At 27.1% G+C, this 57671-nt stretch carries 61 protein-coding genes and 2 riboswitches (1 of these 63 only partly in view); of the genes, 2 read left to right on the top strand and 59 right to left on the bottom strand.

Features of this window, described 5'->3' with window-relative positions; all coding sequences use genetic code 11:
* The 10 genes from H8891_RS01970 to H8891_RS01925 form a co-directional block, all read right to left on the bottom strand.
* Positions 1–413, bottom strand: the beginning of a protein-coding gene (locus H8891_RS01970; RefSeq protein ID WP_187004957.1) for a 5'-3' exonuclease. The gene continues 847 nt to the left of window position 1, outside the view; 413 of the gene's 1260 nt are visible here — the first part of the coding sequence; the start codon lies at positions 411–413; its stop codon lies beyond the left edge, outside the window.
* Between the two features lie 219 nt (positions 414–632).
* Positions 633–893 carry a hypothetical protein gene (locus H8891_RS01965; RefSeq protein WP_187004956.1) on the bottom strand — a complete coding sequence of 87 codons (261 nt, stop codon included), beginning with the start codon at positions 891–893 and terminating at the stop codon, positions 633–635.
* Positions 894–1364: 471 nt separating this feature from the next.
* Positions 1365–1970, bottom strand: coding sequence for an energy-coupled thiamine transporter ThiT (gene thiT, locus H8891_RS01960; RefSeq protein WP_187004955.1), 606 nt, complete (start codon positions 1968–1970; stop codon positions 1365–1367).
* Complete coding sequence (gene thiE / locus H8891_RS01955) at positions 1963–2580, bottom strand: thiamine phosphate synthase (RefSeq protein WP_187004954.1); 618 nt, start codon at positions 2578–2580, stop codon at positions 1963–1965. The genes thiT and thiE overlap by 8 nt, the downstream gene beginning before the upstream one ends.
* A 44-nt stretch (positions 2581–2624) precedes the next feature.
* Positions 2625–3299 (bottom strand): thiaminase II, encoded by a 675-nt coding sequence (tenA, locus tag H8891_RS01950; protein WP_187004953.1) that lies wholly within the window; start codon positions 3297–3299, stop codon positions 2625–2627.
* Positions 3299–4084: a hydroxyethylthiazole kinase gene (thiM, locus tag H8891_RS01945; RefSeq protein WP_187004952.1), complete on the bottom strand. Its 786-nt coding sequence runs from the start codon at positions 4082–4084 to the stop codon at positions 3299–3301. Before thiM ends, tenA begins: the two co-directional genes overlap by 1 nt.
* A gap of 31 nt (positions 4085–4115) precedes the next feature.
* The gene (thiD, locus tag H8891_RS01940) at positions 4116–4919 is read right to left on the bottom strand and encodes a bifunctional hydroxymethylpyrimidine kinase/phosphomethylpyrimidine kinase (protein ID WP_187004951.1); all 804 of its coding nucleotides are present in this window, start codon (positions 4917–4919) and stop codon (positions 4116–4118) included.
* 106 nt (positions 4920–5025) lie between these two features.
* Positions 5026–5129, bottom strand: a riboswitch (TPP riboswitch).
* 101 nt (positions 5130–5230) lie between these two features.
* Complete coding sequence (locus H8891_RS01935; protein ID WP_187004950.1) at positions 5231–6487, bottom strand: dicarboxylate/amino acid:cation symporter; 1257 nt, start codon at positions 6485–6487, stop codon at positions 5231–5233.
* 324 nt (positions 6488–6811) lie between these two features.
* Positions 6812–7741 (bottom strand): SH3 domain-containing protein, encoded by a 930-nt coding sequence (locus H8891_RS01930; protein ID WP_147545565.1) that lies wholly within the window; start codon positions 7739–7741, stop codon positions 6812–6814.
* 562 nt (positions 7742–8303) lie between these two features.
* Positions 8304–9758, bottom strand: a complete 1455-nt coding sequence (locus H8891_RS01925; RefSeq protein ID WP_147545568.1) for an amino acid permease — start codon at positions 9756–9758, stop codon at positions 8304–8306.
* Positions 9759–10178: 420 nt separating this feature from the next.
* Between H8891_RS01925 and H8891_RS01920 the strand changes: the two genes are divergently transcribed.
* Positions 10179–10328: a hypothetical protein gene (locus H8891_RS01920; RefSeq protein WP_187004949.1), complete on the top strand. Its 150-nt coding sequence runs from the start codon at positions 10179–10181 to the stop codon at positions 10326–10328.
* A gap of 300 nt (positions 10329–10628) precedes the next feature.
* Positions 10629–12293, top strand: coding sequence for an ABC transporter substrate-binding protein (locus tag H8891_RS01915; RefSeq protein WP_187004948.1), 1665 nt, complete (start codon positions 10629–10631; stop codon positions 12291–12293).
* Between the two features lie 214 nt (positions 12294–12507).
* Here H8891_RS01915 and H8891_RS01910 read toward each other — a convergent pair whose 3' ends face one another.
* The 49 genes from H8891_RS01910 to H8891_RS01670 form a co-directional block, all read right to left on the bottom strand.
* Positions 12508–13623, bottom strand: a complete 1116-nt coding sequence (locus H8891_RS01910) for a hypothetical protein (RefSeq protein ID WP_147545574.1) — start codon at positions 13621–13623, stop codon at positions 12508–12510.
* Positions 13624–14358: 735 nt separating this feature from the next.
* Positions 14359–15114 carry a flagellar hook-basal body complex protein gene (locus H8891_RS01905; RefSeq protein WP_187004947.1) on the bottom strand — a complete coding sequence of 252 codons (756 nt, stop codon included), beginning with the start codon at positions 15112–15114 and terminating at the stop codon, positions 14359–14361.
* An 8-nt stretch (positions 15115–15122) separates the two neighbouring features.
* Positions 15123–15896: a flagellar hook-basal body complex protein gene (locus tag H8891_RS01900; RefSeq protein ID WP_187004946.1), complete on the bottom strand. Its 774-nt coding sequence runs from the start codon at positions 15894–15896 to the stop codon at positions 15123–15125.
* Positions 15897–15904: 8 nt separating this feature from the next.
* The gene (locus H8891_RS01895; RefSeq protein WP_147545582.1) at positions 15905–16609 is read right to left on the bottom strand and encodes a sigma-70 family RNA polymerase sigma factor; all 705 of its coding nucleotides are present in this window, start codon (positions 16607–16609) and stop codon (positions 15905–15907) included.
* A gap of 20 nt (positions 16610–16629) precedes the next feature.
* Positions 16630–18687 carry a flagellar biosynthesis protein FlhA gene (gene flhA / locus H8891_RS01890; protein WP_147545585.1) on the bottom strand — a complete coding sequence of 686 codons (2058 nt, stop codon included), beginning with the start codon at positions 18685–18687 and terminating at the stop codon, positions 16630–16632.
* Positions 18688–18699: 12 nt separating this feature from the next.
* Positions 18700–20529 carry a fused FliR family export protein/FlhB family type III secretion system protein gene (locus tag H8891_RS01885; RefSeq protein WP_147545589.1) on the bottom strand — a complete coding sequence of 610 codons (1830 nt, stop codon included), beginning with the start codon at positions 20527–20529 and terminating at the stop codon, positions 18700–18702.
* Between the two features lie 8 nt (positions 20530–20537).
* Positions 20538–20807 (bottom strand): flagellar biosynthesis protein FliQ, encoded by a 270-nt coding sequence (gene fliQ, locus H8891_RS01880; RefSeq protein WP_147545592.1) that lies wholly within the window; start codon positions 20805–20807, stop codon positions 20538–20540.
* 18 nt (positions 20808–20825) lie between these two features.
* On the bottom strand, positions 20826–21491 hold the full coding sequence (fliP, locus tag H8891_RS01875) for a flagellar type III secretion system pore protein FliP (RefSeq protein ID WP_187004945.1): 666 nt from the start codon (positions 21489–21491) through the stop codon (positions 20826–20828).
* On the bottom strand, positions 21475–21894 hold the full coding sequence (locus H8891_RS01870; protein ID WP_147545599.1) for a flagellar biosynthetic protein FliO: 420 nt from the start codon (positions 21892–21894) through the stop codon (positions 21475–21477). The genes fliP and H8891_RS01870 overlap by 17 nt, the downstream gene beginning before the upstream one ends.
* Before the next feature lie 34 nt (positions 21895–21928).
* Entirely contained in the window at positions 21929–22693 is a 765-nt protein-coding gene (locus tag H8891_RS01865) for an OmpA family protein (protein ID WP_243207743.1), read from the bottom strand.
* Positions 22683–23489, bottom strand: a complete 807-nt coding sequence (locus H8891_RS01860) for a motility protein A (RefSeq protein ID WP_147545602.1) — start codon at positions 23487–23489, stop codon at positions 22683–22685. The genes H8891_RS01865 and H8891_RS01860 overlap by 11 nt, the downstream gene beginning before the upstream one ends.
* Before the next feature lie 14 nt (positions 23490–23503).
* A complete protein-coding gene (locus tag H8891_RS01855) occupies positions 23504–24349 on the bottom strand; it encodes a flagellar hook-basal body complex protein (RefSeq protein ID WP_147545605.1) in 846 nt (281 codons plus the stop codon).
* A 39-nt stretch (positions 24350–24388) separates the two neighbouring features.
* Positions 24389–24940 (bottom strand): flagellar hook assembly protein FlgD, encoded by a 552-nt coding sequence (locus tag H8891_RS01850; protein WP_243207742.1) that lies wholly within the window; start codon positions 24938–24940, stop codon positions 24389–24391.
* A 10-nt stretch (positions 24941–24950) separates the two neighbouring features.
* A complete protein-coding gene (locus H8891_RS01845) occupies positions 24951–26159 on the bottom strand; it encodes a flagellar hook-length control protein FliK (RefSeq protein WP_187004944.1) in 1209 nt (402 codons plus the stop codon).
* Positions 26160–26172: 13 nt separating this feature from the next.
* On the bottom strand, positions 26173–26613 hold the full coding sequence (gene fliJ, locus H8891_RS01840; protein WP_147545614.1) for a flagellar export protein FliJ: 441 nt from the start codon (positions 26611–26613) through the stop codon (positions 26173–26175).
* A gap of 15 nt (positions 26614–26628) precedes the next feature.
* The gene (gene fliI / locus H8891_RS01835) at positions 26629–27936 is read right to left on the bottom strand and encodes a flagellar protein export ATPase FliI (protein WP_147545617.1); all 1308 of its coding nucleotides are present in this window, start codon (positions 27934–27936) and stop codon (positions 26629–26631) included.
* Positions 27933–28718 (bottom strand): FliH/SctL family protein, encoded by a 786-nt coding sequence (locus H8891_RS01830; protein ID WP_187004943.1) that lies wholly within the window; start codon positions 28716–28718, stop codon positions 27933–27935. Before H8891_RS01830 ends, fliI begins: the two co-directional genes overlap by 4 nt.
* A complete protein-coding gene (gene fliG / locus H8891_RS01825) occupies positions 28705–29757 on the bottom strand; it encodes a flagellar motor switch protein FliG (RefSeq protein ID WP_276510599.1) in 1053 nt (350 codons plus the stop codon). The genes H8891_RS01830 and fliG overlap by 14 nt, the downstream gene beginning before the upstream one ends.
* Positions 29758–29770: 13 nt before the next feature.
* Complete coding sequence (fliF, locus tag H8891_RS01820) at positions 29771–31345, bottom strand: flagellar basal-body MS-ring/collar protein FliF (RefSeq protein ID WP_187004942.1); 1575 nt, start codon at positions 31343–31345, stop codon at positions 29771–29773.
* A 23-nt stretch (positions 31346–31368) separates the two neighbouring features.
* On the bottom strand, positions 31369–31680 hold the full coding sequence (gene fliE, locus H8891_RS01815) for a flagellar hook-basal body complex protein FliE (protein ID WP_187004941.1): 312 nt from the start codon (positions 31678–31680) through the stop codon (positions 31369–31371).
* Between the two features lie 14 nt (positions 31681–31694).
* Positions 31695–32099 (bottom strand): flagellar basal body rod protein FlgC, encoded by a 405-nt coding sequence (gene flgC / locus H8891_RS01810; protein ID WP_147545629.1) that lies wholly within the window; start codon positions 32097–32099, stop codon positions 31695–31697.
* Between the two features lie 4 nt (positions 32100–32103).
* Positions 32104–32430: a flagellar basal body protein gene (locus H8891_RS01805; RefSeq protein ID WP_187004940.1), complete on the bottom strand. Its 327-nt coding sequence runs from the start codon at positions 32428–32430 to the stop codon at positions 32104–32106.
* A 371-nt stretch (positions 32431–32801) separates the two neighbouring features.
* Positions 32802–32888, bottom strand: a riboswitch (cyclic di-GMP riboswitch).
* A 263-nt stretch (positions 32889–33151) separates the two neighbouring features.
* The gene (locus tag H8891_RS01800; RefSeq protein ID WP_187004939.1) at positions 33152–33778 is read right to left on the bottom strand and encodes a class I SAM-dependent methyltransferase; all 627 of its coding nucleotides are present in this window, start codon (positions 33776–33778) and stop codon (positions 33152–33154) included.
* 33 nt (positions 33779–33811) lie between these two features.
* The gene (locus H8891_RS01795; RefSeq protein ID WP_187004938.1) at positions 33812–34672 is read right to left on the bottom strand and encodes a LicD family protein; all 861 of its coding nucleotides are present in this window, start codon (positions 34670–34672) and stop codon (positions 33812–33814) included.
* A gap of 22 nt (positions 34673–34694) precedes the next feature.
* Positions 34695–35420 carry a phosphocholine cytidylyltransferase family protein gene (locus H8891_RS01790; RefSeq protein WP_187004937.1) on the bottom strand — a complete coding sequence of 242 codons (726 nt, stop codon included), beginning with the start codon at positions 35418–35420 and terminating at the stop codon, positions 34695–34697.
* 25 nt (positions 35421–35445) lie between these two features.
* A complete protein-coding gene (locus H8891_RS01785) occupies positions 35446–36501 on the bottom strand; it encodes a pyridoxal phosphate-dependent aminotransferase (protein ID WP_187004936.1) in 1056 nt (351 codons plus the stop codon).
* Positions 36502–36519: 18 nt separating this feature from the next.
* Positions 36520–37998 carry a CDP-glycerol glycerophosphotransferase family protein gene (locus H8891_RS01780; protein WP_187004935.1) on the bottom strand — a complete coding sequence of 493 codons (1479 nt, stop codon included), beginning with the start codon at positions 37996–37998 and terminating at the stop codon, positions 36520–36522.
* 43 nt (positions 37999–38041) lie between these two features.
* Complete coding sequence (locus H8891_RS01775) at positions 38042–40270, bottom strand: glycosyltransferase (protein WP_187004934.1); 2229 nt, start codon at positions 40268–40270, stop codon at positions 38042–38044.
* A 92-nt stretch (positions 40271–40362) separates the two neighbouring features.
* A complete protein-coding gene (locus H8891_RS01770) occupies positions 40363–41172 on the bottom strand; it encodes a flagellin N-terminal helical domain-containing protein (RefSeq protein WP_187004933.1) in 810 nt (269 codons plus the stop codon).
* 111 nt (positions 41173–41283) lie between these two features.
* Entirely contained in the window at positions 41284–41604 is a 321-nt protein-coding gene (locus H8891_RS01765; protein ID WP_187004932.1) for a flagellar protein FliT, read from the bottom strand.
* Positions 41605–41622: 18 nt separating this feature from the next.
* The gene (gene fliD / locus H8891_RS01760; protein WP_187004931.1) at positions 41623–43119 is read right to left on the bottom strand and encodes a flagellar filament capping protein FliD; all 1497 of its coding nucleotides are present in this window, start codon (positions 43117–43119) and stop codon (positions 41623–41625) included.
* A gap of 11 nt (positions 43120–43130) precedes the next feature.
* Complete coding sequence (gene fliS / locus H8891_RS01755; protein ID WP_187004930.1) at positions 43131–43514, bottom strand: flagellar export chaperone FliS; 384 nt, start codon at positions 43512–43514, stop codon at positions 43131–43133.
* A 14-nt stretch (positions 43515–43528) separates the two neighbouring features.
* Positions 43529–43741, bottom strand: coding sequence for a carbon storage regulator CsrA (csrA, locus tag H8891_RS01750; RefSeq protein ID WP_147545665.1), 213 nt, complete (start codon positions 43739–43741; stop codon positions 43529–43531).
* Complete coding sequence (gene fliW / locus H8891_RS01745; RefSeq protein WP_187004929.1) at positions 43725–44123, bottom strand: flagellar assembly protein FliW; 399 nt, start codon at positions 44121–44123, stop codon at positions 43725–43727. Before fliW ends, csrA begins: the two co-directional genes overlap by 17 nt.
* A 15-nt stretch (positions 44124–44138) precedes the next feature.
* Complete coding sequence (locus tag H8891_RS01740) at positions 44139–45071, bottom strand: flagellin N-terminal helical domain-containing protein (protein ID WP_187004928.1); 933 nt, start codon at positions 45069–45071, stop codon at positions 44139–44141.
* Positions 45072–45085: 14 nt separating this feature from the next.
* The gene (gene flgK / locus H8891_RS01735; protein WP_187004927.1) at positions 45086–46360 is read right to left on the bottom strand and encodes a flagellar hook-associated protein FlgK; all 1275 of its coding nucleotides are present in this window, start codon (positions 46358–46360) and stop codon (positions 45086–45088) included.
* A gap of 18 nt (positions 46361–46378) precedes the next feature.
* A complete protein-coding gene (locus tag H8891_RS01730; RefSeq protein ID WP_147545677.1) occupies positions 46379–46792 on the bottom strand; it encodes a flagellar protein FlgN in 414 nt (137 codons plus the stop codon).
* 12 nt (positions 46793–46804) lie between these two features.
* Positions 46805–47065: a flagellar biosynthesis anti-sigma factor FlgM gene (flgM, locus tag H8891_RS01725; RefSeq protein WP_187004926.1), complete on the bottom strand. Its 261-nt coding sequence runs from the start codon at positions 47063–47065 to the stop codon at positions 46805–46807.
* Positions 47066–47085: 20 nt separating this feature from the next.
* Positions 47086–47409: a FliM/FliN family flagellar motor switch protein gene (locus tag H8891_RS01720; RefSeq protein ID WP_147545683.1), complete on the bottom strand. Its 324-nt coding sequence runs from the start codon at positions 47407–47409 to the stop codon at positions 47086–47088.
* 19 nt (positions 47410–47428) lie between these two features.
* Complete coding sequence (locus H8891_RS01715) at positions 47429–47854, bottom strand: YaaR family protein (protein ID WP_147545688.1); 426 nt, start codon at positions 47852–47854, stop codon at positions 47429–47431.
* Positions 47855–47883: 29 nt separating this feature from the next.
* Positions 47884–49176, bottom strand: a complete 1293-nt coding sequence (locus H8891_RS01710; protein ID WP_187004925.1) for a GGDEF domain-containing phosphodiesterase — start codon at positions 49174–49176, stop codon at positions 47884–47886.
* Positions 49177–49233: 57 nt separating this feature from the next.
* Positions 49234–49911 carry a lytic transglycosylase domain-containing protein gene (locus tag H8891_RS01705; protein WP_187004924.1) on the bottom strand — a complete coding sequence of 226 codons (678 nt, stop codon included), beginning with the start codon at positions 49909–49911 and terminating at the stop codon, positions 49234–49236.
* Between the two features lie 127 nt (positions 49912–50038).
* The gene (gene dapD, locus H8891_RS01700; RefSeq protein ID WP_147545697.1) at positions 50039–50752 is read right to left on the bottom strand and encodes a 2,3,4,5-tetrahydropyridine-2,6-dicarboxylate N-acetyltransferase; all 714 of its coding nucleotides are present in this window, start codon (positions 50750–50752) and stop codon (positions 50039–50041) included.
* A 14-nt stretch (positions 50753–50766) separates the two neighbouring features.
* Positions 50767–51513, bottom strand: a complete 747-nt coding sequence (gene dapB / locus H8891_RS01695; RefSeq protein WP_147545700.1) for a 4-hydroxy-tetrahydrodipicolinate reductase — start codon at positions 51511–51513, stop codon at positions 50767–50769.
* 10 nt (positions 51514–51523) lie between these two features.
* Entirely contained in the window at positions 51524–52402 is an 879-nt protein-coding gene (gene dapA, locus H8891_RS01690; protein ID WP_187004923.1) for a 4-hydroxy-tetrahydrodipicolinate synthase, read from the bottom strand.
* 19 nt (positions 52403–52421) lie between these two features.
* A complete protein-coding gene (locus H8891_RS01685) occupies positions 52422–53420 on the bottom strand; it encodes an aspartate-semialdehyde dehydrogenase (RefSeq protein WP_187004922.1) in 999 nt (332 codons plus the stop codon).
* Between the two features lie 323 nt (positions 53421–53743).
* A complete protein-coding gene (locus tag H8891_RS01680; RefSeq protein WP_187004921.1) occupies positions 53744–54463 on the bottom strand; it encodes a gamma-glutamyl-gamma-aminobutyrate hydrolase family protein in 720 nt (239 codons plus the stop codon).
* Between the two features lie 2 nt (positions 54464–54465).
* Positions 54466–55482 carry an asparaginase gene (locus H8891_RS01675; protein ID WP_207723528.1) on the bottom strand — a complete coding sequence of 339 codons (1017 nt, stop codon included), beginning with the start codon at positions 55480–55482 and terminating at the stop codon, positions 54466–54468.
* A gap of 77 nt (positions 55483–55559) precedes the next feature.
* Positions 55560–57083 (bottom strand): FAD-dependent oxidoreductase, encoded by a 1524-nt coding sequence (locus tag H8891_RS01670; protein ID WP_187004919.1) that lies wholly within the window; start codon positions 57081–57083, stop codon positions 55560–55562.
* Positions 57084–57671: the final 588 nt, after the last annotated feature.

Below are 57671 nucleotides of genomic sequence, written 5' to 3'. Positions count from 1 at the left end.
ACTTGCATAAATCCGTATACTCCATTTGTATATATTCCATCTTTAGTTTGAAGTATTTTATCATAGTGAAGTTCTTTTTCTTCTATAGTTTTAGCAAACATTATTTGTCTAGGAAGTCTAGCAAAGTAATTAGTGCTTAAAAGTGATGAACCATCTATTATAAGTAATTTTTCTTTACTTTTATCACTATCTAAATTTAAATATTTTTCTTTAGTTATCTTAACTATATCCTCTGATATAGATTTTTCTTTTTTATTATCTTTTATTGTTTCTTTATTTTTTATTCTAAAATCTGTATTCATTCTAGATCCAACATAACTATTAAGTCTTATATATTCACCTCTAGTTAATTCAGATTCTTTGATTTTATCTTTATTGGCTTGGTTTTGTTCTAGTAAATCAAATAAATCCATATTTGTCTCCTCTTTGTGTAAGTTTAATTAATTATAATAAATTAATTATATCATACTAAGTTAATATTTTTAATGGGAGTAATTATCCCCCTAAACTTACAATGTTCATCTAAATAAAAAAATTTTATTCATTTGGTTAATTAACTTAATTGCCTAAATTTATATATTTTAAATAAAAAAGTTCTAAGATTTATTTTCTTAGAACTCTTTATTTATTATTTATTCTGCATCAAAATCTACATGTACTTTTCCCATTGGAGTGTTTATATCTATATAAGATAAATTGAAGTTTTCATCCATAACATCTATCTTATATTCAAAGAATATATCATCTTCTTTCTTTGACATAAATATATAACTTCCATTTTCTTTTTCTTCTATTTCGTCACATATTTCTTCATATATTTCTTCTCCACTTACAGGTCCATTGTAACCAGCATTTTTTATTTTATCTTCTATTAATCTGTATATTTCTTCCATTTTGTTACCTTCTTTCTATTCATCTATAAAATACAGTCTACATTCTATTTTTATATATTGTCAACTATATTACTTGAATTTTATTCGTAATACTCTTATTTTAACTTATAAATCTCATCCTTATATTATCTTGTTTGTACTCAAACTTGGCATCTGATTTAGTCTTATTAAACTTTTTATCTAAAAGTTCTTGATAAGTCCCTGTATAAGATACTACTTTACACTTTCATCTTTAACTTGTATTTTTACTATTTTTATTAAAAACTTCTCCAATGAAACTATATACAATAATACCTCTTTTTATTACTTACATTATTATATTTATAGTATATATTGTCAACCTAATAAAAAGTCTTTTACTAAAAGATTATTTAAAGCAAATATAATTAATTTAATATTTCCTATAAACAAAATAGGGGGTATTTCAAAGTAGATATCTAATGATAACTATTTTGAAACATCCCCTTGAATTTATTGATTACCACTTAAATTTAAAGCTTTATTAAATCTATTAAGAGGTAATATAGAAATTATTATAGTTGACAATAATCCTTCTACCCCTAAACTTGACACATTGTATAAGAATGAATAAACAAATACATTCATACCTTCTGGAGCATAATCTCCAAAGAATACGCATCCAGATATTATATTCATAGATACACTAAGTGCTAAAGCAAATAAACATCCTAATATAACTTTTGATTTTTTTTCTTTTCCAAATGTTCCCGCTAGTCCAAGTAACATTGTTGGTAGTATATAATCTAGTAAAAATTGTGCTGGATGAATTATATAAGCACCATTTAATAACTTTAATAAACCATATACTAGACCACCTGTTATTCCTATAGTGTTTCCACATAATACTGATAATAACATTGTTGGTAACATTGAAAATAATGAAATTCCTCCACCTTGTGGATATTTTATAAATTCTATCATACTAAGTATATATGATATAGCACTAAACATACCTATTGTAACTATTATTTTAGCATTAATTTTAGCATTTTTTAAACCTTTAAGATAGTATAGAAAAAACGCTATACTCCCTATTATTATAATTGCATTAATCATTTTTTCCCCTCCATTTTAAACACTCATTATATATATCATAGCTTTTTAATATAGCTGATACTATTGCATGTCCATCTACATTTATATCTTTAAATGTATCTATATTGTCTAAAGTTATTCCACCTATTAAAACTTTAGGTATATCTACATTTTTATCTATTTCTTCTAATTCTTTTAACGTTACTAATGTTGCATCATTTTTAGTAGAAGTATTAAACATTGCACCTACACCTATATAATCAGCTCCATTATTTTTAGCTTCTCTGGCTTCTTTTATGTTATGTGCTGATACTCCTATTATCTTATTATCTCCAACTAGTTTTCTAACTTCTTTTAAAGGAATATCACTTTGCCCTACATGTACTCCATCTGCATCACAAAGCATAGCAATATCAACTCTATCATTTATTACAAATAGTGCATTATATTTTCTAGTAAGTTGTCTTAGTTTGTATGCTTTTTCTAGAAACTCTTTGCCATTAGCTTGCTTTTCTCTTAATTGTACAGTGGTTACTCCTCCTTTTAAAGCATCTTCTATACACTTATAAAAGTCTCTTCCTTTTAATATATCTGAGTCAGTAACTAAGTATAATTTTAATTTTTCTTTCATTATTATATCTCCCTACAATTTTTAAATATATTTAATACTTTTAATTAAACATCATCCTTATTTACTTCTTCATATCCCATATTCCAAAAATCTAATTCATATAAGCTAGACTTTACAAATATTTCTGTAAGTTTTTTTATTTCCTCTTCACTTAAATTTTTACATATATGATTTGTATATTCTAACCACTCTTTTAATATCTCATCAAATTCATTATCTGCATACATTTTTATCCAATCTTTGTAGTAGTTTCCTTCTAAATTGTCTTTGTATGTTTCATATAAATAATGACCAATATAGTTATAACTCCAGTTACAAGGCAGAGTTGCCATTACTATTTCTTTTACTCCACCTGTTAAAGATACTGCTTGCATATAACTTATATAGCTACTTGAAACCATTTCAAGTTTGCACTTTTCTGCTACTATTGGTGCTACACCTAATCTTTTCATGTACTCAATATGTATCGCAGCTTCATCTTCTATAGATCCATTTGCTGCCTTATTGAAAAACTTCATTTCTTTGATAGTATCTGCTTTTACCATTCCCATTGCAAATACTCTTGAAAACTCTTTTAAATATAAATAATCTTGTATAAGGTATCTTTTAAATTTTTCTTTTGGTAATGTTCCTTCACCTATTTCATTTACAAAAGGATGATTTAGATAACTTTTCCATATGTCTTTAACTTCATTAAATAAATAATCTGTAAATCTCACTAAAATACCTCCACCCTAGAAAATTTATTTAGTGTTTCTTCATTTAGGTTATATATATTATCCATTAAACTAACTTTGAAACTTCCAATTCCTATGTTTCCTTTATCAGCTAATTCTCCGCATAAACTCATTGTAAGAATTCCCATACTAGCCGCTTCTAATTTATTTTCACTAGCTCCTAAATAACTTCCTATTAAACTAGCACTCATACATCCTGTTCCTGTTATACTTTTTAACTTAGAAGATCCGTTATAAACTTTTATAGTTTTTACTCCATCAGTTATAACATCAACTTTTCCTGTTGCAACTACTACACATTCTAATTTTTTAGATACTTTTTTTATGATGTCATCTATATTTTCATCTTCTTCAAAAGAATCTACACCTTTTCCATTAACATCAAATCCACCTATGTATTTTATCTCTGAAGAATTCCCTTTTATTACATCAAACTTAACTTCATTTATTAACTTTTCTACTAATAAAGCTCTTGACTTAGTTGCAAATGCACCTACTGGATCTAATACTACTGGCTTATTAAATTTATTAGCAATTTTTCCTGCCTTTAAAAATAAGTCAATATGTGATGAGTTCATTGTTCCTATATTTATAACAACTGAACTTGCAAGTGGAATTATCTCTTCAAGTTCTTCATAAGAATAACTCATAAGCGGACTTGCACCTAACGCTAATGTAATATTTGCACAATCGTTTATAGTTACTTCATTTGTATAATGAAGTACCAATGGATTAATATCTCTTACTTTACTTAATAAATCAAACATATTTTATCTCTCTCCCGTTTACCTTAGTTTATTATTTATTTAAATCAAATTTATAGAAATGATGTACAGGACCTACTCCTTTACCTATGTCAAAACTATATTTTATTGCATTTGTTATATATTCCTTGGCTTTTGAAATCGCTTCTTTAACATCTAATCCTAGTGCTAAGTATGCAGTTATAGCAGAAGATAATGTGCACCCTGTCCCATGAGTATTTTTCATATCTAATCTTTCACTTTTATAAATTTCAAAAGTATCTTTTTCAATTAAAACATCTACTGCATCTCCATCTAGATGGCCGCCTTTCATAAGAACATAATCAGGACCTAATGATAAGATTTTTTCCCCAACTAATTTCATATCATCTAGGTTATTTATTTTCATATCTGCTATCTCTTGGGCTTCTAGTGTATTTGGTGTTACTATGTACGCTTTAGGTATAAGATATTTAATTAAATTTTCTTTAGCTTCTGGTTTTAAAAGTGAATATCCACTTTTAGAAATCATAACTGGATCTACTACTAAATTTTTAGGATTATACTTATCTAGAGTATCAACTATAACCTTTATTATTTCTGGACTTGATACCATACCTATTTTTACAGCTTTAGGAGGTATATCATCAAATACAACCTCTATTTGCTTTTTAATTATTTCCTTGCTTAACTCTTCTACTAAAAATACTCCTTGTGTACTTTGAGCTGTAATAGCAGTTATAACGCTCATTCCATAAGTTCCTATAGCACTGAAAGTTTTTAAATCAGCTTGAATCCCAGCTCCTCCTGAGGAGTCAGAACCTGCTATTGTAAGAGTTGGTATTTTGTACTTTTCCATTTTGTAGTCCCCCTTATAGTTCTTATAAGTTTTATTTAATAACAAAAAAGACCATATCCCTAAGTAGGAATATGGCCTTAAATTTCTATGCAAATAAATTACATTTGTATATTAAGTAAAGCTTTCCTACGCTGGCATTATCCAGATCAGGTTTGAGGGTTAATGAATAAAAATTCATCTCTCAGCCATAAGGCACCCCTAGCTATTCATTTTAGATTACAATTTTATTATAGCTTAGTTTATACATATGTCAACAAAAATTTATATAAAAAAATACCACCCTAATATTTTATTAAGGTGGTGTTTTTTTATTAAGCTACTTCTACCTCTTCTATAGAAGCTTCTTCAAATTCCTTTTCACTACTTGCAACAACTAATGTACAAGTATTATCTCCCATTACGTTTACTGTTGTTCTAAACATATCTATTATTCTTTCAACTCCCATTATAAGTCCGATTCCTTCAAGTGGAAGTCCTACTGATTGAAGAACCATAGATAGCATTATCATTCCGACTCCTGGAACACCTGCTGTTCCAACTGATGCTAATGTTGCTGTTAAAACTATTGTTAACATATCATTTAATCCTAAGTTAATACCATAAACTTGTGCTATAAATAATGCTGCAACACCTTGCATTATAGCAGTTCCGTCCATATTTATAGTAGCTCCCATAGGTATAGTAAATGAACGTATACTTTTACTTACTCCCATTTCTTCCATTAATTCTAAACTTACTGGTACAGATGCATTACTTGATGCTGTTGAAAAAGTAACTGCTGCTACTTTAGTAAATTTACGCGCAAAATTTATAAAACCAAATTTAGTAAATATCTTAAGTGAACCTCCATATACTACAACAACATGTATTAAAAGTCCAAGTAAAACTACTAATATATATTTAACTAATGATCCTATAGCTTGTGTTCCTACAGTTGCAAAAGTATTTGTTATAAGGGCAAATACTCCATAAGGAGCAAATGTCATTATAACACTAACCATTTTCATACAAACTTCATTTGCACTTTCAAAGAACTTCTTTAAAGGTTTAGCTTTTTCTCCAACTAAACTCATAGATATTCCTGTAAGCATTGCAAAGAATATTATCTGTAACATCTCTCCTTTAGCAAAAGATTCTATTGGATTTGATGGTATTATATTTAATACTATCTCTGATAAAGATTGATTTTGTCCAACTGTTGTAGTTTGAGATGCTACTGAACCTAAATCAAGTCCTGCTCCAGGTTTTAGTAATACCCCTAATGCTAGAGATATACATATAGCTATAGCTGTTGTCATTAAGTAAAATCCCATTGTTTTAAATCCAATTCTTCCTAGCTTTTTAATATCTTCCATAGCTGATACACCACATACTAAAGAAACAAACACTAGAGGTACTACCATCATCTTTATAGCTTTAGTAAATCCGCTTCCAACTACATTTATAAATCCTCCAAGTAAAAATGTATCTTTAAAATAGCTTCCTGGCATTTTACTAAGTACTATACCAAATACCATACCAAGAAATAGCCCTATTAAAATCTTGCTCGTTAGTCCAAGTTTTTTCATGTATTTATCCTCCGTTTTTTTATTTATGTTTATATTATACATTAAAAACACATTTTTGTATACTTTTTTAAAGTTTTCGACATTTTTAAGTTCATTTTGCTTAATAAAATAAATCATTATTTCAAATTACTTTATTTTATATAATATAATTAATATATTGCTTTATATATTAGCTAATATCTTCTTAAAAAACTTATATATCAAACTATTACATATATTTCCTTAAAATATGTTCACAATTGTACGATTATTTTTTTAATTGAATAAAAAAAGACTGTAAATAAGTCTTTATAGAACTTACTTACAGTCTTTTTTATCTTTATACTAGTTTAATATTTGTATTTCAATATTTTGTCTTCCAAAGTTTACACAATCTGATTCACTATTCATGAATATATCTATCTTATTTCCTTTTATAGCTCCTCCACAGTCTTCTGCTGTAAATACCATGTCAAACTTAGGTATATAAACTCTAGTTCCGTATGGTATTACTGAAGGGTCTACAGCTATAGTTCCCCACTTAGGAGTAGTTCCTGTAGCTGTTATATTATGTCCTGAATATGCACTTGCATTTACAGTCATTAAACGTCCATTTTTATTAGTAGACACTGCTACTTCTTCTTTTTTAGGTTCTTCTTTCTTAACTTCATTTTTTTCAGTTGTAGCTGAAGCATTATTTTGAGTAGCATTTGATACTACTGTTTTATTTTCTTTTTTAACTTCATTACTTTGTTGTACTAAAGTAGTACTATTATCTTCTTTAACTGATTGATTATTATCAGCTTGAGATTCTGTTAATACATAATCTCCACTTATCCACCCTGTGTTACCATCTGATAATTGTACTTTGTACCAATTGTTTTCTTCTTCTAGTAGTTCAACAACTGTTCCCTCAGTTAATGAACCTATTTTTTCATTTTCTATAGATGGTCCTTTTCTTACATTTAACTTATCAGCTGTTACTGTAGCTTTTTCTTTAGCAGTATAATCTCCATTTACCCAACCTTCTTCTCCGTCTGAAAGTTTTACTTTATTCCATCCATTACTAGTCTCTAATATCTCAACAACCATTCCTCTGTCTAAAGATGCTATTCTTTCATCATTTATAGATGGTCCTTTTCTTACATTTAATTTTTCTGCTTTTACTACTTCTTTTTCTGCTGCATATATATTATTTGCTGAAGCATACATTCCCCCAATTACTAATCCTAATGTTAACACCAATGATTTTTTAGCTCTTTTATTCATACTCATAAAATTCCTCCATTCAATAAATAAAATTATATATTATTAACTATCTTGTATTTTTAAATTCGCAACTTACGCTTTTGTTACTTTTTTGTAACTTTTAATTAATCTTAATATACTTTTTAGGTTTTGTAAACAGTTTTCAGTAAAAAAATCAAAATTGGTTACAAAACAGTTACAATTTGTAACCAGCCTAACACGTTGAAATTTCAACATTTGACGTATAACTTTAACCTTTTTAATTTTTACCTAAAAAAATTTTATAAATTATCTATTTTTTCATACTAATCTTATATTTGTAACTTATTTCTAAGCTTTTATTTTCATTTTAATGTTGCTTTATAAGCTTGTATATTAATTAGTAACTAATTTTATATCTTATATATAGTAAATTTAAATTCAATTCACTTAAAATCTATTTTTTAAAATTTAAAACAGTTTTTAATAACATATATATAGTATATAAACTAAAGTTTTTATATTAATAATATAAATTAAGAAAAGTTTATTTTATAATTAAAAAAATAAAAAATGAGTGAAGATTACTTCACTCATTTATATACTTATCCTAATTTTTTTTAGATAGTTCTTCATTACTATTAGTTATCTTAGATATAACAGGTAATATTAATCCTATTCCCATTAACACTAACGGTGTTAAAACATTTAATGAAACTCTAAATATCCATTCTGGGCTAAAAGCTGCTACATCTGTTGGGAACATTCCCATTATACATGCAAATGCAGTAAACCCGAAACACCAAAGTCCTACTAAAAACCCTAACTTATCATTTTTAATAAACTTATATTCAGTTTTAAACTTATTACTTAGCTTTTTAAGCCCCATATAAGCTAGGAATACCCATAAGTATCTCATTGGCATTACAACTGAATTTAACTTTAATAACCAGTTAAATAATTCATTAGTGTTACCTATTCCTAACGCAGGTACTACTATTAAAGTAGAAACTAATATAGCTGTCATTATATACCCATTAACTAAAACTCCATTTTTATTTGTTTTAGATAAAGCTTTAGGTATAAATTTGGCATCTGCATCTCCTAATAATACTTTAAGCGGTGCATCTATTGAAAATACTAATGCAGATAACTGAGCCGCAGTATTAGCTAAAGCATAAACTATAACAAATAAGCTACCTAATCCGTAATGATCTCCAAGTAATTGGAATGCATAATATTGACCATTCATCATTAAATCCTCTGGTATAGCATTTGCATTAAACATCATACCCATAGCTATTGAACCTAAAAGTGCACAAACAGCTACCATTCCTGCTAATACTAACATTCCTTTAGGGAAGTTCTTAGATGGATTTTTTGTATTATTTACATATGGAGATATTTTTTCACATCCTCCAACTGCAAATACTAACATTGATAAAGTAGTTAAGTATGCAAAGTCAAACTTAGGAACAAATGACTTAACAGTTATATCAGGTGTTGCAACGTGTCCTGTTATAGCTGGAGCTGCTAGCCCTAATACTATATATAGTAAAGACATAACAAACATTGACATACCAGCTATATTACCTATAACTTTTAATACTTTTACTCCTTTTGTTGATACATATAAAAATACTAAAAATACTACTAATACCATCGATTGTAATATTAAAGGATTTAATTCTTTTAATACTCCTGCTAATTGTCCAGATGGACTAATTGCCCATGAAAGTGCAATTAATAAAGCTTGTGGCTTTTGAGCTAAATAAGGAACATGTACAACCCAGTATGTCCATCCTGCCATAAATGCAAGCATTGGTGTTGTAGTTGATCTTATCCAAGCTGAAACCCCACCTTGAGAGTCTTTAAATGCAGATCCTAACTCTCCTACCATTAAAGCATATGGCACAAAGTATAGAGCAATCATAAATATCCATGAAAATACTACTGTAAGCCCTTGATTTGCAAAGTTATTTACAACATTCCCAAATCCCCATACCATAACAAATCCCATTAAAGCGATATTTTGCCACGTTAAATTTCTGTTTTGATCAGTCACTAACTTTTTCCTCCTGAAAATTTTGTATGATTTCGTTTTCCATTATATATTATAATATCATTTTGTCAATATTTAGAATTTAAAATAATATTCATAAAATCTATATAATCATTGTAATATTCTGTAAATTAGATGAAGCTATATATTTTTATCTCAAATTTATATATACATATATTAAAAATATAGTTATAAATACATTAAAACCAAGCTACACTTAATTTAAATAATATCTTGATTTCAAGGCAATTTTGAAGTTAAGTTTAATTTCACTTTCACTTTTTATAATGTAATTATTATTTACTAATTCAAAAATTTTTTAATATTTTTCTAACATTTATATTATTTACTAAAATACTTTAAACAGTTTAGTAAATAATATAAATGTAATTAAATGCTTTTAAAATTATATAGGAGGTAATTATGAATACTCAACCAAAATTTAAAAGTAATAGTGATATCAAATTAGCAAAAACTACAAAAAGAAGATTAGAAGGATGTGACCCTTCTTTTAAAAATGATTGTGGATGCAAAAAAGAAAAAAACAAAAAATATACAAATCAATTTAAGTAAAACATTTAGATACAATAATTTAAATCTATATAAAATACTACTTATAGCTTAATACCTTAAGTAGTATTTTATTTTTCTAAATTTTCTTTTTATTAATTGATAATTTTTTCATGTATTGTTATACTCATAATATAAATAATATTTATTACTGAAAATTTTTATCTTTATAAAAAATATATTGTTAATAATATATCTTTATCTTAAAATTTTAACTAATAATTGACCTATCTTATTTTGCTATAATAAAGTTCTTTAAGTTTATCCTTATTATTTTTAATTATATATTGGGAGGAATTTTATATGGTTTTAAGAAAAAAACTTGCTTTATTATTTACTTTGTCTTCAGTTGGAGCTTTGTCTTTAGTTGGATGCTCTAGCACTGATTCATCTCAAGGAAAGACAAACTCTTCTAACTCTATAGACCCTTATACTCTACTTGCAAATGAAAATGCAAGAAAAGCTATTGTTATGTCTGTAGACACATCTCAAATTGCAGATATTATATTTAATAATGGATCTAAAGCAATTTCTTTCGTAACCCCAGAAAATTTAGCTTTTACTAAAAATGGTAAGGACTATAGAGAAATAGCTGGCGATATGGGTTATAAACCAAATGATAATGAAGCTAAAAAAGCTTGGGAAAAAGCAAAAGAAGAATTAAACTTTGATACTGTTACACTTGAATTATTGACTTATGAACATGAGCTTGATCGAAAACTTGCTGAATTTATACAAGCAGAACTTAAAGATAATTTAGAGGGATTAGACCTTAAGATAAAACAACAACCTTTAAAACAAAAATTAGAGTTAGCTATAAAGGGTGATTACCATATAAACTTAGATGGATGGGCTGCAGATTATCCTGACCCGTTAACTTTCCTTGAACTATTTACTACAGATGGAATGTATGCTAAAAGATTATCTTACTCAAATTCTGATTATGATAAATTAATAAATGAAGCTAAGTTAGCTACTACTCCTGAAGAAAGTTTTTCTAAGTTTGGAGAAGCTGAAAAATTATTTTTAAATAGCGCTCATGTATCACCACTTTATCAAGTGGGTGGTTCTTTCCTTCAAAAATCTAATGTTAAAGATATAGTTAGATATACTTACGGTTCTCCAGCTTCATATAAATGGGCAGATATCGATAAGGCTAATAAAGAATTAAATCTAGTTTTAGGTGGTGACATTCCTACACTTAATGTCAGTAAAGCATCTGATATGGATTCTTTCTACATGCTAACAAATACCATGGAAGGTCTTACAAGAGTTGATGCAAAAGGTGTAGCTACTCCTGCTATGGCTGAAAGCTGGGAACAATCAGAAGATGGTAAGACTTGGACTTTCAAAATAAGAAAAGATGCTAAATGGTCTAACGGAGATCCAGTTACTGCACACGACTTTGAATATTCTTGGAAGAGAACTTTAAATCCTGAAACAGCTTCTCAATATGGATACGTTATGTATGATATAGAAGGTGCTAGTGATTATAATAGTGGAAAAACTGATAATGCTGATAATGTTGGTGTAAAAGCCTTAGATGACAATACATTAGAAGTTAAATTAAATAGACGTATTAATTACTTTGACCAACTTATGTCATTTTGTGTGTTCTTCCCTCAAAATCAAAAATTTGTAGAATCTCAAGGAAATAAAATTGGTACTACAGCTGAAAATACAATTTATAATGGTCCATTTACAATGACTGATTGGAAAATGGATGATCTTGTTGTTTTAAGTAAAAATGATAATTATTGGGATAAAGATAATGTTAAGTTAAATAAAATCAACTTTAAAGTTGTTAAAGATCCAAATGCTGCAATTAACTTATATGAATCTAATGAAATAGACGTAGTTGGATTATCATCTGAAAATGTTGATAAATATAAAGATTCCAAAGAATTTATGACTACTAAAAAAGCGGAAACTTATTTCTTAATGCTTAATAATAAAGGTTCTAAATAAAATTTTTATGTAAATTTGTAAAATTTGTTTAGAAATCTAATTTTTAGGGTATTATAATTACGATAGCTTGTCTTAAATAAAAATTTTAATTCTTGCCTATGAGATTTTTATTTGAAATAAAAAAGGAGCTTCTTAGTCGATCGAAATATCTAAGAAATTGCTCCTTTTTTATTTTATGCTCAAATTTTTTTTAATTAAAATTTTTTTGTAATAATTATACATTTTCAACGTTATATTCAATGTCTAATTTCTCTTTATATCCATTTACAAGTGAATCTAATGCTTGTTTTATTTCATATTCGCTAGGTAATATTACATATCGTCTGGCATCTAATATAAATTTACTTTCTTTATTAACTATATTGACACTAGAAATTTTCTTATTTACACTACCCTTCATATCTAAAAGTAGTTGTGAAAATTCTCCCTTAGTTATATTTTTTAATATTATATAAATTTCCTTTTCTGTAAGCAAGTTCTCATAAGAAACTCTTTCTACTTCCTCATTAAACATTTGCATTACTTCTTTATTTGTATTTTTTATGTACTTATTAAGTATAACTCTAGATCCTTTATAAGCTCCTAATGCTCCTAATGCTATACAAACTATATTTAGTATAAGATATATAACTGAATTATTTATTAGCTTACCATATTGAGTAATTGCACATAATATAAAAAATGCTAAAGCTCCACCTAAAAATCCTAAAGCTAATTTAACATTGTTTATTTTATCATAATTTTTTTTATCTTCTAAGTAAAACTCTTCATCTATAGCATGATCTCTATATTTATATAAATCTATATTAATCGAACTATTTGTTGAGTGTAGATTATTTGCAAATCTAATGTATTCACTTTTATCTACTGTATTATCTAAATCTAAGCTATGAATAAATTCTTCTCCAAAAACTTTTATACTTCTTGTTATAGATTTTTTTAGTGCATCTTCTTTAGAATCACCATTCCATATAGAAAGAGCATATTCTATACTTCCAGACATTCCTAAGATATGTTCTGTTTCTACGCTTCCATCTATCTCAAAAAAATCTATTCCTTTTACTTTCCCTTCATTAGCTATAATTTTAGCTTGATTATATGTAAATCTACCTCTTTTAAATATTTTTTTTGGCTCTAATGTTGATTGAGTCATACCTTCTTTTATTCGATCTTCAAAATCCCCTATAGCCTCATCGTATTTATCTATTGGAATTTCAATATTAATAGGACTTCCATCTCCATTTATAAACCTTAATTCACCATAATTTAAGCAAGAATCTACACATCGTTCTCCACTACTGTTATATTTACTTTTTAGTATCTTTGTCATATATAATTTTCACCCTTCGCAAATGAACTTTGATTTTTCTATGGTTTTCACTAATTTACTATATCAAAATCTACTAATTATTTTAACTAAAAAATTTTTTATATAATATTTAAACTTTTTAATTATTAATCTTTATTTCAAATATATCTATTATAATTAGTGCCATTTCGTTAAATCAAATATATCTATTAAAATCATTTTTGTTTTATTAAAAACTCCTGTAATTTTAAGAGGTATAGCTAAAACTCTTGAAAAGTTTGATACCATAGATTTCTAGCTTTTCTATTTATAAATTTATTATTTGCATTTTTTATTATTACTTGTTATTGTCAATTATCTATTCTATAACAAGCCCTCTTTTACTTTTTATAAGTCCAATTTTAAACTTAAATTTTTTATTGTATCTCTACTAAATTTAATAAGTTTTTTAGCTTTAAACACTCAAACTATATATATACAATATAAATCCTTTTAATAAAGGATTTATATTGTATTCAATTTGTTAAGAGTTTGGACTTATTATATTCATAAATTCTTGAAAGCTAGATTACTCTATTTTCCTAACTTTTCAAGTTGTATTCTCTATTTTTAGTTCATAGTTTATGTATATAGTAATTACAAAAATCTTCAGATATAACAGATAAAAATATCATATTCTCAGTAAATTACCTTTGAGACTTTTAAAATTATAATCTCTTATAAATTTTTCCCATAATATTTGCCTCTTATTTTTAATTATCTACTTTGAAGATTATTTGCTATTGACCACATTTCATCTACTGCTTGCATACCCTTACTATTATATTGAAATGCTCTTTGAGCCAGTATCAAATCTACCATTTCACTTTGCATATTTACATTTGACATTTCTACATAACCCTGTAAAATCTTTTTATTTTGTACAGTTTCAACTTGTAATTGGTCTGCTGTAAATAAACTATCTCCTATAGATGTAAAGTCAGCATCACCTTTAGATGTATATAATTGTATATCCCCTACTTTATTTTTATCTAAATATACTTCCCCAAATTTATTTATACTCAAATTTCCATTTTTTAAATCAAGATTTTTTAAATTTCCGTTAATAGTTTGTATATCTAGTACATTTCCATTATCATCTACTAATTTTCCTGCAGCATCTAAATTAAACTCACCATTTCTAGTATACGCATAACTTCCATCACTTCTTATAACTCTAAAAAATCCTTCTCCATCTATAGCAAGATTAGTATTTATTTTAGTTTCTTTTATTGCTCCTTGAGAATAATTTCTAGTTACTTGAGATACTCTAGAGCCTGTACCTGTTATTGCATCTTTAGAGTTTGTTGGATAAGATCTTTTGTTTAATGATTCTTTATATAAATCTAAAAAACTTACCTCTAATTTTTTATATCCAACAGTTTGTACATTTGTTATATTATTAGATATTGTATCTATATTAGATTGACTTGATAACATACCCGACTTACTATTATGCATTATATTATACATTTTTTTACCTACCTTACATTTCCTATTTCACTGGCAATTTGTCTAAGTGTAGAATCTATAGTTTGTATAACTCTTTGGTTTGCTTCAAACTCTTTTATAGTTTCCATAGACTCTGCCATAGTACTTATATAATCTACATTTGACCCTTCTACAAACCCTTGTTTTACAGAATAATTATTAGTATTTATTGGATTAGCTCCTGAATATAAATTATCTCCAACCTTTTTAAGACTTTTATAGTCATTAAAATCCATAATATTAAAGTTATAACTATTTCCACCATCTATAATTAATTCATTTGAAGGTGTTAATGTCATTTTGCCTCTTCCAACATATATAGGTTCAATATTTTGATTCGATTTATTTATACCCATGACATTATGTCCACCATTTGTTACTAAATATCCTTGAGAATTAACTTTAAAAGATCCATCTCTAGAATAAAATATATTTCCACCAGAATCTCTTACTTGGAAAAAACCACTTCCATTTAAAGCAAAATCTGAATTATTTTCTGTTGAGATAAAAGTACCTTGTTTAAAATTAGTACTTACTTCATCTATTTTAGTTCCAAAGCTTACGCCTCCTAAAGTTTGTTTAGTTGCGATTCCATTTTTATAGTTATCATTATTTGATAAAATCATCTCATCAAAACTTTTAGATATAAGTTTATCTTCCTTATATCCATTAGTTTTTAAGTTAGCTATATTACTCGTTAAAACACTTTGTCTTTCTTGTAAGTTTAGCATTGATGAAACAGATGTATATAATCCTCTTAGCATATTTCCTCCTAATCTAGGTAATTTAATTTTTTCATCATACCTCTTAAATTTAAGATAGCTTTTTTATTTAATTGCGATACTCTAGATTCAGAAACTCCTAATACCTCACCAATTTCTTTTAGTGTTAGTTCTTCATAATAATATAGTGATAGTACTAACCTATCTCTTTCACTTAACATATCTAATGCTTTCGTTACTGTTTCTATTAATTCATCTTTTTCTATAGAGTCTTCTATATTTACAGATTCATCTTTAATTATATCGATAAGTTTTAAATCATTTTCACTATCTAAAACAATATTATCAAGAGAGCTTGTGTTTAAATTCAAAGTACTTTTTTTAATCTTATAAACTTCATTTTTTGATATATCCATATAATCTGATATTTCTTCTACAGTTGGTTGTCTAAGATATTTATGTTGTAGATGCTCTACACAATTTTTATATGATTTTACTTTGCTTAAGCACCCTCTAGATACAGGTGATTGCTTTCTTATCTCATCTATTATATAAGATGTTATTCTTATTGAGGCATATGTAGAAAATTTGACACCTTTTTCTTCATCAAACTTATCACTTGCATCTAAAAGTCCCATAACACCATAACTTACTAGATCTTCAAATTCCATACCTATCTTATTTGTATAATATTTAGACGCAATGCTTTTAACAATAGGCATATTTTGATTTATCAGTTCTTCTTTACTAATCATAACTATAACAACTCCAATCGCTATATATTAACTACACCTTGAGATTTTATTTGAACATCACTAGGTATTTCATTTAATGACAATATAGTTAAATTAGGAAAGACCATTTCTACTAATTTTCTAAATGGTGCTCTTATTTTTGGAGAAACTAATAATATTGGTCTATTGTTATTAAAGTTTATAGACTCTATAGTACTTTGTATTCCTTTAAATATTTTATTAGTAGTATCTGGATCTATAGCAGGATATGTTCCATTTACAGACCTTTGTAAACTATTAGCTACTAAGTTTTCAATTTCCATAGATAATGTTGTTACTGTAATTGAGTTATTATCATCTATTAGCTCAAAGCATATACTTCTACTCATCGCCATTCTTACATATTCGGTAAGTAGCTCTAAATCTTTAGTATTTCTTGCATTATCTGCCAAAGTTTCTAATATAGTAACTCTATCTTTTATAGATACTTTTTCTTTTAATAAGTTTTGGAATATCTTTTGAACTTCTCCTAATGTCATTAAATCTGGTATTAATTCATCTACAACCGCACTATATCTTTCTCTTGTAGCATCTATAATAGCTTTAACTTCTTGTCTTCCCATAAGTTCATGCGATCTAGCTTTTATAGTTTCAAGTAAGTGCGTTACTAATATTGTTGTAGGATCTACAACTGTAAATCCATATAATTCTGCTTCTTCAGCTTTATCTTTTTCTATCCATAAAGCATCTAATCCAAAAGTAGGTTCTTTAGTGGATATACCTTCCATATCTATATCCATTCCCATAGGATTCATGCATAGTAACATATTTGGCATAAGCTCATATGTTGTAACTGGTATTCCTTTTATTTTGATACTATATTGATTTGGTTCTAATTGTAAATTATCTCTTATTCTTATTGGATGTACAATTATACCCATATCTATTGCACACTGTCTTCTAACAGATACTATTCTTTGTAGTAAATCCCCGCCATTACTTTCATCTGCTAGTGGAATTATTCCATATCCTATTTCTACTTCTATAGGTTCTACATTTATAAGAGTTGACACGTCTTCTGCATTTTCTAAACTTTCTTCCGGAGTCGGTGTCTCTTCTATTTCATGTAATACATCATTTTCTTCAGACTTTTCTTCCTTATTAAGCGTATATCCTATAAATATTGCTCCAGCTCCTAAAGTGAAAAATGATAATTTAGGAAGTCCTGGTAAAAGTCCTAGTAATATTAATACTATTCCTGCCATAAGAACTGCTCTTGGAATAGATATTAACTGCTTTCCTAATTGATTACTAAAGTTCTCATCGCTATTGACTTTAGTTACTAATATACCTGCTGAAGTGGATATAATTAATGCTGGTATCTGACTTACTAGTCCATCTCCTATTGTAAGTCTTGTATATGTCTGTATAGATTCCATAAAATCCATATCAAGCATTACAACTCCAATTACTATACCTGCAAGTATATTTATTGTAGTTATTATGATTCCTGCAATGGCATCACCTTTTACAAACTTAGATGCACCATCCATAGATCCATAAAACTCAGCTTCTTGTTGAAGCTCTTTTCTTCTTTTTCTCGCCGTTTTTTCATTTATCATACCTGCATTTAAATCTGCATCTATACTCATTTGCTTACCTGGTAATGCATCTAGTGTAAATCTTGCAGATACTTCAGACACTCTACTTGAACCATTTGTTATAACAACAAATTGAATTATTATTATTATCAAGAATATAATTATACCTACTACATAATTTCCTCCAACGACAAAACTACCAAAAGACTCAATTACATTACCTGCATATCCTTGACCTAATATAAGTCTTGTAGAGGATATGTTAAGTCCTAATCTAAACAAAGTAGTCACTAAAAGTATGGTAGGAAATATGGATAATTCTAATATACTAGTTGAAAAAATAGTCATAAGTAATATCAGCACAGAAAATCCTATATTCATAGCTAACATTATATCTAGTAAGAATGGTGGTAGTGGAATTATTATCATAAGTATAATTCCAATTATCCCAAATCCAACTAATATATCAGCTCTTTTTTTAAGATTTAATTTTTCCATTTAAAACCTCTTTTACATTTTTTTATATCTATTTTTTATCTTATAAACTGCCACTAATACCTCTGCTACTTCTTGATATACCTTTTCAGGTATCTCTTGTTCAATTTCTACCTCTTTATACATAAGCCTAGCTAAAGGCTTATTTTCTATAATTGGTATATCATGTTCTTTAGCTATTTCTCTTATTTTAAAGGCTACTAAGTCAGCTCCTTTTGCAACTACAATTGGTGCTTGGTCTTTTCCCTTTTCATATTTTATAGCTATGGATATATGAGTGGGATTTGTTACAATTACATTAGCTGACGGTACAGCTTCCATCATCCTTCTTGATGACATTTCTCTTTGCTTTTGTTTTATTTTTCCTTTAATTTCTGGATTACCTTCCATTTGTTTATATTCTTCTTTTACCTCTTGCTTAGTCATTTTTAAGCCTTTTTTATGCGTATACTTCTGATAAGCAAAGTCAAGGACTGAAATTACTAACAATGCCAGTAGTATACTTTGTATTAAGCTTTTTATAAGAGTAATAATTGTACTCATTAAATAAGGAAGATATATATCACCAGTTTTAAGTATTCCCATGAAATTTTTCTCCATAAAAGAGTATCCAACCTTAAATAATATAGTTACAAGAATTATACTTTTAATTAAATTTCCAAGGGCTTTTTTTGAAAACATGTTTTTAAATCCACTTATTGGATTTAGCTTTGATAACTTAGGTTTTAATGGTTCTCCTGTCATCAAAAATCCACTTTGCATTAAGTTTCCTATCACTGAAAATAAAATAATAATTACACCAATAGGAATTATTATTTTCATAAAACCTGTTAGCATCATCATAAGTAAACTTCCAACAATGTTAAATGAAAATTCATTTGAAAATCCAATATTTAAATATTTTACTATTGATTCTTTTAGTTCTGAAATAGCAAAGTCAGACATAGAGTAAATTATCATAAGTACACCTAATAAGGTTACTGTTGTTACTACTTCTTTACTCTTGGCTACATTTCCGCTTTTTCTTGCATCTTTTATCTTTTTTGAAGATGGTTCCTCTGTCTTATCATCAGTTGATAAAATTGCACCTAATGGTGCCATAGCTGACAAATATGAGCTATGACTTATAAAAGTTCCATTTAATATATCAGTCATATGAACTAATAAATTATGTAATTCAGTTAATATAAATGGTAATGATATTACAAAGAACATTATTCCAACTAATATTTTTAATGGCATTCCTATAATCATTACATTTAACTGAGGAACACTTCTTGATATTAGCCCCATTATAAAATCAGTTATTATAAGGGCTAATATTATTGGTACTGCAATTTTAAATCCGATGACAAAACATTGGATAAATACATTAACTATATATCCATAGTTATTAGTTAGTATAGGACTTCCTACTTTTACAAGTTTAAAACTCTGGCTTATACCTGTTATAAGTTTGTGATGTCCATTCATACTAAAAAACACCATTATTCCAATCCAATAAACCATATTTTCTATTAAAGTATTATTTTCATGACTGTTAGGATCATAAATATTTATCATAGATAATCCTAACTGTTGATCTATTAAACTACCTGCTATTTTCAAGCTATTTATACATACACTTGTTATATAGCCTAAAACCAATCCTGTTATAGTTTCTATTACTGCAATATGAATAAAATCATATATACTACTTACTTCTAAATGTACATTAACAGTAAAAGATATTATTACTGACATAAATAAAGTAAAAGTAACTTTAAATGCATTTGGCGTTCCACTCGGAAATATTATATTTATACATGAAAAAAACGCAATCAATCTAATAAATACAAATATCAATTTATAGATTATCCTTTTATTGCTGCTATCATATTCATAATTTTGTTAGTAAACTGTATAAGTTCATTTAGCATCCAAGCTCCTCCAACTACCAAAGTTAATGCTATAACTATTAACTTAGGTATAAAAGATAAAGTTTGTTCTTGGATTTGAGTGGTTGCTTGAAATATACTTACTAATAACCCTACTAATAAAGATAGTATTAGTATTGGTCCTCCTACTAACATTGCTGTATATAAAGTTTCTTTTACTATACTAATTACTACACTTTCATTCATAATGAATACTCTCCTCAATTATTGAAAACTTAACAGTAAAGATTTTATTAATAAATTCCATCCATCTACCATTATGAATAACAATAATTTAAATGGTAATGAAATCATAACAGGTGGAAGCATAAACATTCCCATAGACATAAGTACACTTGATACCACTAAGTCTATTAATAAAAATGGTAAATATATTAAAAATCCAATTTGAAATGCTGTTTTAAGCTCACTAATAGCAAAAGCTGGAACTAATATATATAAAGGAATATTGTCTCTAGTCATCTTTTTTTTATCTACATCTGAATTATCAACAAATAACTTTATATCTTCTTGTCTAGTTTGCTTTAATAAAAACTTTCTTACAGGTTTCTCAGCTTTTTCTACAGCTTGTTCAAATTTAATTTCATGATTCATATATGGTTTTAATGCTTGTTCATTTATCTGTTTTACGGTTGGTGCCATAACAAACATGGTCAAGCAAATTGCCAATCCTACTAATACTTGATTAGGTATTGATTGTTGAGCTCCTAATGCTGATTTTATAAACGAAAAAGTTATTATAATTCTTACAAAGCTAGTCATCATAAACACTATAGCGCTTAAAAACATTAGCATTGTAAGAACTAAAAATAATTTCATTAAAGGAGTGTATTCACCTAAGTACGGCGTTATATCATTTAATGTTTGCATCTTCATTCTCCTTTAGTTTGTTTATTACATCCATTGTGTTGTACATATTCTTATTAAATTTAATTTTATTAAATTTAACTTTTTTAAATTTAGAAGAATTAAATTTTAATTTATTACTACTCTTTTTATTTTTTTCAATTTCTTCTAAATCTGCTTTGTTTAAGTCTCTTACTCTTTCTACATTATTAGGTGAGATTAGTAATACACACCCTTCATCTCCAGTTTTTAAAACTATTAAAAAAGTATCTTTACTAATGCTCACCTTTTCTATTACTTTTGCATATCTGTATATGCCCATATTTTGTAAACTAAGTCCATTCATCTTGTGTGCTATTAAAATTATTAAAAACATTAAAATTATAAATGCGCTTAAATTTACTAAATATCGTAACATTTCATCCATAATAAGTTACTTTTGCTCCTTTTTTCTATTGAGATTATTTGCTTTGATTTTTAGTGTCTTGTGTTTGTTTATTTTGTTGTGATTGATCATCTTTTTGATCTACAATTAAGATATCAACTCTTCTATTTATAGCTCTATTTTCTGGTGTAGAATTATCTACTAAAGGTTTAAATTCTCCATATCCTTTTACTGCAAATCTTGTTGGTTTTATACCTTTTTTCTCAACAAAGTAACTAACAACACTTACAGCTCTTGCTGTTGATAAGTCCCAGTTTGATGCAAATCTTGAATTATGTATAGGAACATTATCAGTATGACCTTCTACTAAAATATCATTATCCATTCCATTTACTAAAGTAGTTATAGTATCTAGAGCTTGTATACTAGTTGGTTTTAATTCATCTCTACCAGAATCAAATAATATAGTTTCATCTAATTGTAATATTATACCTCTGTCTTCTTGTCTTACTTTTATAACATTATTAAGATTATTGTTTTGTATTGCGTTATTTACTTTTTTCTCTAAATCATCTTTAACTTCTTTGACATCTTTTTTGGCTTTATCAATGTCAACTTTTATATCATTTATATCCATTACTTTTGTCACAGCTGTAGATCCTTTTAAAGATTTTTGTAATGCTTCAGATAATTGTTTTAACTTTTGACTGTCTACAGCAGACATTGAATATAGCAATATAAAGAAAGTAAGAAGTAAGGTTATAGTATCTGCATAGGTGTCCATCCAAGAACTTTCACCCATATCATCATTTTTTCCTCGTCTTCTATCTCTACGCGGCATTTGCTGATCCACCCTCTAACTTATTATAGTAAGCCTTCTTCTCTTTTGTTGTTAAAAAGTTTACTAGCTTCTCTTCTATAACTCTAGAGCTATCTCCATTTTGGATACTCATTATTCCACAAATCATCATATCCATACGTTCACACTCTTTTTCACCTTTTATTTGAATATTAGCTCCTAATGGACTTAATACTGCATTTGCCATTAATGCTCCATAAAAGGTAGTTATTAATGCTGCTGCCATACCTTTTGCTATAGTATCTGGAGTTCCCATATCTGATAGCATTTGTATAAGTCCTATAAGTGTACCAACCATACCAAATGCTGGTGCATATGCTCCCCAAACTTTATAAATTTTAGCACCTTTATTAAAGTTATTCTCTGCCTCTGCTACTTCTATTTCTAGAATTTCTTTTACATCTTCCATATCAATTCCATCTATTGCTAATTCTAGACCTTTTCTTAAGAAGTCATCTTCTATTTCAGATACTTCTTGTTCTACTGCAAGAGGTCCATCTTTTCTAACTTTTCTAGCTAATTCTTTAAATTGATCAACTAAATCCACTTTGTTAATATTTCCTGATCTTAAAGTTTCTTTTGTTGCTTTAAATCCTGCTTTTACATCATCCATAGAGAATGTTATAAGTACTGCTGCAAATGAACCACCTACTGTTATGGCTAAAGAGGGTGCATCTACAAATGCACCTATCCCTGTACTTCCTAAAGATATTCCTAATGCAACGAATCCAAAAACCAGTACAAGTCCTATGGGAGTTAATATATCACTCTTTTTCATATTATCCTCCTAAATTATCTCTTTAAATTTATTATTTCTTGAAGTAATTCATCACTAGTTGTTATAACTTTACTTGCTGCTTGGAATGCTCTTGTTGTTACTATCATTTCTGTAAACTCTTCAGAAAGATCTATATTTGACATCTCTATTGCACCTTGATTTACAAGTCCATGCTTAGTATTAAACATTGGCTCTCCAGAGTTTGCAGTTTGTCCATAAAGATTTCCACTTAAAGACTCTAATCCTTCTGGGTTATGAAATATAGCTATTTTTAAAGTTTGAGCATTTTCAACTTTAGTTCCATCTGCTAAAAGATATGATATCTTACCTTCTTTAGATATATTAAATGATAAAACTTTTTGCATTTTTCCATCTGGGTTTCTTTCTTCTTTTGGGATTTGTATCGGCTTGTTATTTCCTCCCTTATCAACTCCCATAACCTTGTATCCATCAGAAGTTACTAAGTTTCCATTTGCATCTAGTGTAAATGACCCATCTCTTGTATATGCATTTTGATTTGGCCCAACTCCTACAACAAAGAATCCATCTCCATCCATTGCTAAATCTGTAGGTCTTCCTGTTGGTTGTATAGCTCCTTGAGCCATATTTCTAAAGATTCCACTTACCTTTGCACCTATACCAACTTGTCCTGGGTTTACCCCTCCTATTACATTAGGATCATCTGCTTTTCCACCAGGAACACTTGAATATATAACTGTTTGATTTAAAGCATCTGAAAATCTTGTAGTTGATTTTTTAAATCCTGTTGTTCCTACATTTGCAACGTTATTACCTACAACGTCCATCTTAGTTTGATTTGACTTCATTCCACTTATTCCTGAATACATTGACTTTAACATAAATTTTATCTCCCTTTTTTATAAATTTATATCTATGTTTTACTTATCTTCACTTGCTTTTATAAGAGATCCATACTCTATGGATTTTAACTCACTTGTTTTATCAACTCTTACATCCATATATACAATTCCATTTTTTACTTCTATACTTTCAACAACACCAGTTATAGTTTTTTTATTTTCTTCTTCATTATCTTTTGTTTTTCTTATTTCGTTAATATTAATTTCATCTGGGTCATAAGCTTCAATATGCTTTCCTATCATTGAAGATGCTGTACCCATAGCTAGATTTGTCAAAACTCCATTTGTTAACCCTTCAATATTACCCATGCTATTGTTTAAATTTTGCATCTGCTCTAAAGTATTAAACTGAGCTAATTGAGTTATATACTGAGTTGGGTCTTGAGGATTCATTGGATCTTGATGACTCATCTGCGCTACTAATAATTTTAAAAATAAGTTTTTATCGGTTTCTTTTCCAGCCATCACTATAGCTGTTCCATTTTCAGTTTTATTTGAAGATTTAGTGTTGTTTGTTTTTACATTAGTTTGTTTTATATTTTTTTGAGTTACATTCATAAAATTATTCATACTCTAACCTCTAAGCTAATATATTAAAATTCTCTTGCGAGTTAGCTACTTCTTCTATATCTTCTATAGAACTTACTTGCTTATGATTGTTTCTTTTTTGTTTTCTAGGTTCTTCTCTTTTTCCAAACTGTTGGCTTAAATTATCTGAAAAGAAATTTTCTGAATTTGACTTCATAGTTACAACTACATCTTTAGCTTTTATACCTAAATCAAATAAGTGCTTATTTATATCACTTATATTTTTATTTAACATTTTAAAAGTATCTTCTTTACTTACGTTTATAAATACCTTAGTTGCTTCACTATCTTTCATAAGCTTTATAGTCATATCCCCTAATTCTTTAGGCTTTATATTTACTTTGATTTCTTCTATATTATTATTTTTTAAATACTTAACCATCTTTATAAAATCATCTGCCATATTATTTGCTCTTATAGTTACAACTGGCAAATTTTTATTGGCAACTGAATCTTGGATAAAAGCTTTATTAGATACTGTAGAAAAAACACTGACATTTTTATCTAGTATGTTTTCTAAAATATTTAAATCCTTGTCATCTTTTTTAGGTTTCATATCTATGACATTGCTTTTATTTGTATTTGTAGATACATTTAACTCTTCATAAGACTTTAAATTTTTTATCTCATCATCTAATTTTTCAATCATATTTAAGGTACTTAAATTATCTAACTCAACTGGATTTGTTGTTTTTTCTCCAGTTTTTTTCGACATTTGTTTGATATTTATTTCATGGTTAGGTTTTAATACATTAGATGTTTCTTTTAATAAATTAACTTCTGGTTTAATATCTTTATCATTTTTATCTAAATTCACATTGTTATCCATATTGAAAATTTTATTAAAATCAAAGTCATTACCAAATTCATCTTTAATTAAATCTATTAACTTATCTTCATTTATATCGCTTAAACCTAATTGAAGATTTTGGTTATTTAATTTATTAATTATAAAATCCATTTCTTTTTTTATATCATTATCTGTGCTACCTATTTCTTTAAATAGTTTCATATTAGAAATAAGATTTTGTAATAATGACATAATATCCATACTATTATCATTACTAGTGTTGTCTTTCTCTAAATCTAAAGAAGAAATTATATCTTCAAAATCAACACTATTTGATAAAAAACTATTTAAACTAGTCTTTTCAGATGGCCTTTTACTCAATTCTGTAGAAATATTTAAATTAAAATCCATATACAACCATCCTTTATGATATCTTCTTTTTATTTCTTATATATGCATATAAAGCAAATTCATCATTTTCTATTTGCTCTTTTCTTTCTTCTTCTTTTCTTAACTTTGTAAGTTTATTTTCTTTTAAAGTCTCTAAAGATTTTCTATTTATCTGTTTTTCAATAAAATTATCTTTTGCTTCAGATACCTTTTTTTCTTTTTCTACTAGCATATTGTTACATTCTTCAATTGTTTGGGTAATAAAATATAAGTAGTTAGATCTAATTTTTTGGCTAATAGTATCTTCAGATTCATTAAAGTTTGAGTATCTTTTATAATCAGAATTTAACGATTTAATATTTTCTTCTAATATTTTTTTATCATTCTGAGCCTTTGTATACTCTAATTTACTTGCTTCTTCTTCTTTTATTTTTATATCTAATAACTTTTGTAACTTAAACTTATATTTTGTCACTTAAAACGCTCCTTGTTATTTAAATATACTTTTTAATTCAATTATACTTTTTTCAAATTCAGTTTTTTCATTTACACCTTGTTTTAAAAATGAATTAACTTTATCTATATATTCAATAGCCATATCTATGTTTTTATTAGAACCATTTTCATATGCTCCTATATTGATTAGGTCTTCAGCTTCTTTATAAGTTGCTAATATATCTCTAGCCAATGATGCGGCATCTTGATGTTCTTGTTCACATATTTCTTTCATAAGTCTGCTTACACTGTTTAATATATCTATAGCTGGATAATGATTCTTATGAGCTAAATCTCTGGATAAGACTATATGTCCATCTAATATACCTCTTACAGTATCTGCAATAGGTTCATTAAAATCATCTCCATCTACTAATACAGTATAAAATGCAGTTATAGATCCATGTTCTGACATTCCACTTCTCTCCATAAGTTTTGGAAGTAGTGCAAATACTGAAGGTGTATATCCTTTTTGTGCAGGTGGTTCTCCTATAGCAAGTCCCACTTCTCTTTGAGCCATAGCAAATCTTGTCACAGAGTCCATCATCAATATGACCTTTTTACCTTGATCTCTAAAATATTCAGCAATTGCAGTTGCAGTTAATGCTCCTTTTAGTCTCATTAGTGGTGATTTATCTGAAGTTGCACAAACAACTACAGATTTTTTCATACCTTCTTCCCCTAAATCTCTCTCTATAAAGTCAAGTACTTCTCTGCCTCTTTCTCCTATAAGTGCAATAACATTTACATCTGCTTGTGCAGTTCTTGCTATCATTCCTAGTGTAGTACTTTTTCCTACTCCACTTCCTGCAAATATTCCTATTCTTTGTCCTTCTCCACAAGTTAAAAATCCATCAATGGCTCTAATTCCAGTTGGCATAATATTTTTAATTCTTGGTCTTTTCATAGGATCTGGAGGTTCATTTGAAAGGCTATATCTTTCTCCACCTAAAATTTCAATATCATCTATTGGATTTCCTATTCCATCAAGAACTTTTCCTAAAAGGTCTTCACTACACTTAACACTAAGAGGAATTCCTCTAGCAACTACTCTACACCCAGGTGCTACTCCTGCTAACTCACCTAGTGGCATAAGAATTACATTGTTATTTTTAAAACCTACAACTTCACAATTTATAGGTTCATCTGCATAATTGTAAACAGTGCATAACTCTCCAACGAAGGATTTTATACCTTCAACTTCTACCGTCAATCCTATTATTTTAGTAACCTTACCTTCTGCTATTACACCTTTTATATCTAAAACTTTATGTTTTAATCTTTCAAAATCTAAATTTATCATAATAGCTCCTCTTTTACTTTTTCTATTACACAGTCAATACCTACAATTAATCTTCCTTTATTAGTTTCAATTATTGCATTTCCTGCTTCTATAGAATTATCTGCTAGTACAAAAGCTTGACCCTTTATAGATTTTTCATTTTTTAGAACATTAATTTTTTCATTTATACTTTCTACATAAACTGAATTTGCTTTAATAACAAAATTTTCGCTAATTTCATATTCACTTATAACAGACTCTAGTATGTTATTCATCGAATCTATTTCTTTGAATTTTTCTTTAAGTACTTTTTCCGCTATTGTTATACTTAAATCTATTATTTGTTTTTTATTTTCCTTTAAATATTCAACAACTTGATTTTTAGAGTCTATTAAAATACTACTTGCTTCTTGAATAATTTTTTCTGACTCTGACTTTGCTTTTTCGATATGTTCTTCATAAGCTTCTTTATAGCCATCCTCATATCCATTTTGTAGTCCTTGTGAATGACCTTCTTCATAAGCTTCTTGCTTTATTTCACAGGCTTTTTCCTGAGCTTCTTCAACAATCTTTGAACTATCTAATTCTGTTTGTTTTAAAATTTCTTCATATTTTTCTTTAGCTTTTAATATCTGTTTTTCTAATTCTTCTTTAGTTTGTTCTAATTCAGCTTTAATTTCTTCATCTTTTTCAACTTGTTCTTTTAAATTTGTATTATCTAAGTGAGTAGTTTTTAAAGGTTTAAAACCTTTAAAAACTATCCCATCTGATTTTATAATATTTGTACTTTTAAATGAATTCATCTTCTGAACCTCTAGATAATGTTATTTCTCCAGCATCTTCAAGTCTTCTAACAATATTTACAATAGATTGTTGAGCTTCTTCTACTTGAGATATTTTTACTTTTCCTAGTAAGTCTATTTCTTCTCTTAAAGCTTGAGATGCTCTTTGAGATTGGTTTTTAAATATAGCACCTGAAACATCTGAAGATGCACCTTTAAGAGCAAATGCAAGATCTTTAACATTAACTTCTTTAAGAATTCTTTGTATAGCCATATTATCAAGTCTAACAATATCATCAAATATAAACATGTTAGATTTAATTTCTTCAGCCAACTCTTCATTTTTAGACTCAATGAATTTGATTATGCTCTTTTCTGTTTTTCTATCAACGTTACTTAATATATCTACTAAACTATTAACTCCTCCAGAACTTTCCATATCTAACTTGCCTAGACTAGTTAACTTTGCTTCTATAGCTTTGTCTATAGATTTTATTACAGCTGGTGCTATGTTAGATGTTGTTCCTATTTTTAAGGAAATCTCAAGTTTTAATTCATCTGGTAATTCAGACAATACAAGTGCAGCTTTATCAGGTTGAATATGAGATAGTAATATAGCTATAGCTTGTGGACTTTCACCTTGTATACATGCAAGTATTTGTTCTGGTTCAGCTTTTCTAGCCGAAACAAAAAGTTTTGTGTATGCATCATACTTTATACCTTCTAGCAGCTTAGTTGCCCTTTGACTTCCTAATGCACCATTAAGTAATGATTTAGCACAATCTATACCACCTTCTATAACAAATTCTTTACCTTTATTTAACTCTATAAATTCTTGTAAAACTTCTCTTCTCTCTCTTGGTTTAACAGTATTTATATTAGCTATTTCAACACCTATTTTTTGAATTTTTCTATCAGATAAATTTTTTATTACACTTGCAGCTACTTCTGGTCCTAAAGTCATAAGTAGTATAGCTGCTTTTCTTGCACCCGTAACTCTTCTAAACTTAGGTATGTCTCCTAAGTCAAACGCATTACCTTTAACGCCTTCTTTTTGCAAATAAAATCACCCTTTACTCATTTAACCAACTATTAACTAAATCTGTAACTTGATCTGGGTTATCAGCTGCAAACTGTTTAACCTCATCTTCTAAGCTTATACTTACTTCGTCTACTTCTTCGTTACTATTCAATCTATTTTGCTCCAATTCTTCTAGTTTTTTGTTGATTAGTTCTAATTCATCTTCTTCTTCTACATTTTCTAACTCTGTAGGCTTACGTTTATTTTTTATAACCATATAAACTACCGTACCTATAAGTAATCCTAAAATAATTAAGATTATTATTCCTGTAACTATTAACATTGTTGATAATGACTTATCTTTGCTTATAGCGTTTTTGATAACTCCAAATGTACTAGTATCTTGTTTTTCCGTTTCAAATCCCATAGAAACTACTTTTACATTGTCTCCTCTTTTAGGATCCATTCCTATAGTATTTGCTACCATATCTTGAACATTTCTTACTACATCATCACTTAAATTTCCATTTATAGCTACTGATGCTGTAATTTTGTTTATTTCACCTTTTGCTTTTATTGTTTTAGTTTCAGTTTTTCCTGTTTGATACTGAATATTTTGTTCGTTATTTTCAATACTTCCCGTTCCACTTTCGTTAACGTCACTCATATTGTTATCTACTGCTCCACCTGTATTTTGTTTTTCAGTAGATTTACTGCTTGATTTTGATTCATTAGTAATTACTTTGTTAGGATCTATTACGATCTCAGTTTTTTCACTTGCATCAAAGTTTAGATCCGTATTTACAGTTGCTCTTACTTTACCTTGTCCAAATATTGGTTCTAAAAGACCTGTTATCGATCTTTCAAGTTCTTTACTTAAGTCTTTTTCAGCCTTCATAGCTTGATCAACATCACTTAAGTTAGAAGTATTTATATTTCCGTTTTCATCAATTAATCCTTCTGATAGTAGTTTCATATTTTGATCTATTACTTCTACATTTTGTTTAGGTACATTATCTGTACTTGCAGAAACTAAACACATAATAGATCTTACTTGAGCTGGTTTTAGAGTTTCACCTGGATTTAAATTTAAATAAACTGCAGCTTTTCCTGGTACTGTTTCATTTGCAAAAACTGATTTTTCACCTTCAGTTATATGTACTCTAGCACTTTCTACTTGTGGAAAAACTTTTATAGTTTTTTCAATTTCACCTTGAATCATACGTTGTTTCTTTATCTCAAACTCTTCATCTGTCATACCAAATGATGACCCTTCATCCATTATTTCAAATCCTTTTGAACCATTTGATACATTAGAAGATAATTCCATCCTTAATTTATCTACATCTTTTTTTGGAACTAATATACTATTTCCTTCTATCTTGGTATCAACTTTTTTTGATTCAAGTTCTTTAGTTACTGCTGCTGCATCACTAGATTCTAGTCCTGAAAATAAAACTCCATACTTATTAGCTCTTGAATAACTTATCCCAAATACTATTGCTAGAATTAAAGATATAATTGCAACTACTATTGCTATTTTTTTCTTTTTAGATAAGGTACCAAACTGTTCTTTTTTAACCAACACAAAATCTTTTATTTTTTGTGGCAATTCCTTTATATTCATCTAAAATTCTCCTTGCTATAAAGTTATAATTGAACTCTATTTAGCTCTTGATAAGCTTCATATACCTTATTTCTAACTTCAATCATTAACTGCATTGACATCTGAGCTTCTTGAGCAGATATCATTACATCATGCATAGAAACGTCGCCTCCTTTTAAAAGGCTCTCAACTTTCTTATTTGCATCTACCTGCTTGTCATTAACTTTATCTAGTGCATCTTTTATTACATTAGAAAAGTTACTTTCTTTTTCTACACTTTTACTTTTTGTAGTTTTTAACAAATCATTATTTGTTAAGATGTTGTTTACTCCGCTTATAGCTCCTATTCCAGTCATAAATCCACTCCTTTTTATCTGCCTATTTCTAAAGCCTTAGATATCATATTTTTTTGTGCATTTAATGTATCTATATTAGACTCGTAAGCTCTTGAAGCAGTCATTAAATCTGCCATTTCTACTAATATATCTACATTAGGATATTCTACATAGCCTTGTTTATCTGCGTCAGGATGATTTGGTTCATATAGTTTTCTAAGTGGCGCCTTATCTTTTTCTATAGAAACTGCCTTTACACCAAGCATACCTAACTTTTTATCATAATTTTCCTCAAATACAGGAACCTTACGTCTATAAGCTCCACCTTCTTTAGTTCTCGTAGTCTTCATATTAGCAATATTTGATGAAACTATATCCATCCTTAAACGTTCTGCTGATAAAGCACTTTGGCTAATTCTCATTCCTCCAAAAATACTCATCTAATTACCTCCCTGTTATAACACTTCTAGCCATTCCTAATTTTATATTAGTTAAAGTTATAAGTGCATTGTATTCAAGAGTTGTAGCTGCTTGGTTAACTTTCTCATTTTCTAAATCAACATTGTTACCATCTACTCTCATCTTTGAGTTTTCATCTGTTTTGACTTCTATTTTAGGTTTTTTATTTATAGAGTCTTTCAATGTTTCTTCAAAGTTTACATACTTTCTCTTATAATTTGGAGTATTAATATTTGCAATATTGTTAGCAATAACTCTACTTCTAAGTTCTGTTGCATCTAACCCCATCTTGATTAAACTATATGTTTCCATTATTACCTCCTTTTTCAAATAAAAAAAACTACTCTTAAAGAGTAGTTTGATCACTTTTATAATATATCAATGATTTCTAATCGTATTATATAAATTAAAATTAAAATCAGAAAATAAAATATACCTACTTAATGTCTAAGTCAAAATCAAATAAATATTTTTCAGCTTTAATATATCTAATAAATTACGATTCAATATTTAATATTTAAATGTTTTTTGTATACTTGTAAACCCATTTTAAGGTATATTAAAAATTTCAATAAATGTTTATGTACATTTGCAGATGTCTCCTGATTTTATTTGTAAATTATATAATTATCCATAATTCACGATCTTCATTATATCAATGATAACAAAAAGTTTATTAACCCTTTGGCAGCTGGCTGGCGTAGTTTAGATAAACATTAGCCCCTATAGTTTTGCGTCACTAGATTTCTCTAGATTTGCCTTTGAATATCATCATTCGACTTATATATCTATTTTATACCATTATTCGACTTTATTCAAGCATTTACTTTAATTTCTACGTCTTCCATTTAATACTAATATAAAATATAATTTTAAAAAAAGACCAATTCCCATTGATTTAACAATATTTTTACCTTTTTTTACCATTTTTTTAATTATTTATTATATTTTATATTTTAAGTGATATATTACATTTAATTTATGTACTTTTTTTATTTATTTGTACTTTTAATCCTTTAATTTTACATTTAAATTAACAATCTTTTTTAGCAATTATTCTAATTACTACTGGATTTAAATCTTTATAAATAGCCCAGTTACTACTTTCTTTTGCTGAAATAATTTTAAATCCTTCTTCTTTTAATGTCTGGACTAATTCATCTATAATAATAAATCGTCTATAGTGTTCATTATAAATATATGCATTTCGACCTACATTTTTTCCCAATCCATATAATTCATCTTTTACACTACGAACCTCTATAAAAAACATTCCCCCACTTTTTAAAGAATTATAAACTCGTTTAACAAGTATTGTTTCTTCTTCTTCTGTAATTGAGTGTATCGTAAATCTACTATACGCATAATCAAATTTATTTTGATCAAGTAAGTTTGAATTAACAAAATCATCACATATAAATTTAAGATTATCTTGTTTGTTACTATCATTTAATTTTAATATTACTGCTTCAGATTGATCAATTGCAGTAATATTTATATTATATCTTGAAAAAAATTTAGCATCCCTACCATTTCCGCATCCTAATTCAACTAATGATTTGTCCGTTTCTAAAAACTCAATAATATCGTTGGCAAATTTAGATGCTTCCTTCGGGGCTATATCTTTATTATAAAAATCATTCCAATATTTATTATCCATTAGCTTTTTTCCTTTCAGCAATATATTTTAAAGTTATCTCTCTAATTTCACTTCTGTTCCATCTAAAAACTTAATATACGATGCAGGTGATGTACTACCTCTTTTATCTTCAGGAGGCAATTTCATGTAGTCTCCATAAGTTACAGTTAAAATTTCATCATATGCTTCTGGTACAAAAAATTCATATCCTTCAAATTCCATTGTAATTGACTTTTTATACCACTCTTTTTTAAGTACTTGTCTTTCATTTCTTAAATAATCTAAGTTATAATATGCAAAAAGATCAGTTTCTTTATTTTGATAGAATTTTGCAAAAAATTCAAATACACGTATAGTTAATTTACGTGGAATAAAGCATAATAATTTAAAAAATAACCTACTATAAAAATGTTCTTTAACTACACATCCTACAGGAGCCCAAAATATTTTTCTACACATCTTACATATAACCTCAAAATAATACTGTGTAAATTTGTTATCTGAAATATTATCTAATGGGAAAATATCCATAAATATTCCTGAATCTTGTTTTAAATGTTCTTGTCCAACTCTCATATAAGTAGTGTTTTTTAATCTTAATTTCCCATAAACCCAGTTATAATGCTTATCAGTTTCTTGATTTTGAAAGAAAAATTTACTTTTATCTAATTCTTCTTTACAAACTTCACAAAACCTTTCATACTCGCTTCTAGACATTTGAACATCTATATCATCATCCCATGGTATAAAGCCTTTATGTCTAACTGCACCAAGTAAAGTACCATCAGATAAGTAATATTTTATATTATGCTTTCTACATATCCTGTCAAACTCTTTTAATAATAGCAATAAATTACTATGTAATTTTTCCAATTCTTCTTTATTTAATTTCAAACATTCATTTTTTTTACTCATAATTTCTCTCCCAATTTAAATGTCAACTAATATTATATAGTTCTTTCTTATCATTTTTACTAATATAGTTTAATATTCTTTCATAGTCATCAAAATAATCAATTTCCGACCAAAATTTTCCATTAACATCTATAGTATCAATTGCTCTATCTTCTATTAAAGAATATAAAATATTCTCCCACCATAATTGATGTTGTTGACTACTTACTAGGCAATTTAGCTTATCTTTGAATTCTTTAATAAATGATTTTCTTATTTTCCCTATACCTACATACTCACAACTTCTCTCTTCTATAGGTAGTTCTTTACCGTACTTAATTATATATCCATTTTCTGTTTTTAAAAAGAAATCACCTATTTTGGTTCTACTTTTATCTACCATCAGAGAAACGTCTTTTTTTTCCGATATAATGGTATCTAAAATTTCATTTGTAAAATACACATCTGCATTTAAAATAATAGTATCTTCTGTTAATTCCTTTCTAGCAAACCATAAAGAAGCTATACTATTTGTTACATCATAAAAAGGATTATAATAATATTCAACATCTAAACCTTCTAATGCTTCATAAATTTTTTCTTTACAATATCCGACACACACTATTGGTTTAATATTTCTATCCAGCAACATAGTTACACTCCTTCTAATTAATGGAGTTCCATCAACCGGTAACGTGGACTTAGGTATTTCTTTTATTATTCTAGAAATTCTAGTTCCTCTTCCTGCTGCTAATAAAATAGCTTTCATATTTGTCTCACACCTTTACATATCTTTATAATAAATCTACTTTTTTAAATTCATTCCAAAACTTCTCCATAGTATCAATACTTCCCGTAGTAATTCTAATCCATTTTTCTAAAATAGGATTAGAATATGTCTTAATTAAGATGTTTCTTCTCTTTAGCTCTTTAAATAATTCCATTGGAGGCTTTTTACTTTTTATCAAGATATAATTAGCTCCATTATTATAAAATTCATATCCATTTATTTTTAACTTAGATAATAAATATTCTCTTCCCTGTCTTTCTACGTTTATTAAATCTTTTGTTATTTCTGGATATTTTAATAAGTTTTCTGCAATTTTAATAGCAAAACAATTAACTGAATAGGTTGAACTAGCATTTTTAATCATATTTATTATATTGTTATTAGAAACAATGTACCCTATCCTACATCCAGCTATGGAGAATAATTTCGAAAAAGTACGAAATATAATTACATTATCATATTCTTTACAAATATTTATAAAACTCTTAGGATAAAAATAGTGATATGCTTCATCAATAATTACAATTGCTTTATTATCTCTTGCTTTTTCTATAATCATTCTCACTTCATTCTCTGTCCAGTTCCTTCCAATAGGGCTATTAGGATTTAATATTACAACTATTGATGTATCCTCATCTATTAACCCCAACATATCTTCAACTTTAACTTCAAAATTTTCATCGTAGAAAACTTTACAATGTTTCATACCATACATATTTGCATATACTGAATACATTTCGAAACTAGGACTGACTGAAACCACTTTTTTTCCTGATTGTCCAAATACTTCAAAAGAAAGGCGCATAGCATCATCAGATCCATTAGTTAAACAAATATTGTCAGTATTAAAGTTTAACATTTTTGACAATCTATCAACTAAAGTATTAGTTTCTGGATACATAGCTAAATATTCAGGTGTAATTTCATTTAATACTTTTTTAAAAAAATCTGATGGTAATCCTTCTGGATTTTCATTCATATCTAATCTTAAAAAACTTTCGCGACTTTCTTTATAACTAGTTCTATATAAATTTTTTATATTGGGATTAATATAATACATAATTTTTGACCTTTCTATCTAACTTAAAATACTTTCTATAGCTTCCTTTTTTATAGTTTCATGTACTCTTTTTCCACATTCCCCATCAAGATTTGTTATACTTTCTTTTAATCTCTTTATACGTTCTTCTTTTTTAGGATCTTCGCCATTTATTACCATATTTATAAATTTTTCTACATTCATATCCTTATTGACAAAGTAATTTCCTAAGTAATCTATTGCATATATTCTATTTTCTTCAATTAAACTTTCTTCGATCATTCCTAACACAGGTTTTTCAGTTGCCATATACTGAAACATAACAGAACTATAGTCACTAATCAACGCATCAGATACAGACATAGCAGGATAAACATCACTATTTAAATCTATAATAACATTTTCTACATTTGAAATTTTCTCTAAATAATTGTTAAATAATCCCATTAATTCTTGTCTCATAGTTTTAATAGTTCTTACTGTAAGTGGATGTTGTCTCCAAATCAAACAACATGAATCATACATTATAAATGTATCCAAGATCTTATTCATATCTTCCATCCACTTTTTTCCATTTTCTAGTAAATTAGTTATTCCTGTATTTAACAGAAATACTTTTTTATTATTTATTATTTCCTGCCATTTTTTTGCATCTTTAAATGATTTTTTCATTGATGAAATAGTTGCATCAAATTTAGGAGACCCCAAATTTAAAACTTTATTAAAATCATTACCACTTGCTACATACAAATCCTTTTCAACATCAGATTGAACGATAACCTTTGTAGCATTTATAACTCCAGGTAATTCACTAAAGTGGCGCTTATCCATTAAATCTAAATAACTGCCTGCTACAAAATACGGTATATATACCAACATATTTGTATGTTTTAATAAATTTTTAGAAAAATGCCTAGAATCAACTCTTGTTAATCGATTTGCCTCATCATATGGATTATGTATATATATAACATCTGGTTTTCTATTTTCCAAATCATATAAGCTATAATGCGTAACTTCTATATCATCAGAAAATTCATTTCCTTCATAACAGAATTCATTGATATATCCTTCACTATCCAATTCATAGTAGGGTATTGGTACAACATAACAATTACAATTCGGATCATTTTTAGCTTCTTTCCACACACTTTCCATACAATCCCACATAGATACTTTATAAGGCATAAATACAACTTCAATTTGAGTCTCTATATCATTTTTAATACTATAGTTCAATTTATAAATCATATTTTCAATTAAATCTAAACACATTTTAAACTCTTTACATTTATTTGTTAAAGTCATTGCATAGTTTGCTTTATTTATTATTTCATTTAAAATATTTTTTGTATTATCATTTTCACCTTCAACTTGCCTATATATATATATCATTGCCTCTAGGCAATCACCTATCATTGCCTGAGCTTCAATTCCACCTTTATTTTTTGCATAATCAAAACCTTCATTTATAGTTTGAATCAGTTGTAATATATTTTGCTTTTTATTTAATCTCATATTTTGATACCTCTTGTTTTAAAATTGATTTAAGTTAGTTAAACTACATATTCATAATTTTTTCTTTTGCTTCTAAAACAATTTCATCATTATCACAATAATTTATAATATAGTTAAAAAACTTAACAGATTCTTCATATTCTTCAAGCATTTGTTTTACATATGCTATATTAAAAATCACATCATAATTGTATTTATCTATTATATATGCATTTTTAAGTAATTTATCAGCACTTATAAAGTCTCCATTTAAAATTTTTATTATAGCTTTAAAATTTAAAATATCTATTTCAGCCCCAAATATACTTTCATATTCATCTATTTTATTTTGAGCATTAATTATATCCCCTGTATTTACGTCATTTTTTATTAACTCTTTATATTGCTTTTTAAGATATTTTAATTCTTCATTTTGATTAAATTCAGATTTAAAATTTTCAACTAATACACCTATAGATTTCTTATATTTTTTATTTTCAATTAATAATCCTTTCATGTTTTTTATATACTCTAATTCATTATTTTTTTTCATTTTTTGGATTATTATAATTTTTATTGTAAATATATCATCTTCATCTGTTAATAAATCTAATAGTTCTTCATCTGTTAAAGATTCATTGTATAATTGTTTTAAATAATCATAGTTGTAAGTTATATACATAAAAAATAATTTTTCATACTTTTCTCCAGTTAAATTTCCATGAAGTAATAATGATTTTGCTAAACAACTATATATTTTTATAAAATTTATATTTAAGGTATTAGTTATATTTTCTAAGTAATTATATAAATCTATTATGCAATCTCTTTTATTTATAATAATATAGTTAATATAATTTCTGACATTTAAGTAATTTACTTTATCTAAAATTTTTTCAATTTGCATACCTTGTTTTAATGCATAGTATAAGCAATCTCCAAAATACACTTCTTTTTCATTTTTTAAAATTTCATTATATTTTTCTAAATCTATTTTTTCCCCTAACCTTATTTTATTTAATAATCCATAGTTATCATCAATGTGGCAAAATAATTTATATATCTTATTTTTATCTTTTTCTTTTACTCTAGTTAAAATAGATTCTAGGGCTATCTTAAATTCATTTTGTTGTACTTTTGATTTTGATATATTATTATATAGTTCAATCATTTTCTCTATTTGATTTAATTTATATAAACTCATAAATATAACTAAATATGCTTCCTCTAGTGCTTTTATTGGTATATCGTCTATATATTTTACAACTTCTTCATACATCTCTAATTTGTAATAACTATCAATTATATTAATTTTACAGTTTTCTTTATAATTTAATGTATCAAAATTACATTCCATATTACTTGCTTGTGTAGTTATATCATAATTTTCTATAAGATATAAATATCTTTTATAGTTTTCTATACTCTTTGTATGTTTATTTAATTGCTTTTGACTAGTTGCTAAATAATAAAATATATCTATATTTTTATTATCTTTTTTTATATACTTAGTACATAACTTTTCACATTTATTAAATTCAGCTAAGTTAATATATAAACTAGCTAAATCTAAAGTTACAAATATAGGTATGTAGTTAATTTTAGTATATATATCATAAGCTTTTTCCATATAATAAAGAGCATCTTCATACTCCTTTGCTATTATATAATTTTTTCCTAATTGATAATTCATATATGGGTCATTAGGGGATTTCTTTACTTCTTCTATTAAAATCTTTTTATTTCTAATATCTTTTAATTGTTTAATTTCCTCATCTTCAAATAAATATCCATAATGATTAAACATCGCTATATTATTATATATAGGGTTTTTAAATATTGGTTGTTCATGTATAGCTCCTTTATATCCAAATCCATCATAATTTTTAAATAATCTTAACATAGGAGCTATGCTATAGCTCTCTTCATCTTGTGAAAGTATATTTTTTAATGTTATACATGCACTATTATATTTATTACATAAATCTGAATTAAAAAATTCTTTGAGTTTATCATAATTAGTTAACTGTTCATCTGCATCTAATATAAGTATCCAGTCTCCACTTGCATAGCTAATTGATATATTTCTCATATGTGCAAAATCATTATTCCAATCGTCAAAAAATACTTTATCCGTATATCTTTTTGCTATTTCAACAGTAGAATCATCAGACCCTGTATCTAATATTATAAGCTCACTATTTATATCTTTCATTAAAGGCTTTAAAGATTTTAAGGTTTTATCCAAATATCTTTCCTCATTTTTTACCATCATTACAATACTTAATAACATATTTAATATCCCTTTCAAATAATTAAATTTAAAAATAAAGAGTAAAGCATTTTTGCTTTACCCCTTAGTTTAAAATTTAATTAATTAGTTAATTATCTTAATAATTGAGTTACACTCTCAGGTTGTTGCTTAGCTTGCGCAACCATAGCTTGAGATGCTTGATTTAATATGTTTAACTTAGATAACTTAACCATTTCCTTAGCAACATCTATGTCTCTTATTCTAGACTCTGCAGCTGTTAAGTTTTCAGTAGAAGTTGTTAAGTTAGAAGAAGTGTACTCTAATCTATTTTGAGTTGCTCCTAAGTTAGCTCTTCCTGTGTTTATGTTTTCTAAAACTTTATCTACTGCATCAAGGAATGTTTGAGCAGCTTTTGAAGTTGCTACATCAGTAACCTTAGATAAAGTATTAGCTTGACCAACTAAATCTATTGTAGTTATAGTTCTTACTTCTGTATTAGCTCCTGCTTGTATTGTAAAGTTTTGAACTCCACTTAATAAGTTCTTTCCATTGAATTTAGCTTCTTGACCTATTTTAGTCATTTCTTGTTGTAATTGATCTAATTCAGTTTTTATCTTAGCTCTATCTGTAGAAGAGAAAGTATCATTCCCAGCTTGAACTCCAAGTTCTCTCATTCTTTGAGCTATGTTTCCAGCTTCTTGTAAAGCACCTTCAGCAGTTTGTACCATAGATATGCCATCTTGTACGTTTCTATCTGCTTGTTCCATACCTCTTATTTGAGATCTCATTTTTTCAGAAACTGCTAGTCCTGCAGCGTCATCTCCAGCTTTAGTTATTCTTAATCCTGTAGATAACTTCTCCATAGATTTTCCTGATAAAGCAGTGTTTTTTGCCATTTGGTTAGTAGCAACCATAGCGTTTAAGTTAGTGTTTATTCTCATTTTTATACTCTCCTTAGTTTTTTACGACATCCTTGTCTATTTTTATTTATTTACAATTACTTGGCCAAGTATTGCTTACAATTATATATATCGGATCACTTTTAAAAAACTTTACACTTTTTTATTAAAAATATTTAAATTTTCTTTATTATAGTTAATATATGAGTTATTTGCTTGTTTAGACTTTTTATGCTCCACTATTTCCATCTTAACTTTAATAATATTTTCCTTTATTAAAGAGTGTATTTTTTCATCTATTTCAAGTATCCCATCTTCAACAAGCATTTGTTTAAATAATTTTCTATCACTTACATTATCTAAAATCTTTTGTCTTTCGTTTAAAAGTTCATCAATATAATAAGTGTTATTATTTTCTAATTTATCTATAATATCTAATGATATTTGTTTATACTTTTTGGTTACTACCTCCATAAAACTACCTCCATAAAACTATGCTTGGGCAAAGTAGTTCATTTGAGAATTTAATTTATTCATACTAGCTTCTAATTGTCCAAATTGTTTATATAACTTTTCTTCCCTATCATCCATTTTTCTTTGAAGTCTTTTTATCATGTCTTCTTGTCTTTTTAATTGTTCTGAATAATAGTTTTTAACAACAGATGAAGTTTTTTCAAGCCCTGCTTTTCTCGCAAATATAGAAGATGAACTACCAACATATTTATGCATAGTATCTTTCATTTTTTCTAGCATACTAGTTTTTTCACCTGCAAAAGCTTTAAAAACTCGATCTCCTTCATTTTGAAGAGATTTTCTAAACTTATCTTCATTTATAGATAATTGTCCTCTTTTATTATAATCTTCACTTGAAGTTAATCCACATTTATTTAAAAACTGAGCATTTTTTCCGAATATAGCATTTTGCATACTATCCATAAAACTTCTCATTTCAGAATCATTTCTTAATAATCCTATTTTAGCTTTCTTTTCCCACTTTTCAATTTCTTTTTCACTCATATCTTCTTTTTGAGCATCTGTTAAAGGTGAGTAATCTTTATTTTTCTTTTCAGTTATAAGGCCATATACCTTGTCCATTATTTTGTTGTAATCTTCAACAAACTTTTTCATATTTTCAACTACAGGTTCTACATCTTGAGTTGAATTTATTTCTGTAGTTCCTTCAGCATGGACGCTATAGTTTATTCCATCTATAGTAAATGAATTTGATTCTTGCTCTAATGTTTTGTCAAATGTTTTGTCACTTGATTTAACTTTTATTTCAGCATTTTCTCCTTCGACTTTGTTACCTAATCCTAAAAACTTTAATGCATCAGATGGATTATTTTTAGAATCAACAATATTTAGTTTAGAACTTTTACCTGTTTTATTAGTTTTAATAGTAAGCTTTCCTGTCATTTCACTAAAACTTGCTTTTACTTTACCATCAGTACTTTCATTTATCTTTGCTATTAAAGAATCCATAGTATCATCAGAATTTATAGTTATTTCTTTTGATATTTCTTTTTCTCCATCTCCATATTTTATAGAAAATTTACTTTCTCCTGTTAATCCTAACTCTGATAATTTAACATCTTTCGTTATTTGATCTCCATTTTTTAAAAGCTTGTCAGATGATAAACTTGCAGGTTTAGCTAAGTGCTCGACAGTAAAACTATAATCTATATCATTTGCACCTGCACTTCCAGTTGCAGTCATTACTTTTTCATTAGAACTTGATACTTTTAATGAATTCCAAGCTTTTGAACTTATTATAGAATCTTTTGATGTTACTGAAAAATATTTATCTTGAAAACTTTTTATATCTTTCATCACATCCCTATATATTTCTTGTTGCCATTTTATAGTCTGTTCTTTTTGTTTTGCTCTATCAACTTTATTTTGTTCTCCTGAAAGCATTTGTTTTACTACACTATCAGTTTCCATTCCCGTTGCAAGCCCTGGTAACCTTACACTATTTACCCTTGTCATAATTATGCCTCCTATTTACCAGTCTTTATTTTTCTATCAACTGCATACCACATATCTCTTATTTCTTCTATTAAAGGTAATACATTGTCTATTATCTTTACATCTTTTTTTATATTAGCTCTAGATAATTCACTTTTTATAAATTCATAAACATTATATAAATTTTGCATATATTTACTAGAATCTTTGTCTATAGTTATCATAAGTTCTAAAAATATATCTTGAACTCTAACTAATTCTTTATGTGCTCTTTCCATATTTTTATCTATTATAGCTAATCTAGCTATCTTTGTATATTTAACCGCACCATCTAATAACATAAGTAATAATTGTTCTTTAGATGCTGTGTTTACAGAATTTTGTTTATATGTATTGTATGGATTTGCCGTATACATAAATTTCTCCTCACTTACTTAAATAACTTAAAAATATCATCAATATTAGCTATAGCTTTTGAATTTTCATCTTTTACATTTTCATATATTTCTTTTCTAAGTATCACCTTATCTCTTGGTGCATCAATAGCTAATTTAACACTTCCATCATCTATCTTTATAATTTTTATTTCTATATCGTCTCCAATTAGTATAGATTCATCTTTTTTCCTAGTAATTACTAACATTTTTATCACTTCCTATTAAAGGTTCTTTTATTTGATATTTATCATCTTGTAATATTAATTGTTTACCTTTATTATTTTTTATATTTATTATTATAGGAGCTTTTAAATTCACTGTACTTTTTTCTAAGGTTTTTCCTAAAGTTATTATATTTAATAATAATACATCATTAGGTGTTTCTATTTGTAATGACTTTATAGTTTCATCATCTAAATTTATTTCATAATCTTTTTTTACACAAAAAGGAGATATGGCTATAAATCCTATATTTTCTTCTTCTATGGAGTTGATTAATTTAAATTTAGAATCACCTTCAATATCACAAAGATTAAAAGTTTTATAATTTTCAAATCCAGGAAGTCCTTTTTCAAATGTTATATTCATAGTTATTCCTCCTGACTATCTTAAATAATCCATTATACTAGGTTGTATTAATTTAGAACCAACTTGAATTGATACATTATAAAGCATTTCTGCTGATTTTAATTCTATAAATTTATTTATATGGTCTACGTCTTGTTCTAAAGATAATACACCTTTCATATTTAATATATTTTCATCATTAAAATCTTTTATTTTTTCTGCTGTATTTACTCTAACTCCAAAAGTAGTTCTTGTATTTACACTATGATTAAAAAATTTATCTATATCATCTTTTACATTTCCTAGTAATTCTTTTTTATTTTTTTCTACATCCTTACCATTTGATATATCATTCATAAGCTTAGATAAATTATTTATTTGATCTAAATAGTTTTTCCCATCATTTTCAAAAATTTCTTTAGCTGAAATATTATAATCTACAGTTATTCCATCTGAAATTTCAGCTTTTAAATCTTTATTATTTATAGCTGGATTTAATTTTAATGTAACAACTCCATCTTTTTCTTCAAATGATACTGGAACTTCATCAACTTCTGTTCCAGAAAACATATGTCTGCCTCCATGAGATGTATTTAATGATTCTCCTAGTTCTTTAATTTTTTCATTAACTTCTGCATGTATAGCTTTTATTTCTTCATCTGAGTAAGTTCCATTACCTACTTTTAACAAACTTGTTTTTATTTCACCTAAAATATTTCCAATTTCTTCTAAAGATGAATCTGTATTATTCATCCAACCTACAGTTTCATCTATATTTTGATTATATTTTTCTGTATATTTAATTTCATTGTTTAAATTCATTATTTTTATAGCTTTGTGCGGATCATCCGATACTCTATTAATTTGTTTTCCCGAATCAAGCTGTCTATTTAAAGCATCCCTTCTTTGTAAGCTTTGTTGTGTATCATACATATGATTTCTAATCATTGAAGAGTCTGTTATTCTCATGTCTGCCTCCTAAATTATCTTATTAATCCATTTATTACAACATTTAATAATGAGTCTATAGTTGAAATCACTTTAGCACTTGCATTATATGCATGTTGGAATTGAACTAAGTTTATCATTTCTTCATCTAAAGTTACTCCAGATACGTTAAGTCTTGAATTATCAACATCTTTTAAAATTTTACTTTGATTTTTTTCATTTCTTATAACTTCTTGAGATTCATTTCCTAGTCTTTGAATTATATCATTGTAAAAGTTATTGATAGTCATGTTTTCTCCACCTATAGAAACTTTCTCATCTTTTAACTTATACATCTTTTGTGCTGTTTCTGATGATATATTTATATCTGTTTTTTTACTTAATATATCATCTTTTACTTTTAATATTGGTTTATCTCCAACTTCAAAAAAATCAATTCCTAAAGTTTTATTTACATTATCTGTTATACCTTCAGCTAGTTTTTTCACATCATCTTTAAAGCCTTTTATTTTCTCTATCATATCTAGCGAACCTTTTATTTCACCTGATACACCTTTTATACCTTTAAGGTCAGCTTCCGTTATATCTTTTCCATTTTCTAGCTTTTCTTTTAATAATTTTTGAACATTTTCATCTTGAATATTCATTTTAAAACTTAGATCATCTAAAATTTTATCTCTTTCATCTAATAAGTCATTAGGAGATTTCCCGCTACCTTGAACTAATTTGATATGTCTTTCTAATTCTTTTAATTGATCTAGTTTCCCGTTTATTTCTTTTATATTTTCATTTAATTTTATTTGTGCACTTTCGCTTAAATTATCTAATTTATTATAAACTTGACTTATTTTTTTTGATAGATAGTCACTATTTTGTATAACTATATCTTTTGATCCCTTATCCTTTGGGTTTTTAGAAAGCTCTTGCCAGCTTGTAAAGAAGTTATTTATAGATGCTGATATTCCATTTTCTGATGGTTCATTAAATATAGTTTCCATAGTAGTATAGTGATCATATTTAATCTCTATTTCTCCATAATTATGACTTTCACTTCTAAATTGGAAATCATAAAAAGTGTTTCTTATTCTAGTAATGTCTGTAGCTTCAACTCCTGTACCTAGTTGACCTGCACCTAAAGTACTGTTGTATCCTGGGTAACTATATGCACTTCTTGCACTTTGTTCTACTTTTTGTCTTGAATACCCAGGAGTATTCATATTATTGATATTATGAGAAGTTGTTTGTATTGATGCTTGACTTACACTCATTCCTGTTCTTGCTGATTGTAAGCTACCTAATAATCCTGTCATAGTTTCTCTCCATTTCTCCTATTTACCTACTTGCCCATAAGCATTGTAAGTACCTATTCCTTGATTTGGTTTTATAACATTCATCATTTTTTTTGTAAAAAATAATCTTTGTTTTAAAAGAGTTTGATTTGCTTCTTTTTGCAATTCAATCATTTTTATATTTGATTTTATTTCTTCATATGCTTCTTTAATTTTCTCATCTTCACAATTTTCAATCAAAGAACTCATACTAACTTCTTCTGTAATTATATTTCTTCTTTGTATTTCTAACTTAGCTATATCCCTTGATATATTCTCTAAATCTTTAGCTATTTTATCCATTTTTGTTACTTCTTTATTAATAATGAACTCATGTTGTTCATCTAATAAATCCAATAATTTTTTAAATAACTTTCTTTGTTCATATATTACAACTTTTAATTCAGGGTTCAAATCTTTTTCCTCCTAAAGTTTTTCAATTATCTTTTTTGCTAAGTCTCTAGAATTTACTTTGTAAGTTCCACTTTCGATTTGTTTTTTTAATCTATTAATTTTTTCCATATCTATTGATTCTTCTTTTGAATTAACTTTGCTTAAATATTTACCTAATTCAGATATTTCTAATGTATCTGCATTATTTTTGTTTTTATAATTATTATGATTTTTTATTTTATCCATTTTATATATATTATTGAACGCTACTTTCACATCATTGCTAACTTTCAAAATATACCTCCTCAAGAATTTTAATATTCTTCTTGCATTGATTTTATTTTTGATAATCTTACTGCTATTCTATCATGAATTATCATACTTTCTCCACTTGCTATATTAACTCCATTTACGTTTATATCTAGAGGATCTTCTAAACTTTTTTCAAGCTGTATTACATCTCCAACCTTAAAATTCACTATTTTTTCTATCTTTTCACGAGTAGATCCTACTAAAACTTCCAACTCCATCTTAGCCTCAGATATAGATTCTATAGCATTTATAGGTTCTAATTCGCCTAATTCTAATTGTTCAAATTTAGGCTCATAAACTTCTTTTGTTTGTTTTTCATTTTGCATAAATTTATCTCCTTATATCTTATAAATATAAATCAATTAAAAGTCCATTAATTTCATCAATTTGTGATGCCATATCTATATTTTCTTTTTCATCATTAAAAAAATCTCTAGTTATACTTTCTAATTTTTCATTTACTACATTTACTGTTCTAAAGTAGTTTTGATTCCAAAAACTATCTTTTTTATCTATTTCATAAGCATATTCAACCACAGATTTTAAATATTTTTGTATAACTTGTTTGTAATTAATTACATCTGTATACCCTTTTGTATGTATTAACTTTTTACCTATCTCTTTTATCTGATTTAAATATTTATCTACTTCTTCTTTTGTTTTTAATTTGTTAACTTGATTAAAACTCTCACTAAAACTTATTCCCTGTTTAATTTTTCTAGTATCTATATTTGCAGTTTCTTGCACTATTTTAAAATCACTTATTTTCATAATCAACCTCTAATAAAATTAACTTATAGCTAATTTGTCATACTTTTATATTTACCTTTTCCTACTACATCTATTAATTCATTTAAACTCATAGGTTTATAACAATAGTACCCTTGTACTAAATCACACTTTATATTTTTTAACATTAAATATTCTGATTCAGTTTCTACTCCCTCTGCTACAACCTTTGTTTTAGTTGTATGAATCATCTTTATTAAATTTTTGATAAACATAGGATTTACATTCATGTATTCTACTAATGATTTATCTATTTTTATTTCATCTACACTATAATTTTTTATATAATTTATAGAATTAAATCCTTTACCAAAATCATCTATAGATATTTTTATCCCTGTACTTTTTATTTCGTTTATTATATCATTTATTTTTATAATATCTTCTATATTTTCACTCTCAGTTAATTCTAGTTTCAATAAGTTAAATTTAAAGTTTATTTTATTTATACTGTTTATCAAATCTTTAATAAAAAATTCATTATCTAGTTGATTTGGGGATATATTAACGGATAGATCTATTTCTGTATTCAATATCTCATTTAAATATTTTATATCTTCACAAGCTTTTTCCAATATCCATTTCCCAAGTATATTTATATATCCATATTCTTCAGAAAAAGCTATTAGTTTTTCTGGATTTATATATCCATGTTCAAAGCTAAACCACCTTATCAACGCTTCTACTCCAACTATCTCTCCACTTTGCAAATCAACTTTTGGTTGATAATATAATTGTATTTCTTCTTTTTTTATAGCTTCTTCTATAGATTTTATACTTATATAATCATCATATCTTTCATTATAAATTTCAAATCCACTTCTTTTTTTTGACAAACTAGACATGCAAACTTCCAATTTACTGGTAGCATCTTCTATATTTAAATCTTTGTCTTTATATATAACAGCTGCAATATTAAATTGAATATATATCTTATACTTATTTTCAACTTTATCTAACAATGTAGCCATTATATTATTCATAAAATTTTTAATATATACTTCATTTACATTTGGTGTATATATAGCAAATGCAAAATTTGATAGTCTAGCTAAAATCATATCTTTACATTTATAACTTAAATTTTTAGCTATAAATTTTATTATCTTATTACCTTTTTCAACTCCATAATTAATATTTATAAAGTTTATTCCATCAATTTCAACTCTTATTATAGTTCCATTTGACTTCCATTTTATATAATTACAAAAATACTTTTTATTGTATACACCTGTAAGATTGTCTTTTCTTGGTATATGCAAAAATATATTTTTCTTAATCTTTTTTAGTTGTCTTTTTTTCATATTTTTTCTCCATAAATAAGGAACATACATACTACTATATATAGGTTAAATAAAATTTTAGCCTTTGTAATATTTCATTACTTTAGGAACATATTTTTGAGTTTCTTTTGGCATTAAATATATATCCTCTAAAGATCTAACTCCCCTTCTCATCATTCTAGTAGGACCTCCATTATATGCCATTAAAGCCATCTCAACATTGCCATGATATCTATCTAAATACTCTTTAATGTGCCTTGTTCCACCATCTATATTTTGTTCAATATCAAATGGATCTGTAATTCCTAAATCTCTACAATTTTCCGGCATAAGCTGCATTAATCCTTTAGCTCCTGCTGAAGATTCAGTTTTTGGATTAAAGTCTGATTCAACTTTTATTATTGACTTTATCAATTTTTCATCAACACCATACTTTTTTGATGCTACAGATATAGCATTTTCTATTTTAGTGTTTATATCTTCATTTTTAGAAGATATCTTTAATTTATGGCTATTATGTATAGAGTTTACCGTATCTAACTCTTTAGCTAAATTACAACTTACCCCAGATTTACTTATATCACCATTAATGTTTACATTTTGAATATTATATACTTGATTTTTACTTGCTATCGCTTCTAGTAAATTTATTAACAACATATCAAATCCGTTACTACGACTACTACAATTGCAACTTCTAAAACTATTATTAGACATCAAAGATGCTATTTTAAATAATTCTATATTATCAATCATTTTATCACCTCTACCATATAGTTCTATTAATTATACGTCAACTAACTAAAATACTTGATGTTTTTAGATTTAATAACTTTAAATTAGTATAAAAAAATAAGGTCATATTTATATGACCTTATTTTTATTAGTCTAAGTTTCTTAAATCGTCCATTAATTTTGTTTTATCAGCAGTTTTTTCATCCTTCATTTTTATTACTTTTGCAGGAGAACCAGCAACAACTGCTCCAGCAGGAACATTTTCAGTAACTACAGAACCAGCAGCAACAACTGCACCTTCTCCGATTCTAACACCTTCAAGTATTACTGCATTAGCACCTATCATTGCGTTATCTTCTATAATAACTGGATCTGCTGAAGGTGGCTCTAATACACCTGCAACTACTGCTCCAGCTCCAAGGTGAACATTTTTACCAAGTGTTCCTCTAGCTCCTATTACAGCATTCATATCTACCATAGAACCTTCTCCAACTACTGCTCCTATGTTTATAACTGCTCCCATCATTACTACAGCATTTTTACCTATAGTAACCATATCTCTTATATAAGCACCTGGCTCTATTCTTGCATGCTCATGTAAATAGTTATACATTGGTATTGCAGAATTTCTTCTGTCATATTCCATATGTATATCAACTAATTTATCCTTTTGAGCATCTAAAACTGGCTTTATAGCCTCATAGTCTCCTATTATAGTGAATGAACCGTTGTTTCCAAACACTTTGTAATCTTCAGTTGACTCAGCTTTTAAATCTCCGTTCACATAAACTTTTACAGGAGTTTTCTTCTCAACTGTCTTTATATATCTTGCTATTTCGTATGCGTCATTTAAATTTATCATTCGTTACCTCCTAATTAGCTTAGCATATCGTCCATGTTGTAGTATCCAGCTTCTTTATTAACTAAATACTTAGCTGCTGTTATAGCTCCATTTGCAAATATATCTTTAGATTGAGCTCTATGACTTATCATAACTTCCTCATCTAATCCTGCAAATATAGCTTCGTGTTCTCCAACTATTGTTCCACCTCTTACAGCATGTATACCAACTTCATTTTCCATTCTCTTGGCGTCTCTTCCGTGTCTTCCGTAGTTATAAGTAACTTCTGGTAAAACTTCTTTAACTGCATTGGCTACCATTATAGCTGTTCCACTTGGTGCATCAACTTTTTTATTGTGATGCTTTTCTATTATTTCTATATCAAATCCCTTTAATGCCTTTGCCGCTTCTTTTACAAGTTTTAGCATTACATTAACTCCTAAAGACATATTAGAAGAATGGAATATTGGTATTATTTTTGAAGCTTCTTTTATTTGTTCTAATTGATCTTTAGTAAATCCTGTTGTAGCTATTACTAAAGGTGTTTTTGTTTTAAGCGCATAACCTAACACATCATCAAGTGCAGAGAAATGTGAAAAGTCTATTATAACATCAGCTTCTTCTTTTATTTCACTCATTTTATTATATAATTTATAGTCAGGAGTTTCTCCTGTTGGCATAGAACACCCACAAACTAACTCTGTATCTTTATCTTCATTTACACATCTTGTAAGAACTTTTCCCATCTTACCAAGTGAACCATTTACTATAACCTTTATCATTTTAATCCTCCTAAAACTCAAAACCGTAGTTTACAAGTTCATCTCTTAAAGCTTTCAAATTATTTTCTTCCATAGGAGCAAGTGGTAATCTTAAATCTCCAACTTCAAATCCTAATATATTCATAGCAGTTTTTACTGGTATAGGATTAACTTCTATAAATAATTTATCTATTAATGCTTTCATACCCAATTGTAGGTCTCTTGAACCTTTAACATCACCATTTAAGAACTTTTCTACTAAATCATGAGTTTCTTTTGGGCAAATATTTGCAACTACTGATATAACTCCAACTCCACCAAGTGATAAAAGTGGTAATATAGAATCATCGTTTCCTGAATATATCGCAAAACTTTCTGGCACTAATCTAGCAATTTCTGCAACTTGTGCTATATCTCCACTAGCTTCTTTAACAGCTACTATATTTTCTATTTTTGCAAGTTCTGCTATTACACTAGGTTTTATATTAACTCCTGTTCTTCCTGGAACATTGTATAATATAATTGGTAATTCTGTACTAGCTGCAATAGTCTCAAAATGAAGTTTAAGACCTCTTTGATTTGTTTTATTGTAATAAGGAGTTATTACTAAAAGTCCATCTGCTCCTAATTTTTCAGCTTCCTGACATAAGTAAACTGAATGCATAGTATCATTAGAACCTGTTCCTGCTATAACTGGTATTCTTTTATTAACTTTTTTTACAGTAAAATCTATTACAGCAAATTGTTCTTCATCAGACATCGTTGTAGATTCTCCAGTAGTTCCACAAACTATTAATGCATCTGTGTTGTTTTCTATATGATATTCTATTAATTCTCCAAGTTTTTCAAAATCTACACCATCTTCGTTAAAAGGAGTAACTAAAGCAACTCCAGAACCCTTAAATAACATACTCAATACCTCCTAATTTTTATACTAAATCATATTTTAAAAGAAGTTCAGCAATTTGTACAGCATTTGTAGCAGCACCTTTTCTTATATTGTCAGCTACTACCCACATATTTATACCGCTGTCTACGCTAAAATCTCTTCTTACTCTACCTACAAATACTTCATCTCTTCCACTAAGTTCAAAAGCAGTAGGATATACATTATTTTCTATATCATCTACTAATTCTAATCCTTGTGAGTTTGCTAGTAAAGCTTTTAATTCTTCTATATCAAAATCTTTTTCAAACTCTACATTTATAGATTCACTATGTCCATTTACTACAGGTACTCTTACTGTAGTTGCTGTGATTTTTAAATCATAGTCATTTAAAATTTTCATAGTTTCATTTATCATTTTCATTTCTTCTTTTGTATATCCATTATCCATAAATACATCTATGTGTGGTAAGCAGTTATATGCTATAGGATGTGGATAGAATTTATTTTCTAATCCTTTTATTCCATCTTCTAAGTCTTTAGTTCCTTTTACTCCAGAACCTGATACTGCTTGATATGTTGAATATACTATTCTTTTTATATTGTATTTATCATTAAGAGGTTTTAACGGCACCATTGCTTGTATAGTAGAACAATTTGGATTTGCTATTATACCTTTATGTTCTTTAACAGCGTCTGGGTTAACTTCAGGAACTACTAAAGGTACATTTTCATCCATTCTCCATGCACTTGAGTTATCTACAACAACTACACCTTTTGATGCAGCTATCGGTGCGTATTTTTCACTTATACTTCCTCCCGCTGAGAAAAGCGCTATTTGTATATCTCTATCAAATGAATTTTCATTTAGTTCTTCTACTGTATATTCTTTTCCTTTAAATTCTACTTTAGATCCTGCTGATCTAGCTGAAGAAAATAAATATAGATTATCTATTGGGAAATTTCTCTCTTCTAATACCTTTAAAAAAGTTCTTCCAACCATACCAGTGGCTCCAACTATCGCAACGTTTACTTTTTTCATATCTATGCGCCTCTTTTCACTTAAAATTTCATTATCCAATAATATATACGTAATTTTAGTATATATTATTTTAAATATCAATGTCTAGTATATAAACATAGCATTAATCGCAATAATTTTTATAATTTAAGCATTAATGTCCATATAAATAAACTTTATATGTTATATTATGACTTTCATATGTATTTGTGATTTAATTGTAGTATCTTATTCTGTTGCAAACGCTTAACAATTATGATATAATTCATATAATTTGAATACATCACTAAATAAAAACCGATAGAGACTTATTATCTATCGGTTTTTATTTTTTTATTTAAATTTTATCTACATTCATCTATAAATCTCTTAAATAAATTAAGCATATGAGAACTATAATCTACCATCAGTTCTGGATGCCACTGAACACCCAATACAAATTTTTCATTTTCCTTTTGGACAGCTTCTATTACCCCATCATTTGAATATGCTATTACTTTTAAATTACTTCCTAGAGTTTTTATACTTTGATGATGATAACTATTTACTAATACTTTATCTTTTATTATATCTTTTAATATTGAATTTTCTTTTATATCTATATAATGAGTTCCTAAGTAAGGTTTTGTTTCTTGATTATGTTTTATATGACATCCTTTTATATATTTTAAATCTTGATATAAGCTACCTCCTAATGCTACATTTAATACTTGTAATCCTCTACATATTCCAAGAATTGGTTTATCCAATTCTAATGCTATCTTTGTTACCTCTATATCAAATTCATCTAATATTGGATTTATATATCCAAGTTCTTTAAAAGGCTCTTCTTTATATATATTTGTATTTACATCATCTCCTCCAGATATAATTATCCCATCCATAGCACTTACTTGTGCTTTTATATTTTCTTTGTTTGTATTTGCAGGAATAACAATTGGTACTCCTCCTGCCTTTTCAATTGCATTTATATAAGCATTTGTAAGATTTATTCTTTCAAGACCATTAAAGGCTCCTGAATCTATAGTTGCTAATCTTCCCAATACCCCTATTAAAGGTTTCATATTTATCCCTCCACATTAACTAAAGTATTTAACTTAAAATTTGGTCTCATTTCTCCAATTATATCTTTTCGGGCGTTTAATAGTTTTGGGTTTGCAAACTTTTCTAGTTCTTTTAACTCTTTTTCATTTATTAAATTAAGCTGTCTTAAGACTTCCATAGTAGCACATGCACTTGCTTGACCTGAGCCATCATCAACTTTTATCGCTATTCCAAGTTTATTATTTTTATCTCCAACTAAATATACTCCCTGTGCTCCTGCTTTACCAAATATTCTATCTCCACAAACTCTCATAAGTGCAGTACAAAATCTATCTCTTCCTGCAACCATTTCAGGATACTTCATCATAGATGATGTTATTTTATTTACATATTCTTCTTTTTGGCCTAACTTTTTAGAATCTGCTAATCTTGAAAATCCATAAGCAAACTTTTCTAAAGGCATAGCATGAACTGGTGCTCCACATCCATCAATACCAATTATTATATCTTCTTTGTTGTAATTACAAACAAAAGATATATTGTCTAAAATTCTTTGTTGAACTGGATGATTTATATCTAGGTATGTTTCTAAATCTTCATTTAAATTTTTAGCAGATATTAACATTCCACTATGTTTTCCAGAACAATTATTATGTTCTTGAGTTAAAGGTTCTTTACTTTCTATTAATTCTTTATAGATTTGACTATTGCCAGGGACATGTATACCACATTTTAACTTATCTACGCTTATATCAGCTTTTTTTAATATTTCTCTGGTACACTCTACATGATATGGTTCTCCTGAATGAGATGAGCACATAAAAGATATTTCTCTATCACTTATATTAAATCTTTTATCTGCTTTAGTTTCTAAAACCTGTATAGCTTGTATTGGTTTTACTGATGATCTTGCATATATTACTTTTTTAGGATTTCCTAGAGAATATATAAGTTCCCCCTCTGAATTTACTACAGCTATATGTACACTGTGAGTACATTCAATTAAACTGCCTCTAGTTACTTCTATTGCTTTATTCAAGTTCAATCTCCCCCCCTAAATCTATTCTTTTATATATATATATATATTTATCTATAATTTAATTAGTCCTTTTATTTTTAAATTAATTTAGGGTTTACATCATTTTTTTCATCATCGTATCTATTTAAGTTTTTAAGAGCAGGACCTTCAATTACATTTCCCCTATAATCAAATCTAGATGCATGACATGGACAGTCCCATGTTTTTTCAACAGAGTTAAAAGTTAATTCACAACCTAAATGAGTACAAGTTATATCTACTATATATACCTTTCCATCACTATCTCTATAAGCTCCACACCTTTTACCATCTACATTGACTACTTTTCCTTCTCCTTTATCTACATTAAAATCTGTATCTCCAACTTTAAGTTTTCCTTTTATATACTCTTTTCCTACATTTAAATTTTCTGTTACAAACTGTGTAGTTAATAAACTACCTGTTCTAGTAGGTTTAAATATATTTTCATAATCAGATTTCCTATAACACATTAAATCTTTTATTATAATAGAAGCTAATGTTCCATTGCTCATTCCCCACTTACATAATCCTGTTGCTACATAAACATTATCTTCTCTTTTATTTACATAACCTATATATGGCATATTATCAAAGCTTATATAATCTTGAGCTGACCATTTGTATTTAAATTCACTTACCTTAAATTTTTCTCCTAGTTTAGTTTTTAACTTTTCGTAAATAGCTTCTTCATTGCTACATTGTCCAACTTTGTGGTCTCCTCCACCTGCTATAATTAATTTTTTACCTTCTCCTATATATGTTTTAAATGTAATTCCATTTTCCTCTACATTTAGATACATACCTCTTGGTATTTTTGCTTTATATTCACCACCTAATAAATAAGACCTTTCTCCTTTTTCTTTTGCAAAGTAAAAATTTAGTCCATCATACCATGGAAAATGTGAAGCCATAACAATATTTAATGCACTTATTGTTTTATGATCCTTAGTTTTTACCTTGTAAATATTTTCTTTTTCATAATCTACAATAGGAGTATGTTCATAAATTTTCACTCCTAGTTTTAGACATACTTTAGTTAATTCATCTAAATATTTTTTTGGATTAAATTGAGCTTGATTAAAAAATTCTATAGCTCCTTTTACCTCAAAAGGAATATCTAATGTGTCGTGATACTTACATTTTATACCTAGGTTATCACAAGTACTAAATTCTTCTTTTAACTCTTCTATATAATTTTCATTATCTGCATATATATATGAAGACAACCTTTCAAAACTACATTCTATTTTATTATCTTTTATTATTTCTTCTATTAAATCTATAGCTTTTTCATTTCCTTCATAATATAACTTTGCACTATCTAAGCCATACTTATCTCTTATTTTTGAATAAATTATTCCATGTTGAGAAGTAATTTTACCTGTATTTCTTCCAGAACTTCCACAACCTATTTTATTTGTTTCTACTATAGCTGTTTCAATACCCTTTTTAGCTAATAAATAAGCTGTAGTAAGTCCAACTATACCTCCGCCTATTATAAGTGTGTCTATCTCTAAATCTTCTTTTAAACTTTCAAAATCTAATCCTTTAGAACTTAACATCCAATATGATTCATTCATAAAATTTTCAACTAGATTATCTAGTTTCTCCTTTCTTAGAAATTAATCTACCTTATATTTGTATAGTTCCCTTTTTTTTCTTAATTATTATAAACACTTATTTTGACTTTAAAAATTTAAGGATTATTAATTATTAGTTAAATTTAATATATCAATATGTTTTTGCCAAATAATCTACAAAGTTATAATGAGATTAAATAAAAAGTTAATTTTAATGTTAAGTATATCTTTAGTTCTATAAATATAGTTGGATGTAGTCAAAAAAAACTTTTATAATAAAAAAGTAAAAGACGCAGTAAATAATATAAACAATACAAAGATTGGTCAATCTATAAATGAATTTATGAGTATTAATTGTTTGAGATTTAGTAAATGACTTAATAGATACAAGTATAGTAAAATAAATTGTAGATTGTATTAATGTATTAGAATTAAAAAATAATCTTAATAACTTTTTAGGTAGTAAAATATTTAAATAACTTTATTTATATTTAATTTTTCAAAAAATAAAACAAGGCAAATGATTATATCTCAAAACCTTGTTTTATGCGCTTGAAATTATTTTAAATTTGTCTATGGCAGAAATTT

The organism is Paeniclostridium hominis (genome assembly GCF_014306135.1).
Lineage (GTDB): Bacteria > Bacillota > Clostridia > Peptostreptococcales > Peptostreptococcaceae > Paraclostridium > Paraclostridium hominis.
This window is presented reverse-complemented; position numbering and strand designations above follow the sequence as displayed.

Bases quoted from the DNA above. Each gene is read 5' to 3' on its own strand.
- H8891_RS01850 (WP_243207742.1), bottom strand. From the start codon at position 24,940: ATGAATAATTTTATGAATGTAACTCAAAAAAATATAAAACAAACTAAT.
- fliD (WP_187004931.1), bottom strand. From the start codon at position 43,119: ATGACAAGGGTAAATAGTGTAAGGTTACCAGGGCTTGCAACGGGAATG.
- H8891_RS01930 (WP_147545565.1), bottom strand. From the start codon at position 7,741: ATGAGTATGAATAAAAGAGCTAAAAAATCATTGGTGTTAACATTAGGA.
- fliP (WP_187004945.1), bottom strand. From the start codon at position 21,491: ATGCAAACATTAAATGATATAACGCCGTACTTAGGTGAATACACTCCT.
- H8891_RS01900 (WP_187004946.1), bottom strand. From the start codon at position 15,896: ATGCTAAGAGGATTATATACATCTGTTTCATCAATGCTAAACTTACAA.
- H8891_RS01845 (WP_187004944.1), bottom strand. From the start codon at position 26,159: ATGGATTTTAATTTAAATATTTCTACAGAATTGAGTAAAAGGCCATCT.
- flhA (WP_147545585.1), bottom strand. From the start codon at position 18,687: ATGGAAAAATTAAATCTTAAAAAAAGAGCTGATATATTAGTTGGATTT.
- H8891_RS01715 (WP_147545688.1), bottom strand. From the start codon at position 47,854: ATGAAAATAAGTGATTTTAAAATAGTGCAAGAAACTGCAAATATAGAT.
- H8891_RS01915 (WP_187004948.1), top strand. From the start codon at position 10,629: ATGGTTTTAAGAAAAAAACTTGCTTTATTATTTACTTTGTCTTCAGTT.
- H8891_RS01910 (WP_147545574.1), bottom strand. From the start codon at position 13,623: ATGACAAAGATACTAAAAAGTAAATATAACAGTAGTGGAGAACGATGT.
- H8891_RS01805 (WP_187004940.1), bottom strand. From the start codon at position 32,430: ATGGAAACATATAGTTTAATCAAGATGGGGTTAGATGCAACAGAACTT.
- H8891_RS01795 (WP_187004938.1), bottom strand. From the start codon at position 34,672: ATGAGTAAAAAAAATGAATGTTTGAAATTAAATAAAGAAGAATTGGAA.
- dapD (WP_147545697.1), bottom strand. From the start codon at position 50,752: ATGATAAATTTAAATGACGCATACGAAATAGCAAGATATATAAAGACA.
- flgC (WP_147545629.1), bottom strand. From the start codon at position 32,099: ATGAGTATTTTTGGAGGAATGAGAATTAGCCAAAGTGCTTTATCAGCA.
- fliS (WP_187004930.1), bottom strand. From the start codon at position 43,514: ATGTATACGGCAAATCCATACAATACATATAAACAAAATTCTGTAAAC.
- thiE (WP_187004954.1), bottom strand. From the start codon at position 2,580: ATGAAAGAAAAATTAAAATTATACTTAGTTACTGACTCAGATATATTA.
- H8891_RS01670 (WP_187004919.1), bottom strand. From the start codon at position 57,083: ATGAATGAATCATATTGGATGTTAAGTTCTAAAGGATTAGATTTTGAA.
- H8891_RS01965 (WP_187004956.1), bottom strand. From the start codon at position 893: ATGGAAGAAATATACAGATTAATAGAAGATAAAATAAAAAATGCTGGT.
- H8891_RS01790 (WP_187004937.1), bottom strand. From the start codon at position 35,420: ATGAAAGCTATTTTATTAGCAGCAGGAAGAGGAACTAGAATTTCTAGA.
- H8891_RS01865 (WP_243207743.1), bottom strand. From the start codon at position 22,693: ATGCCGCGTAGAGATAGAAGACGAGGAAAAAATGATGATATGGGTGAA.
- fliW (WP_187004929.1), bottom strand. From the start codon at position 44,123: ATGAATATAACATTTGAAAAAGGACTTCCTGGATTTGAAAATTATAAA.
- fliQ (WP_147545592.1), bottom strand. From the start codon at position 20,807: ATGAATGAAAGTGTAGTAATTAGTATAGTAAAAGAAACTTTATATACA.
- H8891_RS01905 (WP_187004947.1), bottom strand. From the start codon at position 15,114: ATGTATAATATAATGCATAATAGTAAGTCGGGTATGTTATCAAGTCAA.
- H8891_RS01740 (WP_187004928.1), bottom strand. From the start codon at position 45,071: ATGAGAATAACAGACTCTTCAATGATTAGAAATCATATGTATGATACA.
- H8891_RS01705 (WP_187004924.1), bottom strand. From the start codon at position 49,911: ATGATTGATAATATAGAATTATTTAAAATAGCATCTTTGATGTCTAAT.
- H8891_RS01895 (WP_147545582.1), bottom strand. From the start codon at position 16,609: ATGATTAGTAAAGAAGAACTGATAAATCAAAATATGCCTATTGTTAAA.
- csrA (WP_147545665.1), bottom strand. From the start codon at position 43,741: ATGTTAGTAATTACTAGGAAAAAAGATGAATCTATACTAATTGGAGAC.
- dapA (WP_187004923.1), bottom strand. From the start codon at position 52,402: ATGTTATTTAAGGGTTCTGGAGTTGCTTTAGTTACTCCTTTTAACGAA.
- H8891_RS01770 (WP_187004933.1), bottom strand. From the start codon at position 41,172: ATGAGAATAAACACTAACTTAAACGCTATGGTTGCTACTAACCAAATG.
- thiT (WP_187004955.1), bottom strand. From the start codon at position 1,970: ATGATTAATGCAATTATAATAATAGGGAGTATAGCGTTTTTTCTATAC.
- H8891_RS01830 (WP_187004943.1), bottom strand. From the start codon at position 28,718: ATGAATTCATTTAAAAGTACAAATATTATAAAATCAGATGGGATAGTT.
- H8891_RS01680 (WP_187004921.1), bottom strand. From the start codon at position 54,463: ATGAAACCTTTAATAGGGGTATTGGGAAGATTAGCAACTATAGATTCA.
- fliE (WP_187004941.1), bottom strand. From the start codon at position 31,680: ATGACTGGAATAGGAGCTATAAGCGGAGTAAACAACATCTTAACAAAT.
- flgK (WP_187004927.1), bottom strand. From the start codon at position 46,360: ATGACAGGATTATTAGGTAGCTTACAATCAGCAAGAACAGGAATGAGT.
- fliF (WP_187004942.1), bottom strand. From the start codon at position 31,345: ATGAATATAAAGGAATTGCCACAAAAAATAAAAGATTTTGTGTTGGTT.
- H8891_RS01855 (WP_147545605.1), bottom strand. From the start codon at position 24,349: ATGTTAAAGTCAATGTATTCAGGAATAAGTGGAATGAAGTCAAATCAA.
- H8891_RS01785 (WP_187004936.1), bottom strand. From the start codon at position 36,501: ATGTATTATATTAATCCCAATATAAAAAATTTATATAGAACTAGTTAT.
- fliI (WP_147545617.1), bottom strand. From the start codon at position 27,936: ATGATAAATTTAGATTTTGAAAGATTAAAACATAAAGTTTTAGATATA.
- dapB (WP_147545700.1), bottom strand. From the start codon at position 51,513: ATGATAAAGGTTATAGTAAATGGTTCACTTGGTAAGATGGGAAAAGTT.
- H8891_RS01780 (WP_187004935.1), bottom strand. From the start codon at position 37,998: ATGAGATTAAATAAAAAGCAAAATATATTACAACTGATTCAAACTATA.
- H8891_RS01720 (WP_147545683.1), bottom strand. From the start codon at position 47,409: ATGCAAAATGAAAAACAAACAAAAGAAGTTTATGAGCCTAAATTTGAA.
- H8891_RS01685 (WP_187004922.1), bottom strand. From the start codon at position 53,420: ATGAAAAAAGTAAACGTTGCGATAGTTGGAGCCACTGGTATGGTTGGA.
- H8891_RS01870 (WP_147545599.1), bottom strand. From the start codon at position 21,894: ATGGATGAAATGTTACGATATTTAGTAAATTTAAGCGCATTTATAATT.
- H8891_RS01800 (WP_187004939.1), bottom strand. From the start codon at position 33,778: ATGGATAATAAATATTGGAATGATTTTTATAATAAAGATATAGCCCCG.
- thiD (WP_187004951.1), bottom strand. From the start codon at position 4,919: ATGGAAAAGTACAAAATACCAACTCTTACAATAGCAGGTTCTGACTCC.
- thiM (WP_187004952.1), bottom strand. From the start codon at position 4,084: ATGTTTGATTTATTAAGTAAAGTAAGAGATATTAATCCATTGGTACTT.
- H8891_RS01775 (WP_187004934.1), bottom strand. From the start codon at position 40,270: ATGTTATTAAGTATTGTAATGATGGTAAAAAATGAGGAAAGATATTTG.
- H8891_RS01935 (WP_187004950.1), bottom strand. From the start codon at position 6,487: ATGAAAAAACTTGGACTAACGAGCAAGATTTTAATAGGGCTATTTCTT.
- H8891_RS01710 (WP_187004925.1), bottom strand. From the start codon at position 49,176: ATGAAAAAAAGACAACTAAAAAAGATTAAGAAAAATATATTTTTGCAT.
- H8891_RS01860 (WP_147545602.1), bottom strand. From the start codon at position 23,489: ATGAAAAAGAGTGATATATTAACTCCCATAGGACTTGTACTGGTTTTT.
- H8891_RS01920 (WP_187004949.1), top strand. From the start codon at position 10,179: ATGAATACTCAACCAAAATTTAAAAGTAATAGTGATATCAAATTAGCA.
- H8891_RS01765 (WP_187004932.1), bottom strand. From the start codon at position 41,604: ATGGAGGTAGTAACCAAAAAGTATAAACAAATATCATTAGATATTATA.